58 protein-coding genes and 1 pseudogene (2 of these 59 running past the window's edge) are annotated in these 55,814 nt (G+C 70.6%); 22 read left to right on the top strand and 37 right to left on the bottom strand.

From position 1 onward, the window contains the following. Nucleotides 1-196: the end of an NAD(P)/FAD-dependent oxidoreductase gene (locus LX14_RS11675; RefSeq protein ID WP_253647358.1), read on the top strand. 719 nt of this gene lie to the left of the window's left edge; 196 of the gene's 915 nt are visible here — the last part of the coding sequence; its start codon lies beyond the left edge, outside the window; the stop codon is at nt 194-196. A gap of 91 nt (nt 197-287) precedes the next feature. On the opposite strand, the gene LX14_RS11680 is transcribed toward LX14_RS11675, so the two are convergent. Beyond that, complete coding sequence (locus LX14_RS11680; protein WP_253647990.1) at nt 288-746, bottom strand: SixA phosphatase family protein; 459 nt, start codon at nt 744-746, stop codon at nt 288-290. A gap of 17 nt (nt 747-763) precedes the next feature. Further along, nucleotides 764-1,060, bottom strand: a complete 297-nt coding sequence (locus tag LX14_RS11685; RefSeq protein WP_253647359.1) for a hypothetical protein — start codon at nt 1,058-1,060, stop codon at nt 764-766. 147 nt (nt 1,061-1,207) lie between these two features. Between LX14_RS11685 and LX14_RS11690 the strand changes: the two genes are divergently transcribed. The 3 genes from LX14_RS11690 to LX14_RS11700 are packed head-to-tail and all read left to right on the top strand — an operon-like array spanning nt 1,208 to nt 4,444. After that, nucleotides 1,208-2,110 (top strand): DMT family transporter, encoded by a 903-nt coding sequence (locus tag LX14_RS11690; RefSeq protein ID WP_253647360.1) that lies wholly within the window; start codon nt 1,208-1,210, stop codon nt 2,108-2,110. A 10-nt stretch (nt 2,111-2,120) separates the two neighbouring features. After that, the gene (locus LX14_RS11695) at nt 2,121-3,008 is read left to right on the top strand and encodes a DMT family transporter (protein WP_253647361.1); all 888 of its coding nucleotides are present in this window, start codon (nt 2,121-2,123) and stop codon (nt 3,006-3,008) included. Then, nucleotides 3,005-4,444, top strand: coding sequence for a dihydrolipoyl dehydrogenase family protein (locus LX14_RS11700; RefSeq protein WP_253647362.1), 1,440 nt, complete (start codon nt 3,005-3,007; stop codon nt 4,442-4,444). Before LX14_RS11695 ends, LX14_RS11700 begins: the two co-directional genes overlap by 4 nt. Nucleotides 4,445-4,471: 27 nt before the next feature. On the opposite strand, the gene LX14_RS11705 is transcribed toward LX14_RS11700, so the two are convergent. From LX14_RS11705 to LX14_RS11715, 3 genes are all read right to left on the bottom strand, one after another. Further along, nucleotides 4,472-4,687 carry a dodecin gene (locus LX14_RS11705; protein WP_253647363.1) on the bottom strand — a complete coding sequence of 72 codons (216 nt, stop codon included), beginning with the start codon at nt 4,685-4,687 and terminating at the stop codon, nt 4,472-4,474. 133 nt (nt 4,688-4,820) lie between these two features. Then, entirely contained in the window at nt 4,821-6,191 is a 1,371-nt protein-coding gene (locus tag LX14_RS11710; protein ID WP_253647364.1) for an FAD-binding oxidoreductase, read from the bottom strand. Nucleotides 6,192-6,200: 9 nt separating this feature from the next. Continuing rightward, nucleotides 6,201-7,943 (bottom strand): AMP-binding protein, encoded by a 1,743-nt coding sequence (locus LX14_RS11715; RefSeq protein WP_253647365.1) that lies wholly within the window; start codon nt 7,941-7,943, stop codon nt 6,201-6,203. Nucleotides 7,944-8,071: 128 nt separating this feature from the next. Between LX14_RS11715 and LX14_RS11720 the strand changes: the two genes are divergently transcribed. From LX14_RS11720 to mmsB, 3 genes are read left to right on the top strand one after another with little or no spacing between them, the layout of a single operon-like run. Continuing rightward, on the top strand, nt 8,072-9,592 hold the full coding sequence (locus LX14_RS11720) for a CoA-acylating methylmalonate-semialdehyde dehydrogenase (protein WP_253647366.1): 1,521 nt from the start codon (nt 8,072-8,074) through the stop codon (nt 9,590-9,592). Continuing rightward, nucleotides 9,589-10,767 (top strand): acyl-CoA dehydrogenase family protein, encoded by a 1,179-nt coding sequence (locus tag LX14_RS11725; RefSeq protein WP_253647367.1) that lies wholly within the window; start codon nt 9,589-9,591, stop codon nt 10,765-10,767. Before LX14_RS11720 ends, LX14_RS11725 begins: the two co-directional genes overlap by 4 nt. Continuing rightward, on the top strand, nt 10,764-11,633 hold the full coding sequence (gene mmsB, locus LX14_RS11730) for a 3-hydroxyisobutyrate dehydrogenase (protein WP_253647368.1): 870 nt from the start codon (nt 10,764-10,766) through the stop codon (nt 11,631-11,633). The genes LX14_RS11725 and mmsB overlap by 4 nt, the downstream gene beginning before the upstream one ends. Here mmsB and nicT read toward each other — a convergent pair. Together nicT and LX14_RS11740 are read right to left on the bottom strand one after the other, a co-directional pair. Further along, nucleotides 11,614-12,699, bottom strand: coding sequence for a Nickel transporter NicT (gene nicT / locus LX14_RS11735; RefSeq protein WP_301283610.1), 1,086 nt, complete (start codon nt 12,697-12,699; stop codon nt 11,614-11,616). The two genes, mmsB and nicT, sit on opposite strands and share 20 nt — an antisense overlap. A gap of 188 nt (nt 12,700-12,887) precedes the next feature. Then, on the bottom strand, nt 12,888-13,370 hold the full coding sequence (locus LX14_RS11740; protein ID WP_253647370.1) for a MarR family winged helix-turn-helix transcriptional regulator: 483 nt from the start codon (nt 13,368-13,370) through the stop codon (nt 12,888-12,890). Nucleotides 13,371-13,431: 61 nt separating this feature from the next. Between LX14_RS11740 and LX14_RS11745 the strand changes: the two genes are divergently transcribed. Then, nucleotides 13,432-13,800, top strand: a complete 369-nt coding sequence (locus tag LX14_RS11745; protein WP_253647371.1) for a VOC family protein — start codon at nt 13,432-13,434, stop codon at nt 13,798-13,800. Between the two features lie 12 nt (nt 13,801-13,812). On the opposite strand, the gene LX14_RS11750 is transcribed toward LX14_RS11745, so the two are convergent. The 6 genes from LX14_RS11750 to LX14_RS11775 all read right to left on the bottom strand — a co-directional run bounded on the left by LX14_RS11750 (nt 13,813) and on the right by LX14_RS11775 (nt 18,343). After that, nucleotides 13,813-14,316 (bottom strand): MarR family winged helix-turn-helix transcriptional regulator, encoded by a 504-nt coding sequence (locus LX14_RS11750; protein WP_253647372.1) that lies wholly within the window; start codon nt 14,314-14,316, stop codon nt 13,813-13,815. Nucleotides 14,317-14,369: 53 nt separating this feature from the next. Beyond that, entirely contained in the window at nt 14,370-15,116 is a 747-nt protein-coding gene (locus LX14_RS11755) for a uracil-DNA glycosylase (RefSeq protein ID WP_308214096.1), read from the bottom strand. Beyond that, a complete protein-coding gene (locus tag LX14_RS11760; RefSeq protein WP_253647992.1) occupies nt 15,104-15,913 on the bottom strand; it encodes a nitronate monooxygenase in 810 nt (269 codons plus the stop codon). The genes LX14_RS11755 and LX14_RS11760 overlap by 13 nt, the downstream gene beginning before the upstream one ends. Nucleotides 15,914-15,975: 62 nt before the next feature. Next, nucleotides 15,976-16,473 carry a DUF309 domain-containing protein gene (locus LX14_RS20970; RefSeq protein WP_372505379.1) on the bottom strand — a complete coding sequence of 166 codons (498 nt, stop codon included), beginning with the start codon at nt 16,471-16,473 and terminating at the stop codon, nt 15,976-15,978. A gap of 62 nt (nt 16,474-16,535) precedes the next feature. Next, complete coding sequence (locus LX14_RS11770) at nt 16,536-17,087, bottom strand: hypothetical protein (RefSeq protein ID WP_253647374.1); 552 nt, start codon at nt 17,085-17,087, stop codon at nt 16,536-16,538. Between the two features lie 89 nt (nt 17,088-17,176). After that, nucleotides 17,177-18,343 (bottom strand): citrate/2-methylcitrate synthase, encoded by a 1,167-nt coding sequence (locus LX14_RS11775; protein WP_253647375.1) that lies wholly within the window; start codon nt 18,341-18,343, stop codon nt 17,177-17,179. Between the two features lie 101 nt (nt 18,344-18,444). Here LX14_RS11775 and LX14_RS11780 point away from each other — a divergent pair, with 101 nt between their 5' ends. Next, nucleotides 18,445-19,641: a citrate synthase gene (locus LX14_RS11780; RefSeq protein ID WP_253647376.1), complete on the top strand. Its 1,197-nt coding sequence runs from the start codon at nt 18,445-18,447 to the stop codon at nt 19,639-19,641. Nucleotides 19,642-19,727: 86 nt separating this feature from the next. On the opposite strand, the gene LX14_RS20975 is transcribed toward LX14_RS11780, so the two are convergent. The 10 genes and pseudogenes from LX14_RS20975 to LX14_RS11825 all read right to left on the bottom strand — a co-directional run bounded on the left by LX14_RS20975 (nt 19,728) and on the right by LX14_RS11825 (nt 30,710). Further along, entirely contained in the window at nt 19,728-20,006 is a 279-nt protein-coding gene (locus LX14_RS20975) for an HNH endonuclease (protein ID WP_308214117.1), read from the bottom strand. After that, nucleotides 20,007-20,849, bottom strand: a pseudogene (locus LX14_RS11785) (DUF222 domain-containing protein); the annotation flags it as partial. It lies immediately after the preceding gene. Nucleotides 20,850-21,097: 248 nt separating this feature from the next. Next, complete coding sequence (locus LX14_RS11790; protein ID WP_253647378.1) at nt 21,098-22,510, bottom strand: amino acid permease; 1,413 nt, start codon at nt 22,508-22,510, stop codon at nt 21,098-21,100. A gap of 54 nt (nt 22,511-22,564) precedes the next feature. After that, nucleotides 22,565-23,041: a hypothetical protein gene (locus tag LX14_RS11795; protein ID WP_253647379.1), complete on the bottom strand. Its 477-nt coding sequence runs from the start codon at nt 23,039-23,041 to the stop codon at nt 22,565-22,567. Between the two features lie 31 nt (nt 23,042-23,072). Further along, nucleotides 23,073-24,275: an endonuclease/exonuclease/phosphatase family protein gene (locus LX14_RS11800; RefSeq protein ID WP_253647380.1), complete on the bottom strand. Its 1,203-nt coding sequence runs from the start codon at nt 24,273-24,275 to the stop codon at nt 23,073-23,075. Nucleotides 24,276-24,327: 52 nt separating this feature from the next. Next, a complete protein-coding gene (locus LX14_RS11805) occupies nt 24,328-26,319 on the bottom strand; it encodes a neutral/alkaline non-lysosomal ceramidase N-terminal domain-containing protein (RefSeq protein WP_253647381.1) in 1,992 nt (663 codons plus the stop codon). Beyond that, on the bottom strand, nt 26,316-27,650 hold the full coding sequence (locus tag LX14_RS11810; protein WP_253647382.1) for a D-arabinono-1,4-lactone oxidase: 1,335 nt from the start codon (nt 27,648-27,650) through the stop codon (nt 26,316-26,318). The genes LX14_RS11805 and LX14_RS11810 overlap by 4 nt, the downstream gene beginning before the upstream one ends. After that, complete coding sequence (locus LX14_RS11815) at nt 27,647-28,894, bottom strand: alanine racemase (protein WP_253647383.1); 1,248 nt, start codon at nt 28,892-28,894, stop codon at nt 27,647-27,649. The genes LX14_RS11810 and LX14_RS11815 overlap by 4 nt, the downstream gene beginning before the upstream one ends. Continuing rightward, nucleotides 28,891-30,132, bottom strand: a complete 1,242-nt coding sequence (locus tag LX14_RS11820) for an MFS transporter (RefSeq protein WP_253647384.1) — start codon at nt 30,130-30,132, stop codon at nt 28,891-28,893. The genes LX14_RS11815 and LX14_RS11820 overlap by 4 nt, the downstream gene beginning before the upstream one ends. After that, nucleotides 30,129-30,710, bottom strand: coding sequence for a TetR/AcrR family transcriptional regulator (locus tag LX14_RS11825; RefSeq protein ID WP_253647385.1), 582 nt, complete (start codon nt 30,708-30,710; stop codon nt 30,129-30,131). The genes LX14_RS11820 and LX14_RS11825 overlap by 4 nt, the downstream gene beginning before the upstream one ends. A gap of 175 nt (nt 30,711-30,885) precedes the next feature. On the opposite strand from LX14_RS11825, the gene LX14_RS11830 reads away from it, so the two are divergent. The 3 genes from LX14_RS11830 (at nt 30,886) to LX14_RS11840 (ending at nt 32,488) form a co-directional block, all read left to right on the top strand. Next, nucleotides 30,886-31,257, top strand: a complete 372-nt coding sequence (locus LX14_RS11830; RefSeq protein ID WP_253647386.1) for an RNA-binding S4 domain-containing protein — start codon at nt 30,886-30,888, stop codon at nt 31,255-31,257. A gap of 113 nt (nt 31,258-31,370) precedes the next feature. Beyond that, nucleotides 31,371-31,928 (top strand): DUF3558 domain-containing protein, encoded by a 558-nt coding sequence (locus LX14_RS11835; RefSeq protein ID WP_253647387.1) that lies wholly within the window; start codon nt 31,371-31,373, stop codon nt 31,926-31,928. Further along, entirely contained in the window at nt 31,925-32,488 is a 564-nt protein-coding gene (locus LX14_RS11840) for a DUF3558 domain-containing protein (protein ID WP_308214097.1), read from the top strand. The genes LX14_RS11835 and LX14_RS11840 overlap by 4 nt, the downstream gene beginning before the upstream one ends. On the opposite strand, the gene LX14_RS11845 is transcribed toward LX14_RS11840, so the two are convergent. After that, nucleotides 32,485-33,300: an acyl-[acyl-carrier-protein] thioesterase gene (locus tag LX14_RS11845; RefSeq protein WP_253647388.1), complete on the bottom strand. Its 816-nt coding sequence runs from the start codon at nt 33,298-33,300 to the stop codon at nt 32,485-32,487. The two genes, LX14_RS11840 and LX14_RS11845, sit on opposite strands and share 4 nt — an antisense overlap. A 161-nt stretch (nt 33,301-33,461) precedes the next feature. On the opposite strand from LX14_RS11845, the gene LX14_RS11850 reads away from it, so the two are divergent. The 5 genes from LX14_RS11850 to LX14_RS11870 all read left to right on the top strand — a co-directional run bounded on the left by LX14_RS11850 (nt 33,462) and on the right by LX14_RS11870 (nt 39,334). Further along, nucleotides 33,462-35,129, top strand: a complete 1,668-nt coding sequence (locus LX14_RS11850; RefSeq protein ID WP_253647389.1) for an FAD-dependent oxidoreductase — start codon at nt 33,462-33,464, stop codon at nt 35,127-35,129. Between the two features lie 101 nt (nt 35,130-35,230). After that, nucleotides 35,231-36,502, top strand: a complete 1,272-nt coding sequence (locus LX14_RS11855; protein WP_253647390.1) for a glycosyltransferase family 4 protein — start codon at nt 35,231-35,233, stop codon at nt 36,500-36,502. Further along, entirely contained in the window at nt 36,489-37,202 is a 714-nt protein-coding gene (locus tag LX14_RS11860; protein WP_253647391.1) for a class I SAM-dependent methyltransferase, read from the top strand. The genes LX14_RS11855 and LX14_RS11860 overlap by 14 nt, the downstream gene beginning before the upstream one ends. 8 nt (nt 37,203-37,210) lie before the next feature. Continuing rightward, nucleotides 37,211-38,368: a prenyltransferase gene (locus LX14_RS11865; protein ID WP_253647392.1), complete on the top strand. Its 1,158-nt coding sequence runs from the start codon at nt 37,211-37,213 to the stop codon at nt 38,366-38,368. A gap of 117 nt (nt 38,369-38,485) precedes the next feature. Continuing rightward, nucleotides 38,486-39,334, top strand: coding sequence for an LLM class F420-dependent oxidoreductase (locus LX14_RS11870; protein ID WP_253647994.1), 849 nt, complete (start codon nt 38,486-38,488; stop codon nt 39,332-39,334). Nucleotides 39,335-39,350: 16 nt separating this feature from the next. Here the strand turns inward: LX14_RS11870 and LX14_RS11875 are convergent, their stop codons facing one another. The 8 genes from LX14_RS11875 to LX14_RS11910 all read right to left on the bottom strand — a co-directional run bounded on the left by LX14_RS11875 (nt 39,351) and on the right by LX14_RS11910 (nt 47,049). Then, nucleotides 39,351-40,376 carry a GGDEF domain-containing protein gene (locus tag LX14_RS11875; RefSeq protein WP_253647393.1) on the bottom strand — a complete coding sequence of 342 codons (1,026 nt, stop codon included), beginning with the start codon at nt 40,374-40,376 and terminating at the stop codon, nt 39,351-39,353. Nucleotides 40,377-40,476: 100 nt separating this feature from the next. Beyond that, nucleotides 40,477-41,418: an arginase family protein gene (locus LX14_RS11880; protein WP_253647394.1), complete on the bottom strand. Its 942-nt coding sequence runs from the start codon at nt 41,416-41,418 to the stop codon at nt 40,477-40,479. 32 nt (nt 41,419-41,450) lie between these two features. Further along, a complete protein-coding gene (locus LX14_RS11885; RefSeq protein ID WP_253647395.1) occupies nt 41,451-42,272 on the bottom strand; it encodes an HNH endonuclease signature motif containing protein in 822 nt (273 codons plus the stop codon). 5 nt (nt 42,273-42,277) lie between these two features. Next, nucleotides 42,278-42,589: a hypothetical protein gene (locus tag LX14_RS11890; RefSeq protein ID WP_253647396.1), complete on the bottom strand. Its 312-nt coding sequence runs from the start codon at nt 42,587-42,589 to the stop codon at nt 42,278-42,280. 48 nt (nt 42,590-42,637) lie between these two features. Then, nucleotides 42,638-43,837 (bottom strand): hypothetical protein, encoded by a 1,200-nt coding sequence (locus LX14_RS11895; protein WP_253647397.1) that lies wholly within the window; start codon nt 43,835-43,837, stop codon nt 42,638-42,640. A 108-nt stretch (nt 43,838-43,945) separates the two neighbouring features. Continuing rightward, nucleotides 43,946-44,575, bottom strand: coding sequence for an ANTAR domain-containing response regulator (locus LX14_RS11900; protein WP_253647398.1), 630 nt, complete (start codon nt 44,573-44,575; stop codon nt 43,946-43,948). A 132-nt stretch (nt 44,576-44,707) separates the two neighbouring features. Further along, nucleotides 44,708-46,306 (bottom strand): fatty-acid--CoA ligase FadD5, encoded by a 1,599-nt coding sequence (gene fadD5 / locus LX14_RS11905; protein WP_253647399.1) that lies wholly within the window; start codon nt 46,304-46,306, stop codon nt 44,708-44,710. A 53-nt stretch (nt 46,307-46,359) separates the two neighbouring features. Further along, nucleotides 46,360-47,049: a class I SAM-dependent methyltransferase gene (locus LX14_RS11910; protein ID WP_253647400.1), complete on the bottom strand. Its 690-nt coding sequence runs from the start codon at nt 47,047-47,049 to the stop codon at nt 46,360-46,362. Between the two features lie 49 nt (nt 47,050-47,098). Between LX14_RS11910 and LX14_RS11915 the strand changes: the two genes are divergently transcribed. Beyond that, complete coding sequence (locus tag LX14_RS11915) at nt 47,099-48,070, top strand: NADPH:quinone oxidoreductase family protein (protein ID WP_253647401.1); 972 nt, start codon at nt 47,099-47,101, stop codon at nt 48,068-48,070. A 21-nt stretch (nt 48,071-48,091) separates the two neighbouring features. Further along, nucleotides 48,092-48,379, top strand: a complete 288-nt coding sequence (locus LX14_RS11920; protein WP_253647402.1) for a DUF2277 domain-containing protein — start codon at nt 48,092-48,094, stop codon at nt 48,377-48,379. A 6-nt stretch (nt 48,380-48,385) separates the two neighbouring features. Here LX14_RS11920 and LX14_RS11925 read toward each other — a convergent pair whose 3' ends face one another. The 5 genes from LX14_RS11925 to LX14_RS11945 are packed head-to-tail and all read right to left on the bottom strand — an operon-like array spanning nt 48,386 to nt 53,203. Beyond that, entirely contained in the window at nt 48,386-49,639 is a 1,254-nt protein-coding gene (locus LX14_RS11925) for a cytochrome P450 (RefSeq protein WP_253647403.1), read from the bottom strand. Then, nucleotides 49,636-50,049, bottom strand: coding sequence for a carboxymuconolactone decarboxylase family protein (locus tag LX14_RS11930; RefSeq protein WP_253647404.1), 414 nt, complete (start codon nt 50,047-50,049; stop codon nt 49,636-49,638). Before LX14_RS11930 ends, LX14_RS11925 begins: the two co-directional genes overlap by 4 nt. Then, complete coding sequence (locus LX14_RS11935; protein ID WP_253647405.1) at nt 50,046-50,933, bottom strand: NAD(P)-dependent oxidoreductase; 888 nt, start codon at nt 50,931-50,933, stop codon at nt 50,046-50,048. The genes LX14_RS11930 and LX14_RS11935 overlap by 4 nt, the downstream gene beginning before the upstream one ends. Continuing rightward, nucleotides 50,930-51,667 carry an SDR family oxidoreductase gene (locus LX14_RS11940; protein WP_253647406.1) on the bottom strand — a complete coding sequence of 246 codons (738 nt, stop codon included), beginning with the start codon at nt 51,665-51,667 and terminating at the stop codon, nt 50,930-50,932. The genes LX14_RS11935 and LX14_RS11940 overlap by 4 nt, the downstream gene beginning before the upstream one ends. A gap of 33 nt (nt 51,668-51,700) precedes the next feature. After that, entirely contained in the window at nt 51,701-53,203 is a 1,503-nt protein-coding gene (locus tag LX14_RS11945) for an aldehyde dehydrogenase (RefSeq protein ID WP_253647407.1), read from the bottom strand. A 65-nt stretch (nt 53,204-53,268) separates the two neighbouring features. Between LX14_RS11945 and LX14_RS11950 the strand changes: the two genes are divergently transcribed. The 3 genes in view from LX14_RS11950 to LX14_RS11960 are tightly spaced (at most 32 nt apart) and all read left to right on the top strand, a layout consistent with a single transcriptional unit that may run on beyond the window. Further along, the gene (locus LX14_RS11950) at nt 53,269-53,856 is read left to right on the top strand and encodes a TetR/AcrR family transcriptional regulator (RefSeq protein WP_253647408.1); all 588 of its coding nucleotides are present in this window, start codon (nt 53,269-53,271) and stop codon (nt 53,854-53,856) included. A 32-nt stretch (nt 53,857-53,888) separates the two neighbouring features. After that, nucleotides 53,889-55,100, top strand: coding sequence for a cytochrome P450 (locus LX14_RS11955; RefSeq protein WP_253647995.1), 1,212 nt, complete (start codon nt 53,889-53,891; stop codon nt 55,098-55,100). Then, on the top strand, nt 55,100-55,814 hold the 5' portion of the coding sequence (locus LX14_RS11960) for an SDR family oxidoreductase (protein WP_253647409.1). The gene runs 92 nt beyond the window's last position; the window shows 715 of its 807 coding nt (coding positions 1-715); the start codon lies at nt 55,100-55,102; its stop codon lies beyond the right edge, outside the window. The genes LX14_RS11955 and LX14_RS11960 overlap by 1 nt, the downstream gene beginning before the upstream one ends.

The following is a 55,814-nucleotide window of genomic DNA, read 5'->3' on the forward strand; positions in this document are numbered from 1 at the left end:
CGCGTGGACCCACGCCCACCGGTGGACGTTCGCGAAGCCCGTCGGGCAGCACGACCTGTCGTGCCATGTCGCCGTCGACGGCGATCGGCTCATCGGGCTGGCCGGTGACCAGTGGTGTCCCGAGGGTGCGCCCCGCGTCGAGAGTGCCTGGCGATCGGGCGTCGATCTCGCCGCGGCTCTGCTCCCGCGACTCTGAGCGCCCAGTCGACGTCCCTAAGCGCCCACTCGACGTCTCCAAACGCCCAGCCGACGTCTCCAACCGCCCACTCGACGGTGTCAGCGGAGGGCTAGCGGGGGATGAACAGACCCTGGAAGCTTGCGGCGTCGTCGGCGCCACCGATGCGATCCCACGGCACCTGCACCGACAGCACCGCATAGGCGGAGGTGGGGAAGTGCCCGATCTCCGCACCGGGATCCAGCGCGCGGGCCGTCATCGGCATCCCCGGCTCGTGTCCCACGACGAGCACCGTCTGCGCATCCGCGGGGGCATGGGCGCGGACCGCCTCGAGGATGTGCTCGGGCATCCCGCCGTACACGTCCTCGACGAACGTGGTCGGCGCGGTCACGCCGGTCCGCTCGAGGGTCTGGCGTGTGCGCGTCGCCGTCGAACAGATCACGGCGTCGACCTCGATCCCGTCCCGGCGGAACCAGTCACCGGCCAGTGCGGCCTCGCGGCGACCGCGCTCGGCCAGTGGACGCTCGTGATCCGACACGCCGTCGGGGTAACCCGACTTGCCGTGCCGCATGAGCACCAGCGTTCGGGTCACGCGGAGCGACGCCGTTCACGACGAGATGCCGACGACCCGACGGCGGGGAGCCCGCGCAACGCCGACGCGGTCGCCCGCCAGGCCGACGCCTCCTGCTCGTGATGACAGGCGGTCTCATCGTCACCGCGATCCCGCGCATGGTCGGCCTCGGCGCGGAGTTCGACGTCCTCGTCGAGGCAGGAGGAGACCAGTTCCGCACGAGCGGCGACGTCGTCGAGGGCTGCGCGGATCTGCGTCTGCGACAGCGTCGCGAGCAGCTCCAGCTCGCGGATGAGGGCGCCGTCGTCATGCATGGCCCAACGGTAGGACGCCGGTCCGACACAGGGGAAACACCTGCCACGGCGCGGCGCGAATCCACCGGCTGAGAGTTGCGTGAGTTTTCCCCAGAACTGCCCCTCGTCCGGTGGGAACGACCCCCGCGGGCCAGTACCGTTGGCCGGATGCACCTGATCCTGCCCGCGGCCCTGGCCGTGGTGTCGGCGCTGCTGGTGGCCACCGGCACGCTGGTCCGGCAGCGGTCGTCGACGCCCTCGGGTGGCATCACCAGGAGGTGGTGGCTCGGTGTCGCCATCGCGGCGGCGGGGTTCGTCCTGCAGGCCGCCGCGCTCGGGCTCGGCACCCTGCTGCTGGTGCAGCCGCTCATCGTGTTGTCGGTGCTGTTCGCCCTGCCCATGGAGGCCCGCCTCGACCGCCGGCGACTCAGCTTCGCCGAGTGGAAGTGGGGCATCGTCCTCACGCTGTGCATCGCGGCGTTCGTGCTCATCACCATGCCGACTCCCGCGCACCGTGGGCTCGACGCCGGGGTGCTCGCCGGCACCATCGTGACCGTCGTGGCCGTGCTCGCAGGGTTGGTGGTCGCCGCACGCCTGGTGTCACCGCACTACCGCGCCCTGCTCTACGGGTCTGCGTCAGGTCTGCTGACCGGCGTCCAGTCCTTCCTGGTGAAGTCGGTCATGACCCAGTTCGGTGAGGGTCTCGTGCAGCCCTTCATCCACCCCGAGCTCTACCTGATCCTCGTCGTCGCGGCGGGGTCGGTGGTGTGCCAGCAGCTCGCGTTCGCCGCCCATGACCTGCAGACGTCGTTCCCCGCGATGACCGTGATGGAACCGGCCGTGGCCATGGCGCTCGGCGTCCTGCTGCTCGGCGAGCGGGCGCACGTCGACGTCGTCGAGGGTGTCGTCGTCGGCCTCGTGCTCATCACGATGGGCTTCGCGGTGGTGATCCTGGCGAAGTTCGCCGCCGAGCGGGAGACCGAGTTCGAGACCCACGCCGACGGCACCCACGGGGAGCGCGACCTGGCCGCAGGACCGTTGAGCTCTGCCGCCCCGCCGCCGGGCCGATAGCCTCGACACAGTGCACACGTGGATCCCCGCAGTCCTCGCGGTCGGCGCAGCGGCGCTGATCGCGCTGGGCACGGTGCTCCGTCAGCGGGCCTCCTGCACCACGGGGGGAGCGATGACCCCGATGTGGGCAGTCGGCGCCGCGGTGGCCCTCACCGGCTTCGGTCTGCAGGCCGCGGCGCTGGGCCTCGGGTCCATCCTGCTGGTCCAGCCGATCGTGGTCCTCGCCGTGCTGTTCGCCCTGCCCATGGAGGCCGTCGCCGACCACCGACATCCCACCCGCCACGAGTGGGCCTGGGGTGGTGTCCTCGTCGCCTGCGTCGGCGTCTTCCTGCTGCTGGCCGACCCGAAAGAGGTCGACCGCAGGCCGGACCACCTGCTGATCGTGGGCACCGTCGGGGCGATGATCGCCCTCGTCGTCGCCCTGGTCGTCATCGCCGAACGCGCCGACGACCACTACCGCGCCCTCTGTTACGGCCTGGTCGCGGGCACCCTGTTCGGCATCGGTGCCCTGCTCATCAAGGCCGTGGTCTACCAGGTGGTGCACGACCCGCTGTTCCTGTGGCAGCGCCCCGAGGTCTACCTGTTCGCGGTGGTCGCGGTCGGCGGCATCGTCGCGCAGCAGCGCAGCTTCGTCGCCGGGGAACTGCAGACGTCGTTCCCGGCGATGACGGTGATGGAACCCGCCGTCTCGATGGCCCTGGGCGTCGCGCTGCTCGGGGAGTCGGTGCGTGTCGGCTGGTGGCAGAACGGCGTGATGGTCGCGGCGCTGGCCGTGATGGTCTGCGCCGTCGTGGTTCTCGCGCGCATCTCGGCCGTCCGCGGAACCGGCGACGACGAGACCGCGATCGCCACCGAGCCGCTGACAAGTCCGGAAATCCGTAGCAGTCTGGGGCGATGACCGATTCCCCCGCCACCGAAGGCGCACGGACCGACACCTACGACGTGATCGTGCTCGGCGGTGGTGCGGTCGGTGAGGTGGCCGCGCAGTTCGCCGTCGCGAACTCCGATCGCACCGCGGCGATCGTGGAGAACCAGCTGCTGGGTGGCGAGTGCTCCTACTGGGCGTGCATGCCGAGCAAGGCGCTGCTGCGGCCGCTCGAGGTCGCGAACGCCGCGCGCCACCTCGACGGTGTGTCCGTCGCCGACGGGGTCGACGCGACCGCGCTCATGGCCCGACGCGACACCTGGGTCAGCCACTACTCGGACAGCTCGCAACGGAAGTGGGCCGCCGACACCGGGATCGACGTCGTCACCGGCACCGGCCGGCTCGCGGGGGAGAAGACGGTCGAGGTGAGCACCGGCGACGGCCCGCGCACCCTGCACGCCCGCCACGCGGTCATCGTCGCCACGGGCAGCACCGCGTCGGTCCCCGCGATGTTCGCCGACGTCGCCCCGTGGACGTCACGCGACGCCACCGGCGTCCGAGAGGTGCCCGAGTCGCTGATCATCATCGGCGGCGGGGTGGTCGCGTGCGAGGCGGCGACGTGGATGAACGCCCTCGGCAGCGCCGTCACCATGCTGGTCCGCAGCACCCTGCTCGGCACCCTCGACGACTTCGCGGGCGAGGCCGTCGCCGAGGCGCTGCGCAACGCCGGCGTCGAGATCCGGCTCGGCGTCGACATCACCGCTGCGAGCCGCGGGTCGGTCGACGAGGGCGGGGGAGCGACCGGCGTGCCGCACGGCGGACCGGTCACCGTGACCGTCGACGGGCAGGACATCACCGCCGCGGAGATCCTCGTCGCCGCCGGCCGTCATCGCACCGTCGACGACATCGGTCTCGACACCGTCGGCGTCACCGACCCGTCACACGTGTCCGCACCCGAGGGGTACGACGGCGTCGACTGGCTCTACTCGGTCGGTGACGCGTCGTTCGGGCCGATGCTCACCCACTGGGGCAAGTACCAGTCCCGCATCGTCGGGCAGCGGATCGCGGCGGTCGCCGAGGGGCGCACACCGACGACGGTCCCGGCCGCCCCGCCCGTGCCGCAGGTGGTCTTCACCGACCCGGAGGTCGCGTCGACCGGGCTGTCGGAGAAGGAGGCGCGCTCCGCCTACGACAGCGTCACGGTGATCACGAAGCCGATCACCGCGGCGGCGGGAGTCGGACTGCTCCGCGACGACGCGTCGGGGACTGCGCAGATCGTCGTCGACGACGCCACCCGCACGCTGGTCGGGGCGACGTTCGTCGGGCCCGAGGCGGGGGAGTTGATCCACGCGGCCACCGTCGCGATCGTCGGGAAGATCACCGTCGACGACCTGTGGCACGCCGTGCCCAGCTACCCGACCCCCGCCGAGATCTACCTCCGACTGCTCGAGGGGTACTTCGGGTACTGAGGTCGCCCGGCGACCCGGACCCGCCGGTCAGTCGCCGAGGCGGAAGCCGACCTTCAGCGTGACCTGGAAGTGCCCGATCTCGCCGTTCTCGATGTGCCCGCGGGTCTCGACGACCTCGAACCACTCGAGGTTGCGCAGCGTCTGGTTCGCCCGCGAGATCGCGGCGCGGATGGCGTCGTCGATGCTCGTCGTGGACGAACCGACGATCTCGGTGATGCGGTAGACGTTGTCGCCGGCGCTCATGGATGTCTCCTGACTCGTGGGTGGGCGTATCGCAGCTGACGCTATGCGGGCCCGACGCCGATCTCCCCGCTTTGCCGCGGCGTGATCGGATCGGAATACGCGCCGGTGTGCGTGACAGGGCCGCGGGGACGCGTCAGAACACCGCGCCCGGGTTGAGCAGGCCGTGGGGGTCCAGTGCGGCCTTCACCTTCCGGGAGATGTCCATGACGTCCTCGCCGACCTGGTTCGGCAACCACGGCTTCTTCAACCGGCCGACGCCGTGCTCACCGGTGATGGTGCCGCCGAGGCCGATCGCGAGGTCCATCACCTCGCCGAACGCGACATGGGCGCGCGCGGACTGATCGGCGTCGTCGGGGTCGAACACGATGAGCGGGTGGGTGTTCCCGTCGCCGGCGTGGGCGATCACCGAGATCATGACGTCCCGCGCGTCGGCGATCGCGGCGATCCCGTCGACGAGGTGGGGCAGCTTCGGCAGCGGCACACCGACGTCCTCGAGCAGCAGCGATCCCAGCTTCTCCACCGCCGGGATGGCCATCCGGCGCGCCACGGTGAACGCCTCACCCTCCTCCGGGTCGTCGGTGGAGAACACCTCGGAGGCGTTGTTCGCCTCGAACGCGTCGACGATGACGGCGATCTCGGCCGCGGCCGCCTCGCCGGGGGAGTCGCTCTGGGCGACGAGCAGGGCGCCGGCCCCGCGGTCGAGGCCCATCCGCAGGTGGTCCTCGACGGCGTTGATCGCCACCGAGTCCATGAACTCCAGCATCGCAGGTCGGATGGTGTTCGTGATCGCGAGGACTGCCTCGGTGGCGTCGTGCACGGAGGAGAAGCTGCCCACCACCGTCGACGCGGCCGGCTGGGGCGGCAGGAGGCGCAGGGTCAGTTCGGTGATGACGCCGAGGGTGCCCTCGCTGCCGACGAACAACTTCACCAGCGACAGTCCCGCGGAGTCCTTGAGACGTGGTCCGCCGAGACGCACTGCCCGGCCGTCGGCGAGAACGACCTCCATGCCGAGGACGTAGTCGGTGGTGACGCCGTACTTCACGCAACACAGACCGCCGGCGTTCGTGGCCGCGTTGCCGCCGATCGAACAGATCTCGAACGACGAGGGGTCCGGCGGGTACCAGAGCCCGTGCTCGGCGACGGCGGCCTTCACCTCGGCGTTGAGCAGGCCGGGTTGCACTGTCGCGGTGCGCATCACGGGGTCGACATGGATGTCGCGCATCGCCTCGGTGGAGATGACGATGCACCCGTCGACACCGCTCGACCCACCCGACAGGCCGGTGCCTGCACCACGGGGCACGATCGCGACGGAGTTCGTCGCACACCAGCGCACGGCCGCGACGACGTCGTCGGTGCTGCGCGCCCGCACGACCGCCGACGGCATCCCCGCGTCGGGATCCAGCGCACGGTCCTGTCGGTACCCGGCGATGATGTCCGGATGGGTGATCACCGCGCCGTCGGGCAGGGCCGCGACGAGGTCGTCGAGTGCGATGGTGGCGGTCATCACACCAGGCTAACCGCGCCCCGCACCGGCCGGACGGACGTCGTCTTCCCGGAACTCCGCGACGTCGCCGGACACCTCGGCGGCCCGCAGCTCGACCCGGCGGATCTTGCCGCTGATGGTCTTGGGCAGCTCACCGAAGCTGATGCGCCGCACCCGCTTGTAGCCGGCGAGGTGGTCGCGGCTGTGCGCGAAGATCGCGGCGGCGGTGTCGGCGTCCGGCGACCACCCGGCCGCCAGGACGATGTACGCCTTCGGCACCGACAGGCGCACCTCGTCCGGGGCGGGGACCACCGCGGCCTCGGCCACGGCATCGTGTTCGAGCAGAACGGATTCGAGCTCGAACGGGCTGATCCGGTAGTCGCTGGACTTGAACACGTCGTCGGTCCGACCGACGTAGGTGATGTAGCCGTCGGCGTCACGGCTGCCGACGTCGCCGGTGTGGTACCAGCCGCCGGCCATCGCGATGGCGGTGCGGTCGGGGTCGCCGTGGTAGCCCACCATCAGCCCGAGTGGACGCCGATCGAGGCTCACGCAGATCTCGCCCTCGTCGACGCCGGACTCACCGGTGGCCGGATCCACCAGCCCGATCGTGTACCCCGGGCACGGCCGGCCCATCGACCCGTCCTTGATCGCCTGGCCCGGGGTGTTCGCGATCTGCACCGTGGTCTCGGTCTGCCCGAACCCGTCGCGGATGGTGACACCCCACGCGTCGCGCACGCGATCGATCACCTCGGGGTTGAGCGGTTCACCCGCACCGACGGCCAGTCGCGGCGGTGTGGTGAGTCGGCTGAGGTCGCTCTGGATGAGCATGCGCCACACCGTCGGTGGCGCGCAGAAGGTGGTGACACCGCACCGCTGCATCTGGGCCATCAGGGCCGCGGCGTCGAAGCGGGTGTAGTTGAACAGGAACACACACGCCCCGGCGTTCCACGGCGCGAAGACGTTCGACCACGCATGTTTCGCCCATCCCGGCGACGACACGTTGAGGTGCACGTCGCCCGGCTGCAGGCCGATCCAGTACATCGTCGACAGGTGCCCGACGGGATACGACGCGTGCGTGTGTTCCACCAGCTTCGGGCGCGACGTGGTGCCGGAGGTGAAGTAGAGCAACAAGGTGTCGTCGGCGTGGGTGTCGTGCTCGACGAACCCCGTCGGGTTGGCGAGCGCGCCCGCGTCGGGGTAGGGGGTCCACTCCGGATCGGTCGTCGCGCCGACGGCGATGCGCGTGGGGGACCGGCCGTCGTCCAGGGAGGCGACGGCGTCGTCGATGGTGGCGGTCAGCTCGCCGCGCACGATGATGTGGTCCACGCCGCCGCGGCCGATCCTGTCGGCGGCGTCGGCCCGGGAGAGCTGGGTCGTCGCGGGGATGACGACGGCGCCGAGACGGATGGCGGCGAGCATGACCTCCCACAGCTCGACCTGGTTGGCGAGCATCAGCAGGATCCGCTCACCGGGCCCGACGCCCTGCTCGGCGAGCCACGCCGCGATGCGTACCGACCGGTCGCGCATCTGCGGGAAGGACCACCGGTCCTCGCTGCCGTCCTCCTCGACGAGCCACAGTGCCGGTCGATGGTCGTCGTCGCGCTCTCGCTCGGCGGCCAGAACGTCGAACCAGTCCCGCGCCCAGTTCCACCGGTCGAGCTGCGGCCAGGTGAACGCCGCGCGCGCCGCGTCGAGGTCGTCGGAGTTCTCGAGCAGGGCTGCGCGGGCCGCCCGGAACTGCTCGGTGGGATCGCTCGTGGGCATCGACATCTCCGCCTCGTCTCGACGTGCACGTCGTCGGCATCCGCCGACATTTACTAGGAGTTCCTAGTGTACGGTGAAGCGTGTCACTCCCGGAGCCGGTTCGCCGGTTCCCATCCTCGCGAGAAGGACCCTGTATGACCGCCGAGATCCCCCACTTCGTCGATGGTGTCCGCAGGGCCGGGACCTCGGGTCGCAGCGCCGACGTGATGAACCCCAGCACCGGTCAGGTGCAGGCGACGGTGCCGCTCGCGTCGACGGCGGAGGTCGCCGACGTCGTGGCGTCCTCGGTTGCCGCACAGCGGGTGTGGGCAGCGTGGAACCCGCAGAAGCGGGCGCGGGTGATGATGCGTTTCGTCGATCTCGTCAACCAGAACGCCGACGAGCTGGCGGAGCTGCTCTCGATCGAGCACGGCAAGACCATCGCCGACGCCCACGGCGACATCCAGCGCGGTGTCGAGGTGATCGAGTTCGCGATCGGCATCCCGCATCTGCTCAAGGGCGAGTTCACCGAAGGCGCCGGCACCGGCATCGACGTCCACTCGGTGCGTCAGCCGCTCGGTGTGGTCGCGGGCATCACGCCCTTCAACTTCCCGGCGATGATCCCGCTCTGGAAGGCCGGGCCCGCGCTGGCGTGCGGCAACGCGTTCATCCTCAAGCCCAGCGAGCGGGATCCGTCGGTCCCGGTGCGTCTGGCCGAGTTGTTCCTCGAGGCGGGTCTCCCCGCGGGCGTGTTCCAGGTCGTCCACGGCGACAAGGAGGCCGTCGACGCGTTGCTGGAACACCCCGACGTGCAGGCGCTGGGGTTCGTCGGGTCCTCCGACATCGCGCAGTACATCTACTCCACCGCCGCGGCGCACGGGAAACGGTCGCAGTGCTTCGGCGGCGCGAAGAACCACATGATCATCCTCCCCGACGCCGACCTCGATCAGGCCGTCGACGCGTTGATCGGCGCCGGCTACGGCAGCGCCGGTGAGCGGTGCATGGCGATCAGCGTCGCGGTCCCCGTCGGCGAGGAGACCGCGAACCGTCTGCGGGACAGGCTCGTCGAGCGTGTGACGGCGTTGCGGGTCGGGCACAGCCACGACCCCAAGGCCGACTACGGCCCCCTGGTGAGTGCCGCTGCGCTCGAGCGGGTGCGCGACTACATCGGCCAGGGTGTCGACGCCGGGGCGGAACTCGTCGTCGACGGTCGCGATCGCGCCGCCGACGACCTCACCTTCGGTGACGCGGCACTCGAGGCCGGGTATTTCATCGGCCCCACCCTGTTCGACCACGTGTCGAAGGACATGAGCATCTACACCGACGAGATCTTCGGTCCGGTCCTGTGCATCGTGCGCGCCGGCGACTACGAGGAGGCGCTGGCGCTCGCCTCGGACCACCAGTACGGCAACGGTGTCGCGATCTTCACCCAGGACGGCGACGCCGCCCGCGACTTCTGCGCGCGGGTCCAGGTCGGCATGGTCGGCGTGAACGTCCCGATCCCGGTGCCGGTCGCGTACCACACCTTCGGCGGCTGGAAGCGGTCCGGCTTCGGCGATCTCAACCAGCACGGGCCCGCGGCGATCCAGTTCTACACCAAGGTCAAGACGATCACGACGCGCTGGCCGTCGGGCATCAAGGACGGCGCCGAGTTCGTCATCCCCACGATGCAATGACCGCCGTCGCCGACGCTCTGAGCAGCTCCGAACGCGTCATCGTCGACACCGCGGCGGCGTTCGCGGCGAAGCGGATCGCGCCGAATGCGCTGGCGTGGGACGAGGACAAGCACTTCCCTGTCGACGAGCTGCGTGCAGCCGCCGAACTGGGCATGGCGGCGATCTACTGCCGCGAGGAGTTCGGCGGCAGCGGCCTGACCCGGCTCGACGGTGTCCGCATCTTCACCGAGCTCGCCGCCGCCGACCCCACCACGGCGGCATTCCTCTCCATCCACAACATGGCCACCTGGATGGTCGACGCCTACGGCACCGACGAGCAACGGGCCCAGTGGGTTCCGCGGATGGCGACCATGGAACTCGTCGCGAGCTACTGCCTGACCGAGCCTGCGGCCGGGTCGGACGCAGCGGCGTTGCGGACCCGCGCGGTCCGCGACGGCGACGAGTTCGTCCTGAACGGCGTGAAGCAGTTCATCTCCGGCGGCGGCGTCTCCGACGTGTACGTCGTCATGGCGCGCACCGGCGGCGACGGACCGGGAGGGATCTCGACCTTCGTCGTCGAGAACGGGACGCCCGGACTGTCGTTCGGCGCGCAGGAGAAGAAGATGGGCTGGCACGCCCAGCCCACGGCGGCCGTGATCTTCGACGACGTCCGGGTCCCCGCGGCGAACATGCTCGGTGGCGATGCCGGGGAGGGCACCGGTTTCCGGATCGCGATGAACGGTCTCAACGGCGGCCGGATCAACATCGCGGCGTGCTCCCTCGGTGGGGCGCGCGCGGCGCTGGAGCGTTCTCGCGCCTACCTCCACGAGAGGGAGGCGTTCGGCGGCAAGCTCATCGACGAGCCGACCATCCGCTTCACGCTCGCGGACATGGCGACCGACGTCGAGGCCTCACGCCTGATGCTCGCCCGCGCCGCGGCCGCTCTCGACGCCGACGATCCCGACAAGGTCACCGCCTGCGCGATGGCCAAGCGGTTCGTCACCGACCACTGCTTCGCTGTCGCCGACCAGGCGTTGCAACTGCACGGCGGCTACGGCTACCTGCACGACTACGGCCTCGAGAAGATCGTCCGCGACCTGCGGGTCAACCGGATCCTCGAGGGCACCAACGAGATCATGCGCATGGTCATCGGACGGGCCGTCGCGAAGGACGCAGCAACCGGAGGTGCACGATGACCACCATCGCCTTTCTCGGACTCGGCAACATGGGTGGCCCGATGGCGGCGAACCTCGTCGCGGCCGGCCACACGGTCCACGGCTACGACCCGGTGCCCGAGGCGGTCGCCCGCGCGCGGGAGGCCGGTGTCACCGTCGAGTCGTCGGTCGCCGACGCTGCGCGGGGCGCGGATGTCGTCGTGACCATGCTGCCCAACGGTGCACTGGTGTCGTCGTGTTACGACGAGATCCTCGGTGTCGTGGGACCCGGCACTCTGCTGATCGACAGCTCCACCATCTCCGTCGACGACGCCCGTGCGGTCAACGCCCGCGCCGCCGATGCCGGTCTCCTGCAGGTCGACGCGCCGGTGTCCGGCGGGGTGAAAGGTGCGACCGCGGGGACGCTCGCCTTCATGGTCGGCGGCACCGCGGAGGCGTTCGCGGCGGCACAGCCCGTCCTGGAACCGATGGCCGGCAAGGTGATCCACTGCGGCGACACCGGCAGCGGACAGGCCGCCAAGGTCTGCAACAACATGATCCTGGCCGCGCAGCAGATCGTCGTCGGCGAGGCGTTCGTCCTCGCCGAGAAACTGGGTCTGTCGGCGCAGTCGTTGTTCGACGTGGTCACCGGGGCCACCGGCAACTGTTGGGCGGTGCACACGAACTGCCCTGTCCCCGGGCCGGTCCCGGGGTCACCGTCGTCGAACGACTTCCGTCCCGGCTTCGCGGCGGCACTCATGGACAAGGATCTCGGTCTCGCGATGGCCGCGGTCGAGTCCACCGGGGCGCGGGCGCCCATCGGTGCGCATGCGGCCGAGATCTACGCGGAGTTCGCCCGCGACAACGGACAGCGCGACTTCAGCGCGATCATCGAGACCCTGCGCTGACCGGGATGTCGGCGTAGCGCTGCTCGACCCGGGCGATCTTCCAGTAGGCCACCGCCGAGGCCCAGGCCACCGCGAACATGACGACTACACCGATGCCGACGGTGTTCAGGTCGATCCCGCTGATCCAGTCGGTCAGTGGATCGACCATGCCGAGGTCGTCGTGCAGCACCGAGATCAGCTCGATCGACCCGATGATCACGGCGACGGCGATCGACAACACGGTGATGGTCAGGTTGTAGTAGATCTTGCGGATCGGGTGGGCGAACGCCCAGTCGTAGGCGACGTTCATGAACAGCCCGTCGAGCGTGTCCATCAGGCTCATCCCGGCCGCGAACAGCAACGGCAGCACCAGGACCGCGTACCAGGGGAGTCCGGCGGCGGCGCCGGTCCCGGCGAGGGCGAGCAGTGCCACCTCGGTCGCGGTGTCGAAGCCGAGGCCGAACAGGATGCCGACCGGGTACATCTGCGCGGCGTGGGTGATGCGCCGCATGACCGGCCGCAGGATCCGCGCGAGGAACCCGCGCCCGTCGAGGGCGGCGTCGAGCTCGTCGGCCGAGAACGTGCCGTCGCGCAGGCGCCGGAACACGTGCCAGATGCCGATCAGGGCGACGATGTTGATCGCGCCGATCACGTAGAGGAAGCCGCCGGAGGCGAGTGTGCCCGCGACGCCGAGCCCGTGGCGGACCGACGAGCCCTCGTCGAGGAGTGCGTTGGCGGCGTGGGCTCCGGCGACGACGAGCGCGGCGAGGACGAACACGATGGTGGAGTGCCCCATCGCGAACCAGAAGCCCACCGACTTCGGCTTCTTCCCGTCCGCCATGAGCTTGCGGGTGGTGTTGTCGATCGCCGCGATGTGATCGGCGTCGAAGGCATGTCGCATGCCGAACACGTAGGCGGTCAGCCCCAGGCCGACACCGAACACCGCCGTCCCCGCCATGTAGTGGTGGGGTGCGATGGCGAAGATCAGCACACCGAACCCGACGAGGTGCATGACGGCGACGACACCGAGAAGGCCGGACGCCTGCCACCAGTCGCGGCGGGTCCAGGAGGCGAGGATCGAGGTCATGGAGGGGGGTGCGGTGGTCACCGGCACGAGCGTCTCGCTTCTGGGGAGCATCGCGTCCCCGTGGAGCTGATGACGACGTCGCAGGTCTGACTCCCGGCGCCGCAGACGGCACCGGACACAGTGGCGCGACCGCGCCGGATTCCCACCGGCTTCCACGACTGACGTCCGAACTCTCGGACAGTAGCCCCTCAGCCGGCCGGTGGTGCCGCGTCGCCTCCGGTTGTCCGATCCGCGGTGAGCGACCGCACCATGGTCCGCAGGATGCGCTCGGCCTGAGTGCGGTCCTCCGCGCCGAGGTCGGCCAGCATTCGCAGTTCCACCGATCGGACCGCCGCGCTGGCCTTGTCGAGCAGGCGACGGCCGCCGGGGGTGAGGCGGGTGGGCAGGGCCCGGCCGGCAGTGGGGTGGTCGGCGCGGGTGACGACGCCGTCGCGCTCGAGTGCCTGGAGCAGCACGTTCATGGACTGTCGGGTGACGAACGCCCCACGTGCGAGATCGGAGTTGGACAGGCCCGGGCGCTGGGCGAGCAGCTCCATGCAGGAGTACTGCGTGATCGTCATCCCCAGCGGACGCAGCACGTCCTCCATCGCGGTGCGCAGCGCCGCCGAGGCCTGCTTGAGCAGGTAGCCCACCGACACCGACAGGTCGATCCGGTCCGCCTCTTGACTCATGTCAGTATTCTGACATACTCGTTCATGTCAGATAACTGACACACAACAGAGGAGTCCAGCGATGCCGGTCACCGGTCCCGATTTCATCTCCATCCAGGTGCGCGACCTCGATGCGTCCCAGGCCTTCTACGAACGTCACCTCGGTGTGGTCCGGTCCCCCGCGGGGCCGCCGCACGCGGTCGTGTTCGACACGAAGCCCATCGTCTTCGCCCTGCGGGACATCGCGCCGGGGACGGATCTCGACGCGGCGGCGCAGCCGGGTGTGGGATTGGCCCTGTGGCTGCACGCGACCGACGTGCAGGAGATCCACGATTCCCTGGCCGCCGACGGCGCGACGATCGTCGTCGACCCCTTCGACGGACCGTTCGGACGGACGTTCACGTTCGCCGATCCGGACGGCTATCACGTGACGCTGCACGACCGCGCCTGAGGCGGACCGACGTCAGAAGTCCCCGGCGCTGCGACGCAGCGACTCGATGATCTCGGCGAGTGTGGCGGCGTCGGCGTCGGAGATGCCGATGTCGGCGAACACGTCCCGGTTGAGGACCGCGGTCGCCTCCTCCACGGTGGAGCGTCCGATGTCGGTGATCTCCACGAGGGTGGTGCGGCCGTCGGTGGGGTGGGGGACCCTGCGCACCAGGCCCGCCGACTCGAGGCGGCGGATCGCGTGGGTGACGCTGGTGACGTGGACCTGCAGTCGCACACTGGCTTTGGTGATCGGCAGCGAGCCGCGACGGCTGAACGCGAGCAGGCGCAGGAGTTCGAAGCGGGAGAAGCTCAGATCGAAGGGGCGCAGTGCCGACTCCACGCGGGCGAGCAGGATCTGGTGCGCACGCATGACGGACGTGACCGCGACCATGCCGGACGTGACGTCACCCCAACCGGCGGCGTCCCAGTTGTCGCGCGCACGGGCGATCGGGTCGAACCCGGGTCCGTCAGCGACCATCGACACATCCTGTGACCATCGTCCCATTCTGGCCGACACGGGACGGTGGCCCGTCACAACCCGGCGAACTCAACGGCGGTTGAGAGGACGTCCTCGAGCATGGCGGGGGTGAGCCGTCCGGTGAAGGTGTTCTGCTGACTCACGTGATAGCACCCGAACACCCGCAGATCAGGCACGTCGTGTCCGGGGGCGGCCTGCAGGTCCACGAAGGCCCCGTGTCCGAACTTCGGCCGGGGGACCGGGATCGCGTAGCCGTGTCCCCGGAGCGCGGTCAGCGCCGCCTGCCAGCCGAAACCGCCGAGGGTGACGACGGCGCGGGCGGTCGGCGCGAGCAGGGTCAGTTCGCGGTCGAGCCAGTGGCCGCACTCGTCGCGCTCGGCCGTCGTGGGCTTGTTGTCCGGCGGCGCGCAGTGCACCGGCGCGGTGATGCGGACACCGCGCAGCTCGAGTCCGTCGTCGGCGGACACCGCCGTCGGCTGGTTCGCGACCCCGACGGCGTGCAACGCGGCGAACAGCACGTCGCCGCTGCGGTCGCCGGTGAACATGCGACCGGTCCGGTTGGCGCCGTGGGCCGCCGGCGCCAGGCCGACGATGATGAGACGCGCGTCGTGGGGGCCGAGTCCGGGAACCGGCCTGCCCCAGTAGGTCTGGTCGGCGAACGCCCGACGCTTCTCGCGCGCGACGCGTTCACGCCACTCGACGAGTCGGGGGCAGGCTCGACAGTCGACGAGCGCGGCGTCCAGGGCGGCGATGTCGGGTGCAGCCGCTGCGGCTGTCGCCGGCCGGATCACGACGACCACCGGCCCAGCAGCTCCGCGGCACCCGTCGTGAGATCGGCGAGGACGTCGGCGGCCGGACGGGGTGCTCCGACCATCCCGACGCCCTGTCCGGCGTCGACCGGGGACGAGTCCGCTCCGGCGGAGGAGATGACCCGTTGGGGGAGGTGCTCGGGCCACGGGAAACCCGCGGCGTGATCGAAGCGGGTGGTGACCTCGGTCGTGGTCTCGTCGGCTGCGGCCAGGACCGCTCGGGTGCGGTCGTCGGCGAGGGACTCGGTGCAGGCGCTGAACAGCGTGCCGATCCAGGCGCCCGCCGCGCCCGCGGCGAGCACGGCCGCCAGTCCCCGCGCCGAGGCGACACCGCCGGCCGCCAGGACGGGGATGTCGAGCGCGTCGAGGACGGCGCAGAGCAGGGGCAGGGCGCCGACCTGCGGCCCGCCGTGACCGCCGCCCTCGAGCCCCCGCGCGACGACGACGTCGACGCCCGCGTCCTGTGCGCGGAGCGCCTCGGCGACCGTCGCGACCTGCGTCGTCGTCGTGATGCCCTCCGATCGTGCGGTCGCCACCCAGTCCAGATCGCCGCCGAAGCTGACGCTGAGCAGTGTGGGATGCGCGGCGATCGCCGTTCTCAGCAGGTCGGGGTCCTGACGCATGCGCCAGTCGACGAGGCCGACGCCGACGGGGCGGCCGCCGGTGTCGAGCAGGGCCAGCTCCGCCGACAGCCGTTCCGCCGAACCGGTGCTGCCCATGCCGACCATCCCGAGGCCGCCGGCTCGGCTGATCGCACCCGCGAGGGCACCGCCCGCGGCGCCACCCATCGGCGCGCAGACGATCGGCGTGGTGAGGCCGACCGATTGCGACCAGTCGGTGTGCAGGCCCGTCACCGTGAGACCCGACGCAGTCGGGGCGAGGAGAGTTCGACCGCGTCGTCGACGCGATCCAGCGTCGCGAGCGAGTCGGCGACCCACGTGCACAGACCGGTCACGTCGATGTCCTCCGGTGGGCTGTCGAACGGTGCGATCGCATCGCGTCCGCGCAGGAGGAGTCGTCGCGCGCCCACGGTGTTGCCCCGCGCGGCGTGCGTCGCGCCGACCGCGAGCTGGGCGAGACCCTTCCACAGGGCTCGTTCCTCGTCGGGGGCCAGTTTCCATGTGGCCTCGAGGATCTCGTGGGCGCGGAACGGCCAGCCGGTGTCCAGCAACTCCTGTGCCAGTGCCAGCGATCCGGGGGCGGTGAGCGTGACGTCGTCACCCGGGCCGGGCGGGTCCTCTCCGATCGCCCCGTGGGGGAGCGGGCGGCCGAGGCGGTCACGTGGCCGGGCGTTGTGCGCGCGCCCGTGCTCGTCGCGGTCACGGTGGGTCGTGTGGCGGTCGTTCACCCTCACCTCGCGCTCGTGTCGGGTCCGGACTCCTCAGGGTGTCACGGCCGCCCGCGTCGAGATCAGCGCAGGGCCCGCCGCGCCTCCGGCCAGAACGCGGTGCCCGCGATCGCCACGCCGCCGGCACCGATGATCGTGACGGCGGCATCGACGCTCTCGCGGCCCTGCTGGGACCAGTAGACGTCCTCGAGATCGAGGAGCAGCGCCAGTTCGTCGACGATGAGCGCTGTCCCCACCCCGTAACTGATGGCGGTGAGCGGGTGGCGCCGGTGGTGTTCGGCGCCGCGGACGGCGATCGCGCCGACTCCGCCGAGCATCGCGATCCCGATGTTGTAGTGGTGGAAGTGCTTCCCGTGGACACTCATCCCGCCGCCCGAGGGCCCGTGTCCGGCCCTGATCCAGTGGGTCAGTGCCCGGACCGCCGCGAACGTGACCGTGAACGACGTCCACGAGAGCAGCGCCGACTGCTGTCCCGGGTCGAGCGAGCGGCGCCACGCCCGACGGAGGCGATGCGCTCGCGCGCGACTCGCCGTCAGGTCCGCGTCGCCGGGTGCGCCGTATCGGCGAGTTGATACAGCGTCGTCGGGATGGTCGTGGGGTGGTTCCTCCTGCATGCCCACGACGATGGCAGGCCGTGGACGCCCCGCCCACCGGGTTTGCCGCATACGGCGCGACGGGATCGCCCGCGGTCAGGACAAATCCGTCAGACCGGCTGATCCACGGGTGGGCCCACGTAGGTCGCCCGGGGTCGGATGATGTGCCGGTCGCGGGACTGTTCGATCACGTTCGCCGTCCACCCGACCACGCGACTGACCGCGAAGGTCGGTGTGAACATGTCCCGGGGGAGGCCACAGCGGTCCATGACGACGCCCGCGTAGAACTCGACGTTCGCGTAGCGGGGACGGTCGGGGCGGGCCTCGGCGAGGACCTCGACCACGGCGCGCTCGGCCTCCACCGCGACCTCGACCATCGGTCCTCCGAGACCCTGCGCGACCTCGCGCAGGAGGTCCGACCGCGGGTCGCGGGTGCGGTAGACGGCGTGGCCGAACCCCATGAGTCGACGGCCGGCGTCGAGCTCGTCGCGGGCCCAGTCGCGGCCGACCCCGCCGACGTCGGCGGGTGTCATCCCCGGCCCGCCGCGGGCGACGATCGCGTCGAGCGCATCCAGCGCGCGGTCGGGTGCGCCACCGTGCAGCGGACCCGAGAACGCCCCGAGTGCGCCACACAGGGCGGCGGGCAGGTCGGCACCGGTGGACGCGATCACCCGCGCGGTGAAGGTCGACGCGTTGAAGCCGTGCTCGATGGTGGCGATGAGGTACTGCTCGACCGCCCGCGCCTCGTCGGCGGGAGCGACCGCACCGGTCACGGCGTGCAGCCAGTGGCCCGCGGTGTCGAGGTCGTCCCGGGGCGTGACCGGCGCGAGACCGTGTGCGGCGCGGTGCACGGCGCCGAGGATGGTCGGGACCATCGCGCAGAGTCGGATCCCGTCGCGACGTCGCGTCTCCTCGTCGCTGTCCCACATGGGGCCGAACTCCTGGTGCGCGGCCAGCGCCGAGAGGACCGTCCGCAGATCGGCGAGGGGACGCCGGCGGTCGCCGGATCGCGCCACCGTGTGTGCGAAGTCCAGGATCTGCGCGTCGACGACGCGTGCCCGACGGATCTCCTGGGTGAACGCATCCAGTTCGCCGGGATCCGGCATCCGCCCGTGGACGAAGAGGAACCACACCCGCTCGAAGGTCGACGACCGTGCGAGCTCCGTCGCCGGGTACGGCCCGTAGTGGTAGAAACCCTCGTCGCCGCGGACGTCGCCCAGCTCGGTGCGGGCCACGGAGATGTCCGCGAGTCCCGGTGCCGCATCGATGAGTGTCATAACCGCATCCGCATCCGTGTCCGTTGTCGTTGCACAGGGACTAGATTCGGCCCGGACGGAGACACCGTCAACGTTGATCGGATCAACATCGGAGGCCGCCGGTGACGCGTCGACACACACGTCGCTGGCCCGAGGCGCTCCACCTCGACGGGCGCGCGTACTTGACGACGGCGCAGACCGCGCGGGTGTTGGGTGTCCGCCCGGCGACGCTGTACGCGTACGTGAGCCGAGGACTGCTCACCAGCGTCCGGATCGAGGGCATGCGCGGCACCCTCTACGCGGTGGCCGAGGTCGAGGCGTTCGCGCGGCGCACCGAACGCCGTCCCCCCGCGGGGATCGTCGAGAGGATCCGTACCGAGCTGACGCTGATCGAGGACGACGAACTCTGGTACCGCGGCCGCCGTGCGAGTGACCTCGCCTGGGACCGCGACGTCACCGATGTCGCTGCGCTGCTGTGGGATACGCCGTGGCCTGCCGTGCGGCCATCCCCGGTGACGGTGCCCGCCGGCCGCCGCGGACTCGACGTCATCCGCCTCGTGGTGGACGAGCTCGGTGCTCGCGACCCCGACCGTCAGGGCACCTCGACTGAGGAACGCGTCTGGGCTGCGGCCCGGATCATCGAGAGCGCGGTCGAGTCGATGCCGCTGGTCGGCCCCGCCGCCGCGCGTGATGCCGCTCTGGCGCGGCGCCTCTGGCCACGCCTGTCACCGATGGCCGCGACCCCGAAGCGGGTGGCGTTGTTGAACGCCGCGCTGGTGCTGCTGGCCGATCACGACCTGTCGGCGGGAGCCGTCGCGGCGCGGGTGGCGGCCAGTTCGCGGGGAGGTGTGCACGCCGTCGTGTCCGCGGGGCTCGGTGCGTTCGACGGACCGCTCCACGGCGGGGCGACCGCGGCGGCGCAGCAGTTCGTCGCGGAAACAGTGGAATGCGGCAGCGATGCGGCGACGGTGCTCTCGACCCGGGACGGCCTCCCGGGGTGCGGTCACGTGGTCTACCGCACCCGTGATCCTCGCGCGGAGGCGTTGTTCGGCGCACTCGAATCCGAGGGCATGCCCGCAGGTTTGAGCGTGGCCGTCGGCGCGATCCGTGCGGAGGCTTCGGCTCGCTCCTCCCCGGCGACCTCCGACCTCGCGCTCGCCGCGATCGCTCTGCGCTACCGCATGGTGCCCGACGCTGCGACCACCGTCTTCGCACTCGCACGCATCGTCGGGTGGGTCGCCCACGCTCTCGAGGAGTACTGCGAGGCGCCGCTGCGATTCCGACCCGAGGGTGTGTACGTCGGCATCCGGCCGACGTGAGGCGGCGGCCCACTCTGTGGAGTTGTCAAACAACTGCTGCGGTCCTGCCGGGTGGCAGGTGCGGGTGGTGCTGATCTGCGGGTCGCTCAGGCGGCGATGGGGTCGAGGCGCAGCGTGCGGCGGTTGTAGGCGGGTTGCAGTTCGCGTCGGGGGTCGACGGTGGCGGGTGGTCGGATCCAGGGGTGGCGGTCGGGTCCCATCTCGATCTCCCAGCCGTGCTGGTGGACGGCGATGTGGCAGGTCCGGCACAGCAGGCACCCGTTGTCACAGGTGGTCGGCCCGCCGTCGGAGTGGAACACGATGTGGTGGACGTCGGTCCACGACGCCGGGTCACCGCACTTAATGCAGCACTCGTCGCGGGCGATGACGGCTTTGCGGACCCGGCCGGTGAACAACCGTGTCGTCGTGGTGATGTCGGCCGGGGCGTCGTCGTGGTCCATGCCGACCCGGGTCACTGCGGCGTCGCACGACAGCAACGACACCGCGGTGTCGGTGACGGTGCCCAACCACTGCAGACTCGGCGCCCGCCACGGGACGACCTCCCCGCCTGCTCCTGTGGCCGCGGTGGTGGGCACGGTCAGGATCACCTCCGTTCGCGCCGGCGCCACCAGGCCACCGTCACCCAGAGCGCGGGAAGCGGATTCGAGAACCTGCGCGAACGCATCGGCCCTGCGCTGGGCCGCCGACCGCGGATCCGGGGTCCCGTCCGGCAGCGGTCGCGGTCGTGAGGCGGTGTCGATGCAGGAGATCAACCGTTCACCGGTCACCACGTCGAGATCGAACGACCCCGACAGTCTGCCGTCGTCGCCCTGATTCCAGGTGAGGTCGTTCAGGGTGACGTCTTCGGCCAACGGTGTCGCTGAGTCATCCGAATCATCTGCGGCGTCAGGCTCGTTGACGAGGGCCATCGCGCGGGCGTGGTCGGCGATCTCGGTGGGGGTTCGTCCGGCGAGAGCGTGTCCGATCAGCGTCGCCTCGGTGTCGTCGGTCAGTTCGGACCCGAGCGGCGACCGCGTGCGCACAGCGACGTGCTGCGCCCCACGGGCGACGGCGTCGGCGTACTCCGCCGACAACGACCCGTCCCGCACATGCCGCGCCAGCGACGGCAGGTGCACGATCGCCCGACCCAGTCGAATCGCCCGCGACGCCACCACCGGAACGCATCCGTTCCGCCGCAGCAGTTCCCGCACCGACATCCCGATCCGCTTCGCTGTCCCCTGGCATTCGACCTCCCGGTCAGCCGGGCCAGCAGGCCGTCCGCGGCGTTGCGCGCCGCGATCGCAGCACGCAGCCCCGCCACCAACGCATCGTCATCCGCAGGCATGTCGCACTCGCGAATGGCATCAGCGAGGCAATCCGCCGCCTCCACCACGGTCTCGAACATGTGTACGACTCTAGCGCCGCCCGCCGACAACCACCCCGAGTGCGCAGACGCGACTGTCACACGCCTGTGGAGTCAGTGGGAACTGTGCGGAACGGCCGTGCGGCCCTTCAGGAAGTACGCGGCCGTCACCCCGGCGAACCACACGACACCGACGATCACCGCGGTCCTTCCCGACTCGCTGAAGAACAACAGCACCACCACGAGCGCGAAGAAGGCGAGGGCGAGCGCTGTCGAGTACGGGGCCCACGGGAGGCGGTAGTCGGACGCCTCGACCTCGCCGCGGGCGACGCGTCGGCGGTACACCGTGTGGGCCACGAGGATCGAGCTCCACACGAAGATGATGCCGATCGTGGAGACCGAGGTGATGTAGGCGAACGCCTTGTCGGGACTGACGATGTTGACGATCACACCGATGACCATCACGCCCGCCGACAGCAGGATCCCTCCGATCGGAACATGACGTCTGGACATCACGGTCAGTCGCTTCGGCGCCTCGCCGCGTTGCGCGAGGCTGCGGACCATCCGCCCGGTCGAGTAGATGCCGGAGTTGCACGACGACAGGGCCGCGGTCAGCAGGATGAAGTTCACGATGCCCGCTGCCGCGGGGATGTTGATGTAGGAGAACACCTCGACGAAGGGGCTGTTCCCGTCGGAGAAGTTCCGCCATCCGCGCACCGACAGGATGACGAACAGCGCGCCGACGTAGAAGAGGCCGATGCGGAAGGGGAGCGTGTTGATCGCCTTGCGCAGGGTCACCTTCGGGTTGTCGGCCTCACCGGCCGTGACGCCGACGAGTTCGACACCGACGTAGGCGAACAGGACGATCTGGAGGCTCAGCAGCGCGGAGTTGAACCCGGTGGCGAAGAAACCACCGTCGTTCCAGAGGTTGGTCACCGACGGTCCCGTGTCCGGGCCGAGGCCGGTGATCGGCAGCAGCACCAGCGCGCCGACGATGATCATGCCGACGATCGCGGTCACCTTGATCATCGAGAACCAGAACTCGGCCTCACCGAAGACGCCGACGGAGATGAGGTTGACGCCGAACAGGATCACCAGGACGACGAGTGCGGTCACCCACACGGGGACCGATGTGAGCCAGTAGTTGACGTACTTGCCGGCGACGGTGATCTCGGCCATGCACGTGGTGGTCCAGACGGCCCAGTAGGTCCAGCCGTTGGTGAAACCCAGGAAGCGGCCCAGGAATTCGTGGGCGTACTCCGAGATCGACCCCGCCACCGGTCGGTAGATCAGCAGCTCCCCGAGAGCCCGCATCACGACGAAGATCGCGAGTCCCGCCACGAGGTAGGCGAGGATGAGTGCCGGCCCGGCCTGCTCGATGGCGCCACCGGCGCCGTAGAACAACCCCGTGCCGATGGCCCCGCCGAGGGCGATCATCTGGACGGTCCGGGCAGAGAGGCCGCGCTGGTATCCGTCGTCGGGGTCTGACTCGGGACCCGGGGCGCCGGGAGTGGTCTGTGTCACCATGCGTCGGACGATAACGGGAGTGACCCGCCGGACTCGCGGCACCCCGCGCGCCGTTCAGCCGGGTGCGGTGGCGCGACGCTCGGTCGACCTCGATCGCACCATCGCGTCGACGTCGTCGACGAGGTCGCGCATCATCGCGACGTACGGCGCGTGCTCGGGCCCGAGCGCTCCGAACGACGTCAGTGCTGCTCGCGCCCGGGAGAGGTGCCGCTCCGCGGCGTCGACGGACGACAGGCGACGGAGGTCGTCCGCGATGTTCAGATGCAGGGACGGATGGAACGCCGCGACCTGGACACCCGCCGCGGCGGCGTAACCCTCGTCGAGGACGTCGGCGGCGTCGAGCGCTCGCACATCCCACATCAGCGACTCGGCGGCGTCGTCGTGGAGGTCGGCGAGGTGATGGGCGAGGACGCATCGGTGCAGGGCGTCGCCCGTCGGGGTGATCGTCGCCCAGAGATCGAGCAGGTCATCGCGGTCCCGGGCGGCCACAGCGGTGGCGATGCGATCCATGGTCGGATCTGCGGTGCTCACACCCGAACCCTGCCGGATGCCACCGACATTCTCAGAAGCGCAGATCCACCCACACCAGCCGGTGATCGCTGCTCACCGTCGGGGGGATGAGGTCGCGGCCGGACTCGCCGGGTGCGGGCCAGAAGACGCCCGCGCCGGCGACCGGCAGATCGCGCGAGGGGAGCACGTGGTCGACGCGGAGGTTGCCCGGGTTCGGCTTCGAGAAGTCGGCGGTGCGGAGTTCCGGTGGTGTGCGGTGGCCGTCGCCGGCACTGTCGACTGCCGCTCCCCGGGACGTCGGCCGTGTGTCGGTCACCTGAGGGAGACCGAGTACCTGGTTGATCGCACCGACCCCGGGTCCGGGGGTGCCGCCGTCGGCGGGGTCACTGTTCTGGTCGCCGACCATCACGAACGACGACCCCGGCGCGAGGCCACCCCGCGTGCCGGCGTCGTCGACGATGTACGACGCGCGGCCGCCGCCGGCGATGTAGTCCGCCGACAAGCGCACCTCGTCATGGTTGCGACGGCCGTTGCGGTCCTCGGGCCCGTCGAAGCTCGGAGGCGTCGGATGGGACGCGAGCAGGTGGACGGTGTGGTTGCGGACAGTGATCGGGACATCCCAGTGCGACTTGCTGGACAGTCGCAGGACGTCCGCGTTCGCGCCGTAGAAGTCGCGCGGGATGAGGTTGCCGGGCTGGTCCTTCCACAGCAGCTTCTGGAACGTGCGGACCCGTGCGGTGTCGATGGGGAACCGCGAGTAGACGACCATCCCGTACTGGCCCGGGAACGCGCCGAAGCCGTAGGCGTCGTCGGGGCCTGTGGTCGACCCGTCCCTGTTCAGGTCGCGCCCCGTCGGGACACCCGTGTTGACCGGTGACGTGAACGAGTACGGGTAGTCGATCGACGGCTGTCCGCGCTGCCCGACCTTCAGGTAGCGATCGGAGAACGCACGCACCGCCGCACCGCCGGCGACGTAGTCGAACTCGTTGAGCAGCAGGATGTCCGGCCGGTTGCGCTGGACGATCTCGGCGATCACCCTCGCCTGCGCGTCGGTCCCCGACTGCAGGTCGCCGAGCAGCCGGCCCTGTGCCGGCCGGTTCAGGCTGGCGTTGAAGGTGGCCACCCGGACCACCGACGAACCGCCGGACGACCCGAAGCCGGGGGAGCCGAATCCGGGTGCGGCGTCGGCCGCTCCCACCGCGGCGCTCATCGCCGCCACGGCGGCGAGCAGGATGCGCAGACCTCGCAGGAACATCCCGTGACGGTAGGCGCGATGGGCGAACGGTACGTCGCCGGTCGGTGAACACTCACCCCACGACGAACGCGGGCGAGGTACCGCCGATGGGTTCGACGCGTCCGTCGGGCCGGCGTCGATCACCCGTGTAGCGGATCCGATACGTCCCCGACGTCCCGGTCGGGATGGTCCATCGGATCGAGATCACCGACGCGCTCGACGACTCCGGTGGGCGACTCCAGTGCATCTCGGTGCACCAGTCGTCGTCGTCGAAAACCGTGGACCACACCGAGCCCTCCCGCCGCTCCACCCGGAAATAGGTGTCGTCGGTGCGGAAGTCGACGGTGGGATGCGCGCCGACGAAGTCCACGCGGACCGTCGATCCGGCCGACTGGCGTGGCCGCGGTGGCACCAGGACGTCGCCGAACCGGTGACCGACCACCGGGGTGTCCGGCGGCACCGGCGGGAGCAGGTCGGGTTGGCGCGACGACTTGTCCATCGGCGCCGGGCCCCGACCGATCGGGGTGCCGGCCGCGAACGCCCGTGCCAGACGGTCGAACTCCTGCAGATAGGCCGAGAGCGTCCACCGGCCGAACTGGGTCTCCCCGCCCTCGTACTGCTGCGCGTCGTACTCCTCCGGGGTCGTGACGTACTGGCTGTACCCGTTCGCGTACCCCTGCAGCAGCACGTCGTCGATGCTGATGCGTAGGGCGTCGGCCACCACCTGCCGCACGCGCAGGCCGGCGACGATCGTGAACTCGGCGGGCGCCGCGGCGAGGACGAGATCGCCGATGCGCATCAGCTGGATGGGCAGCACCTGCGGGATCCACGGCCACGGCGGGAGCAGGCCGAGGGGCGCGACGATGACCTTCGGCGCCTGGATGTCGGCCAGGCCGGGAGGGATCGGTGTCTTCTGGCCCTCGTCGAAGAGGGGGATCGGCAGGTTCCAGTTGTCCTCCCGACTGGTCCCGAACGCCGCCGCACCCATGCATGCCGGGCCCGTCCGCGCCGGGCGTCCCTCGGGGGTCCAGCGGCCGTCGATCGCGACGGCGGAGAAGTCGACGTAGCGGACCATCGCGTCGACGCCCGTTCGACGCATCGGCCGGGCGTCGGCGGCGGCGGACTCGCCCGCACGGTGCTGGCGTTCGCCGATGATCAGACAGTTGGTCCTGTTGTCGGCCGTCGGGCCACCGGGGTGCAGCGGGCGTACCCACAGGTTCGGCGTCATGTCGCCGGCGTTCGTCTGCGGGAACGCGGTGACGCAGCCGGGATCGCGGGACTCGGCGACGTGGCTGGCGTAACCCTTGTTGTCGCCAGAGATGAGGGTGTTGCGATCGGTCAGCGACGTCCCGTGCGTCGCGAACCAACTGATCTGCCCGACGTCGGCGCCGGTTGAGGTCCGACGCAGGCGCAGCGTCGTGACAGCCGGGTCGATCGCATCGGGGAACCGTCGACGCTCGGCCGCGGGGTTGCGGTCGAAGGCGATCCGCGACCGGTTGGCGCTCGCGTCGTGGAGTTCGCTGCGTCCCAGGCTGATCGTGCCCGGCGCGAGATCGTCGTGGGCGCGGGCGATCGCCGTGACGATGCCGTCGACCTCCGCCTCGTAGGACCGCTTCTTGAAGCCGAACGCGGCGAGGGTGTACGCGTAGTCCCACGCCGTCCCGCCACACGAGTTGTGGTTGTGGGTGGCGTTGAGGTTGACGTTGCGCTCGGTGTACAGGCCACCGAATCGTGTTCGGAGAGCGGCCATCACGCCCATGTGCACCGACTGGAAGAGGCAGGCGATGTCGACCGTGACGAACGCGACCCGGTCGCCGGCGGCGCGGTCGACGACGATGTAGGCGCGCGCCCAGCACCGCGAGAGCAGCCCGGTGGACACCTGGTCCTGCTCGGAATACCCCATCATCCCCTGGCCGGCGACCGCGCCCGTCGCGTCGGCTCGGCCTGCGCCGACCAGCAGGCCGGTCGGTGGCTGCGCCTGTGCGACGGACGGCGCGGTCGCCGCGAGCGCGAGACCTGCTGCGGCACCCCCGAGAACCGCTCTCCGCGGGACCGTGCGGGTCATCGGCCCAGCACCGAGGTGAGGTAGGGGTTGGCGAAGACGCGATCGGGGTCGAGCCGATCCCGCGCCGCGACGAACTCGTCGAACCGTGGGTAGACCGACCGCAGGTCGTCGGCGGTGCGGGTGTGCATCTTGCCCCAGTGCGGGCGGCCGCCACGCCGGGCGAGGATCTCCTCGACAGAGGTGAAGTAGTCGTCGGGGGCGTCACGGAAATAGCGGTGCACGGCGATGTACCCGCTGTCACGCCCCGACGCCGTCGACAGCATCAGCTCGTCTGCCGGCGCCGCGCGGACCTCGAGGGGGAACGAGATCCGCCACCCGCGCCGGTCGATGAGCGCGCGGATCTCGTCGACGGCCTCGGGTACCTGGGCCAGCGGGATCGCGTACTCCATCTCCCGGAACCGCACCCGCCGCGCGGAGACGAACACGTCCGGCGACGACGCGACGAACCGTCGTCCGGACTGCGCCGCACCCGCGACTCTCGCGAGAGCCGGTGTCACCGCGGGGAACCGGGCCCCCGCTTCGCACATCACCGCGAACACACCGTTGCTGAGCAGTTCGTCGGACACGAACCGCGCGACGCGGCCCGGCCCCTGCGCAGGGGTGTCCGCGGGCAGGCGGGTGTTCGTCTTCGTCAGGGCGACGTCGGTGTGGGGGAACCAGTAGAACTCGTGGTGGTCGGAGGTGCGCACCGCGTCGAGGAAGCCCGAGATCGCCGCGTCTACGGAGACCGCGCGCTCGACGGCCTCCAGGGCGAACGCGGGGACGCACTGCAGCGTGATGTCGACGAGTACGCCGAGGGCGCCGAGCCCCAGTGCGGTGGCCTGGAGCAGGTCCGGGTCGTCCTCGCCGACGGTGAGCATCTCGCCGGTACCCGTCACCAGGGTCAACCCGACGATCTGCGTCGCGATGCCGCCGACACCAAGGCCGGTCCCGTGGGTCCCCGTCGAGGTCGCACCGGCGAGCGTCTGGGCGTCGACGTCGCCGAGGTTGGGCATGGCGAGCCCCAACGGTTCGAGGATGCCCGGCATCTGGTGCAGGGGTGTCCCCGCGCGCACCGTGACGCGACCGCGGTCGGGATCGGCGGTGACGAGCCCGGACATGGCCGACAGGTCGACGGATGTGCCGGTGGGGACGGCGATCCCGCTGAAGCTGTGTCCGGAGCCGGCGGCCTTGACCGTCGTGCCGGCGGTGCGCGCGCGACGGACGGCGGTGACGACGTCGTCGACCTCACGCACGGTCACGACGTCGCTCGGGGTGGCCGCCTGGGTCCGCCCCCAGTTGCGCCAGCGCGTACCGGATGTGGTGGCCGGTGCCGTTCGGATGGTGGTCACAGGAAGCACTTCCCTTCTCCCCGGTAGGTGGGGACACGGTCGACGATCACACCGTGGTCGACGACGACCATCTCCGTGCAGTGTTCGGCGATCTCACCGGACTTGGTGTGGCGGAACCAGACCCGATCACCGACGGACAGTCCGTCGGTGGCGTCCCCGCGCAGGGGTGTCTGCACCTCGCCCGCGGCCTCCCGCGGCTCGTAGGCGAGGTCGGGTGGCCACACGGGCAGCGGGAGTCGATCGGGCGCGGGAGGGCCGGAGGCGATCCATCCGCCGCCGTGACAGGTCACCACACCGGGGCCGGGCCGGCGCACCACCTGCAGGCCGAACGCGACGGCCGGCGCGGGCCGGAAGTGGGAGTAGGTGTCGAAGAGATGCCCGCCGAAGAACCCACTGCCGGCGGCGATGTCGGTGACCGACCCGTCCCGCGCCGTCACCTCGAGCGAACCGGTGCCGCCGGCGTTGACGAACTCGAGATCGGCCAGCTCCCGCAGCGCCCCGACGATCGTCGACCGGCGACGGCGGAGCTCGCCCATCGACACGCGCTGCATCCCGCGGATCATCCTGTTGCGCAGCGGCGCCCCGGACCGCCAGTCGCCGCCGACCGCGTCACCGACGCCCGCGATCTGCGCCTCGTAGGACATCACGCCGACGAGGTGCACGCCGGGCCGCGCGACGATCGCGCGCCCGAGTCCGAGCGCGTCGTCGAGGGAGTGGACCGGCGACCGTCGCACCCCGACGTGCCCGAGAACGGGTGCGACCAGGGAGGCGTCGAGATCGATGGCGAGGCGCAGGGACGGCCGGCCCGACGCGGGCACCGCGGCGTCGATGAGATCGAGCTGGTCGACGGAGTCGACGAGGAGCGTGACCCGTGCGGCGGCCACCTCGTCGGCGGCGAGGGCGGCGATCGACCCGCGTCGGGCGGTGGGATAGCCGACGAGGACGTCGGTGACACCGGACGCCGTCGCGAGCCAGATGGCCTCGTCGACGTCGTAGGCGAGCACCCCGGCGAACCCGTCGCGGCGCAGGATGTCGTCGATGACCGACCGCACCCGCAGCGATTTCGACGCCACCCGGATCGGCACACCGGCCGCGCGGCGACGCAGGTCGGCGATGTTCGCCTCGAGTGCCGCGCGGTGCAGCACCACCACGGGGCCGTCGAGATCTCCTACGGCGTCGTCGATCTCGCGCCAGTACAAGGCATCCCATCGGGTGCGGGCGGATCCCGTGATCGTCGCGGTCATCGGACCGACCGCACGCGCAGCACCGACAGGCCGCCGGCGACGCCGAGGACCGCCGACGCGGTGAAGAGGGCGACGAACCCGCCGGTGGCGGCGACGATCCCCGCTCCGACGAGCGGCCCGAGGGCTTGGGGTACGGCCATCGCGATGTTCATGATGCCGAGGTCCTTTCCGGTGTGTTCGGGGTCGGGGAGCACCTGGGTGGCCAGCGCCTGGTCGACGCCGAGGAAGCTGCCGAACCCGGCGCCGAGGAGTGCGGCGGCGGCGATGGTGGTCGGCACCGACGCCACGACGGCGATGACGAGCGCCGCGAGACCCTGCAGGATCCCGGCGGCGAGGACGAACGGCTTGCGTCGGCCGATGCGGTCCGAGAGGACGCCGGAGGCGAGCGCGGCGCCGATGACGAACACCATGTAGACGGCGGTCAGGATCAGCAGGTCGCCGTCGGCGTCCGGGACGCGGAGCCCGAACTGCAGGAAGTACAGCAGCAATGAGGTCCCCAGCGCGTTGCCGAGGTTCACCGCGATGCGGCCCAGCAGCGTCCAGCCAAAGTCGGGGTGGTCCCGCGGTGACACCCACAGCTCGGCGACGACCGCGCGCGGCGACAGTGCGCCGCGTCCGTGTGTGGTGTGCGGCGGGTCGTCGACGGTCATCAGGAACGGCACCACGCACAGCACCAGCAGGACCGCGGCGAGGAGGTTCCCGCCGACGGCGCCGAGTCCGAGCACGGCGATGAGGGCGACCCCGACGATCACGCCGATGGCCTGCGGTGCCGACACCCAACTCGAGACGACACCGCGCTGGTCCACCGGGACGCGGTCACCGATGAGCGCGGTCAGTGCCGCCGACGCGGCGCTGAACCCGGTCAGCGCCACGCACCACCAGACGGTGATCCCGACGAGTCCGTGGCGGGTGCCCAGCACCACCAGGCCGAGCGCGAACACCACCACGCCCCCGGCGATCCACGGCCGTCGCCGCCCGAACCGACCGGTGGTGCGGTCGGACAGCGACCCGGTGAGCGGGAACGCGACGAGCGCACACACCGCGGAGATGCCGGACACGACGCCGAACACCGTCACGCTGTGGCGCCACTGGTCGTCGCGGGTGTGCAGCACGTCGACGATCTGCTGCGGCAGCGTCAGCTGGAACGGGGTGAGCTGGGCGAGCCAGATCCCCACCCACGCGAGCGCGAACAGCGCGATCCACCGCGTGCCGACGCGGGTGGTGGCCGGCGCGCTCACGGCTGCTCTACGTGGGTCAGCAGCATCGCGACGCAGGCGTCGGCGATGCGTCGAGCGACATCGACGTCGCCGGTGTTGAGGTAGGCCAGCGTGAGGCCGTCGGTGGCCGCGACGACCAGCGGCGCCAGGTCGGCGGGAGGTGTCCTCCACCGCACCCCGGCGGCGTCGGCGGCGGTGGTGAGCGCACGCGCGGCGAGGGCGTAGTACCGGGTGTAGGTGTCCGCGGCCAGGGTCTCGAGACCCGGCGTGCGGCGCGCGTACTGCGCCAGCGCGACCATCGCCTGCTCCCGTTCGGGGTCGGCGACGACGCTGTCGACGTATCCGTGCAGGCCGCCCCGCAGCAGCGCGCCGATGTCGGCGGGGGAGTCGTGGGCGGTGTCGGGAGATGCGGCGAGCACCGCGTGCACGGCGGTGTCCTCGCTCGACAGGCCGCTGATCACCAGGGCCTCGAGCAGCGCGTCCCGCGAGTCGAAGGCGTAGTGGAAGCTCGCCAGCGACATCTGCGCCTCGGCGCAGATGCGTCGGGTGGTCGCCGCCTCGACACCGGCGGTCGCGACGACGCGGAACGCCGCGGCCACCAGGCGTTCGCGGCGCTGCTCGACAGGGATGCGGGGGATGGTCGGCTCCTCGGGGCAGCAAGTGGGTCAATCGACCCACTTGGGTGCGGTCACGCTAACCCACCCGTCGTCGTCGCGCCGGGGAACGGCGCGACGACTCCTCGGACGTGGTGTCGGCGGCACTATCGTGGGCCGCATGGCGGGGCCGAGCGTGCGTGTCGACAGCTGGATCTGGGCTGTGCGACTGACCAAGACGCGGTCGCAGGCGGCGTCGGCCTGTCGTGGTGGACACGTGAAGGTGAACGGCACCCCGGCCAAGCCCGCGCAGCACGTGACCGTCGGCGACGAGGTGCGTCTGCGCATCGCCGGTCGCGACCGCATTGTCGAGGTGGTCCAGGTGCTGACCAAGCGGGTCGGGCCACCGGTCGCGGCGGAGGCGATGATCGATCGCAGCCCTCCACCGCCCCCGAAGGAACTGCTCGCGGCGATCCCGGTGCGCGAACGTGGGGCGGGCCGCCCGACCAAGCGCGAGCGCCGCGAGACCGATCGGTTGCGCGGGCGGGAGTGAGGGATCGACTGCACGCCCGACGGGATCGGGTGCACGCTCGACGGTGCTCATCTGCACGCTCGGCGGCGGGTTTCGGCCCGTCCGGGGGGACGGCGTTCTCTAGACTCGGGCGCGTGCAGAACCGTGCCGTCCGACGCTCGAGCTGGGTGCTCGTCGTGGTCGCGGTGATCGCCCTGCTCGCCGCGTGTTCGGACTCGTCCGGCGGTGGTGGCGGGGGCTCGGGGTCGACGGCGCAATCCGGTCCGGCGGGCTCCGGACCGTTCTTCGGGGCGTGCGGCGGGGTCAGCACCGACGACGTCTCCCGCGTCACCGGGGTGGCGGGATTGACGACGGCGAGCAACAACTCGGCCGGCTGCGAGTGGGTGACGAGCGCGGACGTCCTGGGTCCGCAGTTCTCCTTCAACTGGTACCGCGGAAGCCCGATCGCGCGCGAACGTGCCACCGAACAGCTCTCGCGTGACACCACCGCCGACCTCACCATCGACGGCCACACGGGGTTCATCGCGTCCAGCGCCGGGATCTGCGAGATCGGCATCGCGTTCGGTGGCGACTTCTTCGAGTGGTCGGTCAGCTACGGCGTCGCGCAGGCCGGACAGCAGCAGCGACCCGTCGACCAGGTCTGCCAGGCGACGCGCACACTGGCCACCATGTCGATCGAGCGGGCGAAGTGACGCGCCGCGCGGCCGCGGCCCTCGTCGCGGTGCTGTCGGTGATGCTGCTCGTCGCGGGATGCACCCGGTCGGTCGACGGTGAGGCGCGACCGCTCGGTGGCGGCACCGCGCAGGGCGACGGCTCCGACAAGGGATCGGTCGACACCGACCAGTTCGACAAGCTGCTCCTCGAGTGCACGCTGCTGAGCCCCGAGCAGATCGCGACGGCCGTCGGCGGCACCGCCGCCGAGTCCACCTTCAACGGGGCGATCTGCCGCTGGGTCGTCTCCGGCGGCACCCCGCTGGGCGTCACCTTCACGTGGTTCGAGTCGGGGACCATGTCCGTCGAGAAGCAGACGGTCACGCGGATGGGCTACGCCACCGACAACATCCGCGTCTCGGGTACCACGGCGTTCACCTCGCGGGACCCGCAGCGTCCGGGTGTGTGCGGCGTGACCGCGAAGTCGCCCGACCGCGGCATCTACACCTGGTGGGTGGAGCCGCGCGGTGGGCAGGCGGCGGGCGACCCGTGCGCCGCGCCGACGAAGCTCATGGAGCTCGTCCTGCGCGGCTCGGCCTAGTCGACCCGGTCCCGCGCGGACCGTCGGGCGACGCTCACCGTCGCGGCGACGTGGCCGTCGACGATCATCCAGAGCAGCAGTTCGTCGTCGAGGCGTCGACGGCGCAGGGTGATCGACGACCCCGGTGTGATCGGGCGCAGGTACTCGATGACGGCCCGGTGCGGTACGTCGACGATGTCGGTGTGGTCGAGCAGTTCGTCCTCGACGGCCTCCCAGTACGCGGCGTTGTTCAGGTGCCGGAACGGGTCGAAGTCGGTGCTGCGGAGGATGTGCTCACGGTCGGTGCCGTCGTCCTCCGGCAGCGGGGTGGGGTGCATCGTGCGCCACCGCAGCCGATGCTCGTCGGTCATCGCGGCGAGCATCTCGAAGGCCTCGTCGGTGATGCGGGACGGCATGCCCTTGTCGTTGACGTTGATCCAGAACGCCTCGGTCTCGATGAGACCGGGAGGCCGCGGCTCGGGGTTGAAGCGGTTCGTCTCGTGCTCGGCCGTGATGCGGACGCGCATGTTGGTCCACCGGGTGGACAGGGCCGCGCACCAGCGCTGCAGGGTGACGGTGCCGGGCCAGGTGATCGGTTCGATCACGTCGATGACGGTCCGCCGCACGATCCAGAACGGATCGGAGTCGTGGAAGTCCGTTGCCTCGATGTTGTCGTTGGCGATGTCCTGGAGGTACCGCGCGGTGCCGTCGAGCCGGACACGCATCTGCTGATCCACGTCGCCGGTCCGCACCCGGTAGGTCGACTCGAAGTACCGGGCCCGCTCGAGGCGGGGTTCCAGAGCGGGCGTGAACGGGTAGTCCGGGATCGTCACGGCGTCAGCATCGCACGGTGGCGATGTCCGCTCCCGAGCTGACGGGGGCAGGGTGATGATCTGGCACTGGATGCAGATATCGTTGTGACAACGCTTACAATCTAGAACACGTTCCACTTTTGGTCGGGGCGCGGACGAACGAGTCGAGGTCAGACACACCCATGGCGCATGTGATCACCCAGCCGTGTTGCAACGATGCGAGTTGTATCGCGGTGTGCCCGGTCAACTGCATCCATCCGACCCCGGATGAGCCCGAGTTCCTCACCGCCGAGATGTTGTACATCGATCCCGACACCTGCATCGACTGCGGGGCGTGCATCGACGAGTGCCCGGTCGAGGCGATCTTCCCCGACGACCAGCTCGACGAGAAGGGCGAGCGGTACCTGCAGATCAACGCCGACTACTACCTCGACCACGACGTGGCGGGGGGGTTGGTGCCGCCGCGCAAGGCCCCGCCGCTGCCGCAGGGCAAGGAACTCCATGTCGCGGTGATCGGTGCGGGACCGGCCGCGTTCTACGCGGCGGAGGAACTGGTCAAGCACTCGGCGGTCCGGGTCGACATGTTCGACCGTCTCCCCACGCCGTACGGCCTCGTCCGCGCGGGTGTCGCGCCGGACCACCCGTCGACGAAGGGTGTGGAGAAGACGTTCGCGTCGACGGCCAACAAGCGCACCTTCGAGTACTTCCTCAATGTGGAGGTCGGCACCCACGTCACCCACGACGAACTGCTGGCGCACTACGGCGCGGTCATCTACGCGGTGGGTGCCTCCACCGACCGCAGGCTCGGCATCCCGGGTGAGGACCTGCCCGGTTCGATCCCCGCGACGCAGTTCGTCGCCTGGTACAACGGCCACCCCGACTACGCCGACCTGGAGTTCGACCTGTCGGGCGAGCGCGCGGTGGTCGTGGGCAACGGCAACGTCGCCCTGGACGTGGCCCGGATCCTGCTCAGCGATCCGGACTCGCTGTCGTCGACCGACATCGCCGACCATGCGATCGAGCGCCTGCGGGCCTCGACCGTGCGCGAGGTCGTGTTGCTCGGCCGTCGCGGTGTGGCGCAGGCCGCGTACACCAACGGCGAGTTCCTCGCGATGGGTGACATCGACGGCGTCGACGTCATCATCGACCCCGACGAGCTCACCCTGGACGCGGCGACCGCGGAGGCGGAGTCGGCGGGGACGCTGGACTCGACGATCGCGACGAAGTTGCGGATCGCACGGGAGTTCGCCGAGCGCGGCGACACCGGCGCCGACCGCCGCGTGGTGTTCCGCTACCTCGTCTCCCCGGTCGAACTCGCCGGTGACGGCGCGGTGTCGTCGGTGACGTGTGTGCGCAACGAACTCGTCGACGGCGAGCGGGTGGCGGTGACCCCGACCGACGAGCGGTTCGACATCGAGTCGTCGATCGTCCTGCGGGCCATCGGCTACCGCGGGTTGCCGGTGCAGGACCTGCCGTTCGACGAGGGCCACAGCGTGATCCCCAACGACGGCGGACGGGTTCTGACCGAGCCCGGTGGCGACGTCATGCCGGGTGTCTACGTCAGTGGTTGGATCAAGCGTGGCGCCACCGGCGGCATCGGGATGAACCGACTGGACGGTCAGCAGACCGCGCACGCGGTCCTGGCGGACTTCACGGCCGGCACCCTCCCGGAGCCGACGGCGTCGCGGGAGGCGATCGCGGACCTGATCGCCGGGCGCGGTGCGAAGCGTGTCGACGGTGCGGGCTGGAAGAGCATCGACACCGCGGAGAAGCAGGCCGGCAAGGACGCCGGTCGTCGTCGGGTCAAGATCGTCCGCATCCCGGACCTCGAGTCCGCCGCCGCGGGCTGACCCCGCCACGCACGAGAACGACCCACACAGCGACCGACAACCGGAGACCGACTCTCGATCACCGGCCGGAGACCGCGAACGACGAGAGAGGCCCGTGACGAGTGCGCATCGCCCTGCTGTCCTACCGGAGCAAGCCGCACTGCGGAGGCCAGGGCGTCTACGTCCGACACCTCGCCCGTGAGCTCGCGTTGCTCGGCCATTCGGTCGAGGTGTTCTCCGGTCAGCCCTATCCCGACCTCGACGCGACCTCCTACGACCACGGCGTCACGCTGACGAAGGTCCCCAGCCTCGACCTCTACGGCGAGCCGAACCCGTTCCGCACGCCGCACCCGCGCGAGATCCGGGACTGGATCGACCTGCTCGAGGTGGGCACCATGTGGACGGCCGGGTTCCCCGAGCCGCTCACGTTCAGTCTGCGGATGGCGAAGATCCTGCGTCGCCGTCGCGACGAGTTCGACGTCGTCCACGACAACCAGTGCCTCGGATACGGCCTGCTCGACATCCAGCGGTCCGGGCTGCCCGTCGTCGCCACGATCCACCACCCCATCACCCGGGACCGGTCGCTGGCCCTGAAGGCCGCGAAGGGGTGGCGCAAGATCACCGCGATGCGCTGGCACGGGTTCGCCCGGATGCAGGGCAAGGTCGCGCGTCGACTGCCCGACCTGTTGACGGTGTCGCGCAGCAGTGAGGTCGACATCCGCAAGGCGTTCGACATCCCCGCCGGTCGCATCGAGACGATCCCGCTCGGCGTCGACACCGAGGTGTTCCGGCCCGGGCCGCAGCGCGTCCCCGGACGCGTGGTGTGCGTCGCCAGCGCGGACGCCCCGCTCAAGGGTGTCTCGTACCTCCTCGAGGCGATCGCCAAGCTCGGTGCCGAGCGGTCGGTCCACCTCGAGCTGGTGTCCAAGCTCGACCCCGACGGCCCCAGCGCCCGCCTCATCAACGAGCTGTCGATCTCCGACCGTGTGACGGTGTCGTCGGGTCTCACCGACGAGGAACTCGGCGCCCTCATCGGCTCGGCCGAGGTGGCGTGCGTCCCGTCGCTGTACGAGGGCTTCTCGCTGCCCGTGGTGGAGGCCATGAGCTGCGGGACCCCGATGGTGGTCACCACCGCGGGCGCCATCCCCGAGGTCGCCGGACCCGACGGCGAGGCGACCCTGCATGTGCCGCCGATGGATTCGGGTGCACTCGCATCCGCGATCGGACGACTCCTCGACGACTCAGACCTCCGTCGTCGGCTCGGTGAGGGCGGTCGCGCCCGGGTGGAGTCCCGATTCAGCTGGGCGGCCGTGGCCGCCAAGACCGCAGAACACTACGAACGCGCCATCGCATCGACGCGGGGCGTGAGGGGAGACATCCGTGCTCACAGTTGATTTCGACCGGCTCGGCGTACGTGACGGCACCACCGTCATCGACATCGGTGCCGGACAGGGTCGGCACTCGTTCGAGATGTTCCGACGCGGTGCCGACGTCATCGCCTTCGACCAGTCCGAGTCGGACATGACGGCCGTGTCGGAGATGTTCGACGCGATGATGGCCGAGAAGCAGGTGCCCGCGTCGGCGAAGGCGCGCACCGAGGTGGGCGACGCGCTGCATCTCCCGTACGCCGACGACAGCTTCGACGTGGTCCTGATGTCGGAGATCCTCGAGCACGTCCCCGCCGACACCGACGCCATCGCCGAGATGGCGCGCATCCTCAAGCCCGGCGGACACGCCGCGGTGACGGTGCCCCGGTACTGGCCCGAGAAGATCTGCTGGGCGTTCTCCGACGCCTACCACGAGGTCGAGGGCGGTCACGTCCGCATCTACAAGGCGAGCGAGCTGGCGCAGAAGCTCACCGCCGCGGGCCTGCAGGTGACCGGGACCGACCACCGCCACGCCCTGCACGCGCCCTACTGGTGGCTGAAATGCGCTGTGGGCGTGGAGAACGACCGCAACCCGCTGGTCCGCGGGTACCACAAGATGCTGGTGTGGGACATGATGAGCGCCCCCGCGCTGACCCGGGTGGGGGAGCGCGTGCTCGACCCGCTGCTGGGCAAGTCCGTCGTCCTCTACCTGCACAAGCCGGCCTGAGGTCTCCTGTGCCAGCCGTCCCCGAGGTCCCCGGCATCCTGACCGCCGAGCAGTGCGCCGCCACCGGCGCGGCGATCGCGGCGATGCAGGAGCCCTCGGGTGCGCTGCCCTGGTTCCCCGGCGGTCAGACGGATCCGTGGGACCACGTCGAATCCGCGATGGCGCTGAGCGTCACCGGGTTCCACGCGGAGGCGCAGGCGGCCTACGAGTGGTCGCGGCGGACGCAGCGCCCCGACGGATCGTGGCCGATCCGCATGGTCGTCGGCCGTGTCACCGACCCGAACACCGACGCGAACTTCTGCGCCTACCTGGCCGTGGGGGTGTGGCACCACTTCCTCGTGACCGAGGACGAGGCGTTCCTACGGCGGATGTGGCCGACGGTGTGGAAGGCCATCGAGCTGGTGCTGCGGTTCCAGGCGCCCTCAGGTGAGATCCGGTGGGGTGGAGCCCATCCGTTGCCGCACTCGCAGGATTCGGCGGCGCCGGGCTCGTCGCACGCGGGCTCGTCGCACGAGGGCTCCGCGGAGGTGGGTGCGGTGCCGCCGGGGATGTTCGACGACGCGATGCTCACCGGCAGCGCGAGCATCCACCAGGCCCTGGGGTGTGCTGCCCTGCTCGCCGACGCGATCGGTCAGCCCGAGCCGGGGTGGGTCGCCGCGCGTGACCGTCTCGGCCACGCGTTGCGCGCACACGCCGACCGTTTCCTGCCGCCGTCGGACCACTCGATGGACTGGTACTACCCGGTTCTCGGTGGGGCCGTCCGGGGTCGGTTGGGTGAGGAGCTCATCGCCGCGCGCTGGGACGAGTTCGTCGTCACCGGTCTCGGGGCGCGGTGCGTCGACCATCGCCCGTGGGTGACAGGGGCGGAGACCTGCGAGCTGGTGCTCGCGCTCGACTGTCTCGGCGACGACGCGACCGCGCGGCAGCTGTTCGCCGACATGCAGCACCTGCGCGATCCCGACGGCTCCTACTGGACCGGACTGGTCTACTCCGACGGCAAGCGGTGGCCCGTCGAGAAGAGCTGTTGGACCTCGGCCGCCGTCGTCCTCGCCGCCGACGCGCTCAGCCGCACCAGCCCGGCCAACGGCATCTTCCGGGACGCGGATCCGTTCTCGGTCCCCAACCCGTCGTCCCCCGAACTCGACTGCGTGTGCGCCCGGGTCTGAGCCCGGCAGTGTCTGAACGCCCGTTCCCAGGAAGTCCTGGACCCCGACTGGGCACCTGACTAGACTGGTGTCCAGAAGTGCGTCCGTCCGGTGGACGCGCAGCGCATCGGAGGGTTCATGGAGTACGGGATCGTGCAGTTCACCAGCGATCGTGGGCTGCGGCCGGCCGTGCTGGCGCCGCTGGTCGAGGAGGCCGGGTTCGCCGCCTACTTCGTCCCCGAGCACAGCCACATCCCCACCCGCCGGGATGCCGCGCACCCGCAGACCGGTGACGCCTCTCTCCCCGACGACCGCTACATGCGGACTCTGGACCCGTGGGTGTCGCTGGGCGCGGCCGCCGCGGTGACGTCGCGCGTGCGCCTGGGAACCGCTGTCGCGCTACCCGTGCAGTCCGATCCGCTGACGCTGGCCAAGCAGATCGCCACCCTGGACCACCTCTCCGACGGGCGGGTGACGCTCGGCGTCGGGTTCGGATGGAACCTCGACGAGCTGGGGGACCACGGGGTGCCGCCGCAACGCCGCCGCACCATGCTGCGCGAGTACCTCGAGGCCATGCGCGCGCTGTGGTCGCAGGAGGAGGCCGAGTTCTCCGGTGAGTTCGTGAACTTCGGTCCGTCGTGGGCGTGGCCGAAGACGTCCCAGCAGCCGGGTGTACCCGTGGTGGTCGGGGCGGGCGCCACGGAGAAGAACTTCACCTGGATCGCGAAGAACGCCGACGGGTGGCTCACCACCCCGGCCGACACCGAGATCGACGACTCCGTCCGCCTGCTGCAGAAGATCTGGGCCGACCACGGCCGGTCAGGGCAACCGCAGATCATCGCTCTCGACGGCCGCCCTGACCCCGAGAAGCTCGCCCGGTGGGAGGGACTCGGGGTGACCCTCGTGCTCTACGGCGTGCCCGACGACGACGTCGACAAGGCGCGGGGGTATCTCGCGAAGCGGGCGGGGCAGCTCGGCCTCGCCTGAGATCCCGCAGCCGGTGTCACAACCGACTGCACAGCTGGTCTCCGCCGGCGCGCTTCGCCTCGTACATGGCCGCGTCCGCGGCCTCGGTGGCGGACGCGAGGTCGGCGTCACCCGCACCGTGCGGGGCGGCCCACACCGCGCCGACGCTCATCGTCACCCGTGCGCGGGGGTCCGCCCCGACCGTCAACGAGAGGCTGTCGACCGCGGCGACGACCGCGGCGCGGTGACCGACGAGGATCAAGGTGAACTCCTCACCACCGGTGCGGGCGATCAGGGCGCGCGGGCCGAAGTGCGCCTGCAGGTGGCGTGCGGCGTCGACGAGGACCGCATCACCGGCGGCGTGACCGTAGGTGTCGTTCACCGCCTTGAAACGGTCGAGATCCACTGCGACCACGCACATCACCTGTGATCGCTCGACGGCGTCCTCGCGCAGACGAGGGAACGCGCGCTCGAGCCCGGCGCGGTTGGCGACCCGGGTGAGGGGGTCGCGGAACGCCTGGTCGGCACGCTGTCGCTCACTCGACCACAGGGCTCGCGCCACGATCGGCAGCCCCAGCAGCAACCACAGGAGCGTGCTGACCTCGAGGACGAGTCGTCCGGTGATCGGCAGTCGAGATGCGGCGACGGCGACCAATGCCGTGACCAGGACGAGGTGGCAGACGAAGACGGTCTTGCCCGCGTGATACCCCGCGAACGACCCGACGATGACGAACATCCCGCACCCGAGCAATCCGAGTTCGGCGTCGGCGAGGGTCATGAGGGCGACGAAGATCCCCGCGTCCGCGGCGAGGACGAACGCGTAGACGAGGCGGTCACCGAGGAGCGCGTCGGTGACCAGCCAGGTGCTGCTCATCAGCAGGGCGAGAACGGCTGTCGCCCACAGCACCACCGTCGGTGCACCCTCGCGCGCCAGGCCGGTCGAGGCGCCGATCGCCGCATAGACCGCCAGGGAGAGCGACGCGGCGAAGGCGGTGATGCGGACGATGCGGACGTTCGCCTCCCGCTCCGGGCGGTGCAGGAGATCGTCGGAGGAGCGGGTCACCCGGTCGACGGTCCCGTTCTGATCCCCCCGTCGTGACGGGGTGTCGCCCAACACCTCACGGGCGGAACTGTCTCACGAGTGCGGCTGCACGTGCAGGCGATCAGGCGTCGCCGGCGTCGGGGGTGGATGCCCCCACGATCTGCGCGAGAGCTGTCACGAACCGGGTCAGCACGCTCGGGTCGCCGGCTGCCCGTGTCGGGTTGACCTCACCGACCGTGAGGACCCGCCACCGGGAGTCGGCGACGACCGTGGCGACCGCGGACGTCAGCTGGTCGAGCGTCGGCCCGACGTTGCGTCCGCTGGTGTTCTCGGCGAGGGGTGTCTCGGTGAAGTCGAGGACGTCGACGTCGATGTGGACGACGAACTGGCGGATGTCGTCGGGCAGTGCCGCGAGTGCGGCTCGCGCAGCCCCGGCGGGGTCGGCGATCACCTCGGTCTGCGAGACCACGGGAAACGCGAGGCGCTCCACGTGGTCGCGCTCGGATGCGGTCGACTGTGTCGGATCGACGCCCAGGAACACGACCTGACCCGGACCGAGCAGCGGTCGGGACCCGAATGCCGCCGCGTAGTCCGAGACCGCGCCCGGGAGATCGAGTGCGTGGCCGAGCCCCATCCAGTCGAGTGCTCCCTCGCGGGTCGTGGTGGGGGTGTTCATGTCGAGATGGCGATCGGAGTAGATCAGCGCGCAGGCGACTCCCGTCGCCTGCCGGACCCCCGCGACCGCCGCCGGGGCGACCGTGCAGTTGCCACCGATCACGACCACCCGGCGTCCGGCGCTGATCTCGCCCGCAACACGGTCGGTCACCTCGCGGGACGAGGCCACCACGTCGTCGACGTTCTGTGCGAGCGGCGACGTCGCGTCCGGCGTCCACACCTGCTCGGTGAGGTCGGGCGTCTCGACAACCGTGACGCCCGCCGACTCCAGCGCCGTGATCAGGCCGGCTTCCCGCAACACGCGCGGGGCCTGGTCCTGACCGGCGGCGTAACTGGCCGCGCTGCTGGGGACCCCGAACAGGCCGATCGTCCGTGTCGTGTCGCTCATCGGTCCAGTCGACCACACGGCACCGTCGAGCATCAGGCGGCCGCCCGCTGCTCCGACGACTCCCGGGTGCCGCCGACCGTGTCGTCACGATGCCCCGGCGGTGGCGGGGCGACCGAGGGGAGTGCGTGGCCGGTGGGCGTGGTGACGACCGCGGTGTGTCGGCCGACGTCGTCGTCGGTGACGGTGACCCGCCATCCGGGGTTCTGTGTGGCGCGGTTGTGCGGCATGCACATACCCAAACCGTTGGTCGCGGTGGTCGGACCACCGTCGCAGTGGGGGTGCGCGTGGTCGATCTCGGCGATGGGGGCGTCGCAGAACGGGATCCGACACCAGCGGTCGCGGACGGTCAGGAGATGCCGCAGACCCTCGGGGAACAGTCGTGCCCGGGACTCCATGGCGACCAGCGCACCGGTGTCGGGGCAGGCGAACAATCGCCGCATCTCGACGTCGGCGCCCGCGTCGACTGCTTCGGCGATCAGTCGCCGTGCTGTGTCCGCGGGAAGCGGGCCGAACACGGGGACATGTGCTGCAGCGTCGGATGCGTCGGTGAGGATCGACGACGGCAGTACGAGGTCGATGCCGACGGGCTGCTCGGCGGGAGCAGCACCGGTGACCCGCTCCACCAGGGCGTTGCGATCGACGACGGCGTGCGGGTCCAGTGCACAGGCCATCTCGCGCACTCGCGCATCGAGCTCGCGGTCCCCCAGCCCGGACACCGTCGTGGGGTCGGCGCACTGTGCGGCGTCGACCGCGGCACGGTCGGACGGTGTGAGACAGGCGGTCTCGCGGACGACGATCGTCGCCCGCCACTCGCTCAGGACCCCGTTCCGCAGGAGTGCCCGTGTGTGGGGCATCTCCGTCATCGCGCGCGCGAATCCGAGGTGGCGCCCACCGACCGCCGCCGAGACCGACGCGCGAGTGCGATCTCCGACGTCAGTCCCCGGCAGCGACGCGACGCGGGGACGCCCCTCTCGGCCTCGGCGACCGATCGCAGCTGCTCCAGCCGGAGTGTCTCGTCGACCTGGGCCGCGGCACAGGCCGACTCGATGGTCTCGAGCAGGCCGATCCGGTCGACCGTCGTGACCTCGTCGGCGGACTCGGGGAGATCGGCCAGCACCCACAGGACCTCGCGGAGCGCCGCGGTGCCGTCGGGAGAGACCGTCTCGATCATGTGTTCGATTGTACGGATGGCCACCGACAGGATGGGTCGCACGCAGGACTAGTCGGGGTCGAATCCCGAGAGCATCGCGCGGACGGCGGCGACGACGGTCGACCGGTCGTAGGTCTGCACGAACTCGAAGCGGCTGTCGTCGCCCGGGCTGATGCAGCGGGCGGAGAGCACGGCGCAGACATGGGGACCGAGGACGGCTACGTTCCACTCCTCGCCGACCGGTTCGGCGCTGCCGCGCGCGGCGCCGTCGGCAGCGGTCCTGCTGATGAGGGGCACCCGGACGCCGTACACCGGCGACAGTCCCGTGTCCGCGGAGACGCCGTCCCACCGCCGACCGGTCAGATGGCCCAGCTCGTAGGCGGTACCGGCGGTCCGGACCACCACCGCCGAGGCCCCCGTGCCGGTCGCCTGCGACTCGAGCGACCGGCCCATCTCCTCGAGCAACATCTCGCCGCCGCGCCGCGGACGGCGCGTCGAGGAGACGATCGTGAACGGTGTGGCGCCGACGTCGACCCGACCCTGGTCCGTCTGCGGTGTGGGGAACGCGGCGACCGGACCCGACCCCCACGCGTGGACGTCGACGAACGCCGCGCCGATGCCGTACTGCGCACCCAGGCTGAGGGCATCACGGACAAGGCCGTCGCTGTGCACGCCCTCGGCCACCACCGTGGCCGAGCTGTTCTGCAGGTGCGCGGCGAGTTCGTGGACGAAGCGCGCGACCACCGGATCGTGCATCTGGGCCAGCACCTCGTCGCGCACCACGACGATGTCGGGGCCGATCACGGGGAGCATCGCCAGCGCCAGGTCGTCGACACCGACGCGCACGACGACGCGTCGACCGATGCCGCGGGCCCGACGGATCGCCTCGATGGTCGATCGGGGTGAGCGGACCACGTCGCCGGGGTCGATCGCGATGGCGAGGTCGAGGTCGGCTCCCTCGACGGACGAGAGCGACGTCGGGTCCACCGTGGTCAGCACCGGTGCCGCCGCAGCGGCGTGGGCGGAGGTACTCCGTGCGCACGAGATCGCGAGTGCGTCGAGGGCTGCGGTCTGCTGCATGAGCGACGCGACGTGCCGCAGGCTCTCCTCGGAGTGCAGTGCCCCGCCGGGAGGTCCCGCGAGGGACACCATCCCCGCGGCGAGTGCGCCGTCGGACAGACGATGCACCCCGACGGTCCGTGCGGTGATGGCGAGTGCCGCGAGAGGTGACTCGTCCGCGGACTCACGCCGCGACCCATGGTCGATCATCGCCACCTCCACCCGACAGCTCCGCTCTGGCGCCGTCATGGGGAAGAGGCCTCGAGGTCAGCATACGGCGTGCGTGCCGTATGAGTGGTCTTCGGGGCCGATCGGCCGTCAGGTGGGTGTGCGACCACCGGTGCGCTGGGCGATGAGCTCCGCCGCGATGTCGCGGACGCGACGGTTGCTGTTCTGCGACCGTGCGCGCAGCAGGCCGAACGCCTCGTCGGCGCCGATCCCGTGCTCGGCCATGATGATGCCCTTGGCCTGCTCGATCGGCGCCCGGTTGTGCAGCGCCGCGCGCAGTGCGTCGGCCACGTCGAGTGCGGACCGGAACCGCGCGAAGTCGCCGATGGCCCGACCGACGGTCGTCGTCAGGAGTGCCACCGCATCGGTGTCGACCGCAACGAGTCCGGCGGGCTCACGGGCGTACAGCGTCAGCGCCCCGAGCGGCTGACCGAACGCCACCAGCGGCGCGACCAGAACGGGGGAATGGACGGTCTCGTGGGTGTGCGTCGCCGTGTGGGTGCGTCCGCCGAGCTCGACCGCGATGGCGGCCGCGTCCACTCCGCGGATCATCTCCCGCGCCACGTCGACCACCCGATCGAGCAGCGCCGTGAGCTGGTCGTCGTCGCCGATGCTCCCGCCGAGGCCCACCAGCGCCGCTGTCATCGACGCCGGTTCGGCCCTGGGGTGGTCGGGACACATCTGATCGTCGGGTCCGGTCTGCGGATCTCGCACGGACATGGGCACCTCCTCGGTGGGCACGACGGAGGTGACCGTCGTTACCCGACCGTGTAGTCGGATACCCGGACCGATGGTGCACGCGTGCGGGATGGTGATCCCTGTCATGTGGTGCGCGCGTCGGCCCGTGCCGTCTCAGACCCCGCTGCGCAGCACGCCCTTGTTCACCTTGCCGGCGGGGTTGCGGGGGAGTTCGTCGACGACGATCACGTCGGCGGGATGCTTGTAGCGCGCGAGCCGGTCGTCGAGGAACGACCGCAGGTCGGCGACCGTCGGATCCTCGGCTCCCGGGGTCGTCGCCACCACGGCCACCGCCACCTCGCCCCATCGATCGTCGGGACGGCCGATCACCGCGACCTCACGGACGGCCGGGTGCGCCGCGAGCGCGTTCTCGACCTCGACGCAGTAGATGTTCTCGCCGCCGGAGATGATCATGTCCTTCGCGCGGTCGACGACGTAGACGAAGCCCTCGTCGTCGAGGCGGACGAGATCGCCCGAGTGGAACCATCCGCCCGCGAACGCCTCCGCCGTCGCCTCGGGTCGATTCCAGTAGCCGCTCATCAGGTTCGGTCCGCGGTAGACGATCTCGCCGACCTCACCGACGGCGACGTCGTTCATGTCGGGATCGACGACGCGGGCGGCGATGGTGCGCAACGGGCGTCCCACCGAGCCGACCTTGCGGTGGGTGTCCTCGCCGGTGAGAGCGCAGGTGACGGGGGACATCTCGGTCTGACCGAAGACGGCGCAGATCGTCGCGTCCGGGAAGGTCTCGGCCATGGCGGCGAGGAGCGTCCCGGACGCGGGTGCCGCACCCCACCACAGGAACCGCAGCGCGAGATCCCGGGGCCGTGCCCGCTGCTCGGCGATCACCAGCTGCCACTGCGCCGGGACCATGAACATCGTCGTGATGCGCTCGGCGGCGATGACGTCGAGCGTCGCCGCGGGGTCGAACTGCCGCAACGGGAACAGAACGGTCGCGACACCGTCGAGCAGACACGTCGAGATCACGCCAAATGCCGCGATGTGGAACACCGGCACCGCGATCGCCGAGATGGCCTCGTGGTCGACGACGCCGGGCGCGACCATGTTGTGCATCGCCTGCGCCTGCAGGTTGATGTGGGTCAGCACAGCACCTTTCGGTGCGCCCGTGGTCCCCGAGGTGTACATGATCACCGCGGGTGTCGTCTCGGGCACGTCGATGGGCCGCAGCGAGAGATCCTGTGCGATCAACGATTCGTAGTCGAGTGCGGCGTCACGCGCGCCGTCCATGCGGACACGCAGATGAGTGGTGCCGCCGGGTAGCGCCGCCACCGCGTCGACGACGCCGTCGAAGGCCGGCTCGTGGACGATCGCCCGGGCGGCCGTGTCGGTCATGAGATGCAGGATCTCCGGCGGCGCCATCCGGAAGTTGACCGGGACGGCGATCGCGCCGAGCGCGTTCAGGGCGAGCACGGTCTCGAAGAACTCGGGCCGGTTCAGCGTCAGGATCAACACGCGGTCACCGAACGCGACGCCCAGGCCGTCCAGGGCGGCGGCGAGACGGGACACGCGGTCTGCGAGTCCGCGCCAGGTGGTCGTCGTCCCCTCGAAGCGCAGCGCGCACTCGTCGGGACGCATGATCGCGTGCATGCGCACCTGGTTCACCCAGGTGTGGCGTTGGGAGATCAGCGGTTCGGTGTCACGGGGGAACGGCTGCGCGGCCGGAGCGGAGGCGGGATCGGTGACCGAGGTCATGATCGGACGGTAACCGGCCCCGGTACCCGCCGGTGCCCGTTCGCCCCGACCGGTCAGGCGGCCGGGGCGGTCCGTTCCAGCACGCGCAACGACCCGTGGGCACCGACCTCGGTGAACTCGCCCGAGGCCAGGGCCTTCTCGTAGATCTCGAACGGCGGGCGCCCGCCGTCGGCGGGATCGGGGAAGACGTCGTGGATGAGCAGCGCACCGCCGGGACGCACCCACGGCGCCCACCCGGCGAGGTCGGCCTGGGCCGCCTCCGAGCTGTGTCCGCCGTCGATGAAGACGAAGTCCGCGGGCTTGCCCCACACCCGTGCGGTCGTCGTCGACGAGCCCAGGACGCCGATCACCGTCGACTCCAGGCCGGCGTCCCACATGGTGCGGCGGAACCGCGCCGAGGTGTCCAGCGTGCCCGTGTGCGGGTCGACGAGATCGGTGTCGTGGTACTCCCACCCGGGCTGGTGCTCCTCGGATCCCCGGTGATGGTCGATGGTCACGACGACGGCGCCGACCGCCTGCGCGGCGCTGCCCAGCCACACCGTGGACTTGCCGCAGTACGTCCCGATCTCGACGCCGACGCCGACCGCGTCGGGCGCCGCGAGGTAGCGGCTCGCGACGGCGTGCAGGGCGGCGGCCTCGTCGACCGGCATGAAGCCGGGGGCCTCGTCGAACGCACGCTGCTGGGTCGGCGACAGCACGTCGGCGGGGCTGGTGGACGGGGCGTCGGTGCCGCTCGAACTCATCCCGCGATCCTATCGGTCGGGGTCTGCGTGCCCGCGTAGCGTGACCGACGTGAAAGCGCAGATCCTCACCGCCGAGACCGGTCCCGACGCCCTCGAACTCCGTGACGTCGACGACCCCACCCCGACCGACGAGCAGCTGCTCGTCGACATCCGTTCCTGCGGGGTGTGTTTCCCCGATCTGCTGATGTCGCGCGGGGAGTACCAGATGCGCGTGCCGGTGCCGTTCACCCCGGGGACGGAGGTCGCCGGCGTGGTCGCGTCGGCGCCGAGCGGCTCGCGGTACAGCGAGGGGGACCGCGTCGTGGTCACCTCGCTCATCGGCGGCTTCGCCGAACAGGTCGCGGCCGTCGACGGACAGGTCCTGCCGCTGCCGGAGGCGCTGTCGTTCGACGAGGGTGCGGCGCTCGGCATCAACTTCCAGACCGCGCTGTTCGCCCTCGACACCCGCGCGCACCTGCAGCCGGGGGAGACGGTCGGTGTCCTCGGGGCGGCCGGCGGTGTCGGTGTCGCGACGATCGCCGTCGCCAAGGCGCTCGGGGCGCGTGTCATCGCGATAGTGCACCGCGAGGGTGCCGAGGAGATGCTGCGCGAGGTCGGGGCCGACGAGGTGGTGCCGCTCCGCGAGGGCTGGGGCGACCGCATCAAGGAGCTGACGGGCACGGGCGTCGACGTGCTCATCGATCCCGTGGGCGGTGAGGTGTTCGACGAGGCGCTGCGTCAGGTCGCCCCCGGTGGCCGGTTCGTCGTCGTCGGGTTCGCCGCCGGCGGGATCCCGACGGTGAAGCTCAACCGGGTGCTGTTCCGGAACATCTCGGTGGTCGGTGCGGCATGGGGCGAGTACGTGCGCACCCATCCGGACCTCCCCGCGCAGCTGCACGAGCGGATCACCGCGATGGTGGCGGAGAAGGGTCTGCGCCCGCCGGTGAACGTGACCTATCCTCTGGCCGATCTCGGCCAGGCATTGCGCGACCTCGCCGACGGGAAGATCCTGGGCAAGGCAGTCATCCACATCAGCGACTGACCCCGACCCCCGGGAGCCATCATGTGCCGCAACATCACCGAGCTGCGCGGACTGGAACCGCCCGCCACCGCCATCGAGATCGAGGCCGCCGCCCGGCAGTACATCCGCAAGGTCAGCGGTGTGCAGAAGACCTCGGCGGCCAACGCCGAGGCCTTCGAGAAGGCCGTGGCCGCGGTCACCGAGATCACCCGCGACCTGCTGTCGGTGCTTCCCGAGCGCCGGCAACCGCCGAAGACGGTGCCGCCGCTGCGCCGGCCCGAGGTCCAGGCGCGGATCGCCGCGCGCGCCGGGGCCGCGCCGCAGGCCTGAGAAGGGTCAGGGCCGGTAGGTCACCTGGAGGTCCTTCACCCCGTTGATCCACCCGGACCGCAGCCGTTGCGGCTCGGCGATCTTCCCGATGTCGGGGGCGAGGTCGGCGATCGCGGCGAACATAAGCTCGATCTCCATCCGCGCGAGGTTCGCGCCGATGCAGTAGTGCGCCCCGCTGCCACCGAACGACAGGTGCGGGTTGGGGTTCCGGGTGATGTCGAAGGTGCGGGGCTCGTCGAACACCTCCTCGTCGAAGTTGGCCGACGAGTAGAACAACCCGACGCGCTCGCCGGCCCGCACGGTGACGTCGCCGAGCTCGATGTCGCGGACGGCGGTGCGCTGGAAGCAGTGCACCGGTGTCGCCCACCGGATGATCTCGTCGACCGCGGTCGACGGGCGGTCACGTTTGAACAGCTCCCACTGGTCGGGGTGGTCGAGGAATGCGTTCATCCCGGAGCTGATCGCGTTGCGGGTGGTCTCGTTGCCCGCGACCACGAGGAGGACCACGAAGAAGCCGAACTCGATCTCCGTCATCGGGTCGCCGCCGTCGGGTCCGCTGTCGGCGTGGACCAGGGTCGAGACGATGTCGTCGGCCGGGTTCTGCCGGCGATCCTCGGCCATGGCGTAGGCGTAGCCCATCAGCTGCGCGTTCGCCTCGGCCGGGTCGGCACCCTGATAGTCGGGATCGTCGGTGTTCATCACCGCGTTCGACCACGCGAAGAGCTTCTCCCGATCCTCCTCCGGCACGCCGAGCAGATCGGCGATGGCCGAGAGCGGTAGGTCCACGGCGATGTCGTCGACGAAGTTGCCCGAGCCGTCCGCCAGCGCCGCCGTCACGATGGCCCGCGCACGGTCGTCGAGGATCTGGTGCAGCGCGTTCACCGCACGCGGGGTGAACAGTCGGGAGACGATCTTGCGCAGACGGGTGTGCTCCGGCGGATCATGGTTGATGAGCAGGGCTTTGGTGAACTCCAGCAGCTCCGGTGTCACCCCGTCCGGCAACCGCATGACGGCGCCCTGCCTGGTGGTCGACCAGTCGACGCTGTTCTTCGAGATCGCACGGATGTCGGCGTGGCGGGTCACCACCCAGTAGCCGTCGTCCCGGAACGGCGTGCTCTCCGGGTCCTGGGCGATCCAGAAGATGCGTCGTGTCTCACGGAGCTGTGCCAGCTCGTCGGCGGGGACCCCGCGCTCCACGAGGGCGGGATCGGTGAGATCCCACCCCGCGCCGAACGGGCAGCGTGTCGGTAGGTCGGTCACTCGCGGGCCTTCCTGGTGTACCGGTCGATGACCCTGCCGAACGTGGAGTCCAGCTTGGTCCCGAGCGGCCAGCCGATGTAGTAGCAGAGGAACAGCGCGATCTCGCGCAGTTGATCGGGGTCGAGTTCGCCGTTGCCGAGTGCCGCTCCGGCCTGGATCTCGGCGACGTCGTCGAGACCGGAGGCGGCCAGTGCACCGAGCAGCAGCAGGCGGCGGTCGCGGACGGTGAGTCCCTCGCGCGTCCACACCTCACCGAACAGGTGATCCGCGGTGTGCGCGAAGTAGTCGCCCGGGCCGTCGGACAGGTCGAAGCCGTAGACCTCGGCCATCTTCGCGAGACCCCTGCGGCGTCGATCGCTCTGGGGTGGATCGTCCTGGGGTCGATCGTCCTGGGGCGCGTCATCGGTCATGCGGTGCTCCTCGTGGTGGCGATGTCCCCGGGCCCCACCCCGAGGCCGTCACCCAGGTTCGTCAGTGCGATGCGGGCCAGGGGCAGTTCGACGTCGAGGTCGTCGGCGAGGTCGAGCGCGAGGGCCACGTCCTTCTCGCCCAGGTCGCGCACGTGGGTGAAGACCGAGTGCCAGAAGTCGTCGGTGTCGACGGGGGCTGTGGTGTCGCGCAGCATGATCGCCCCCGCCCCGCCGGTGATGGCGTCGGTGTGTCGGACCACCTTGCCCAGCTTCACGAGGTCGATGCCCGCGGCCTCGGCGAGCCGGGCGGCCTCGGTGGTGGCGGTGAACGAGATGAAGTGCAGCAGGTTGCGGGCCAGCTTCATCCGCGTTCCCGCGCCGATGGGCCCCGCGTGGATCGTCATGTCCGACGCCAGCGCGAAGACCGGCTTGACCTTCTCGTAGGCGGTGCGCTCGCCACCCACCATGATCGCGAGTCGGGCCTGCTCGGCGCCGGCCGCTCCACCGGAGACCGGCGCGTCCACGAGGTCGACGCCGCGCGCCTCACACGTCTCGGCCAGGTCGACCGCGGTGCGGGGCGAGATCGTCGAGTGCACCGCGATCACCGTTCCGGGCGTGGCGGTCTCGAGGATGCCGCCGGGACCGGTTATCACCGACCGCACCTGCTCGTCGTCGAGGACGGTGATCGAGATGATCGAGGCGCCCGCTGCCACCTCCGCGGCCGTCGAGACCGCCACCGCGCCCGCCGCCACCGCCTTCTCGGTGGCCTCCGGACGCGCGTCGCAGACGATCAGACCGCCCGGCCAGGCCGTGAAGCGTTGCGCGATCGGGGCTCCCATGTTCCCCAGGCCGATGAACCCGACGGGGGACTGCGGGTCGGTCATGAGCGCATGATCTGTCCGCCGTCGACGTTGAGGATCTGGCCGGTGATCCACGATGCGTCGTCGGAGAGCAGGAACAGCAGCGCGTCGGCCATGTCGTCGGGGGTGCCCATCCGCGACAACGGGAGCTTGGACACCATGTCCTTCACCATGTCCCCGGGTGTCGTCGTCCTGGTCGCCTCGGTGTCGGTGGGACCGGGCGCGATGGCGTTCACCCGGATGCCCTGGCCGCCGAGTTCGGTGGCGAGCTGCTGGGTGAGGCCGTTGACCCCGACCTTGGCCAGGCCGTAGAAGCCGCTGTAGAGCCATGCGGCGGTGGAGGACTGGTTGACGACGGCCGACCCGCGCGGCATGTGTGGATACACCGCACGCGTCACGTTCAGCGCGCCGTCGAGGTTCACACTCATGAACTTCTTGTAGTAGTCCCACGGCACGGTGATGAGGAAGTCCAACTTCATCCCGCCGTAGATCGCGGCGTTGTTCACCAGCCCGTCGATGCGTCCATGCGCGTCGACCGTCGCCGCCGCCAGCCCCTGGGCGGAGTCCGGGTCGGAGACATCGCAGTGGACGTAGGTCCCGCCGATGTCGGCGGCGACCGTGCCGCCGGGTTCGTCGGCCACATCGGCGACGACGACCGTCGCACCCTCGGCGGCGAGACGTCGGGCGTACACCTCACCGATCCCTCCGGCGGCACCGGTCACGATCACGACCTTGTCGACGAAACGCTGTTGTGTCACTGGTACTCCTGGGTTCGGTGTCGGGACTGCGGGTCAGCCTGCAGGGGTGGCGACGGACTTGGTCTCGAGGTACTCCTCGAAGCCGGCGACCCCCATCTCGCGGCCGATGCCGGATGCCTTGTACCCACCGAAGGGGACGTCGGCGGAGTACCAGACGCCGCCGTTGACGCCCATGGTCCCGGTGCGGACCCCGTCGACGACGTGTTGGATGCGCGCGGGGTCGGTGCCGTAGACCATCCCCGACAGGCCGTAGGCGGAGTCGTTCGCCAGGCGGATGGCGTCGTCGTCACCGTCGTGCGGGATGACGACGAGGACCGGTCCGAAGATCTCCTCCTGCGCGGCGCGAGAGCTGTTGTCCAGTCCCGAGATCAGGGTCGGCTCGATGAAGAATCCCTTCTTGCGCCCGGCCGGTCGCCCGCCCCCGACCTCGACGGTGCCCCCCTCGGCGACGGCGAGGTCGATGTAGGACTGCACGCGGTCGCGCTGCACCGCCGAGATCAGGGGGCCGCACATCGTGCCGCCGCGACGGGGGTCGTCGGGGACGATGCCCGCCATGGTGTCGCGTACCGCTGCGATCGCCTCGTCATACCGCTCGCGGGGGACCAGGAGTCGGGTGGTGATCGCGCACCCCTGGCCTGCGTGGATGGAGACGCCGATGCCGGCCATCGCGCAGGCGCTCGGGAAGTCGGCGTCGTCGAGCACGATGAACGCCGACTTGCCGCCCAGCTCCAGGAACACCTTCTTCAACGACGCCGCCGCGGTCGCCATGACCCTGCGGCCGGTGTCGGTGGACCCGGTGAAGGAGACGAGGTCGACGCGGGGGTCGGTGCACAGCTGCGCGCCGAGCTGGTGGTCGGTCGAGGTGACGACGTTCAGCACACCGGCGGGGATGTCGGTCTCCCGCGCCGCGATGGCGCCGACGACCGCGGCGCACCAGGGGGTGTCCGGCGCGGGTTTGAGGACGACGGTGCAGCCGGCGGCCAGCGCGGGTCCGATCTTCGCGAAGTTGATCTGGTGCGGGAAGTTCCACGGGGTGATCGCGCCGACGACACCGATCGCCTCGCGCTGGGTGTACCTCGTGGTCGGCATGCCCATGGGGGACGCCTGACCGAGGTCGGTCCGCCACGAGTAGCTCTCGGCCAGGTCGGCGAAGTACCCGAGGTCGGCGATCGGTCCCTCGAGCTGCGGACCGCTCGTCAACATCCTCGGAGCCCCCACTTCGGCGATGGTGATGTCGCGGAGTTCCTCGATGTGGCCCTGCAGGGCATCGCGCAGCTGGCGCAGGCAGTGTGCGCGGAACGTGTGGTCGGTCGACCAGGTGGTGGTGTCGAAAGCCGTTCTGGCCGCGGCGATGGCGGCGTCCATGTCCGCCGCTGTCGCGTCGGCGGCATGCCCGACGACCTCCTCGGTGGTGGGGTCCGTGACCGCGAACGTGCCGCCGGACCCGGGGACCAGCTGCCCGTCGATCAGCAACCGCGAGGTGCCGTCGGGGACGAGGCCGGCGGTCTCCTCAGGGGGATGTGTGGCGGTGGACATCGTGGTGGGCTCCGATCTGGACACGTGTCTGGACTGGTGCTCAAACGTAATGTAGCGTGGCCCACATGTCCAGCCCCTCGTCCCATGAGTCGACCCGCCGGCGGTTGACCGATCAGCAGGCCGAGACCGTCCGTCGTCTCACCGAAGCAGCACGAGAAGTGCTGCACGAGGACGGTTTCGAGGCCATGACGGTCCGCATGGTGGCCAAGCGTGCCGGTGTGGCACCCGCGACCGCGTACACCTACTTCAGCTCCAAGAACCACCTCGTCGCCGAGCTGTTCTGGCGGATGCTGGTGTCGTCGGTGCCGGAACCGGACCCCTCCCTCGACATCACCGAGCGCGCCGCGGTCGTCCTGCGGGACGTCGCGCTGGTCGTGTCCGGGGAGGACCAGCTGGCCGGTGCCGTCACCGTCGCGCTGCTCGGATCCGATCCCGATGTGGCGCATCTGCGCATCCGCGTCGGCGGCTTCATCCGGGAGCGTCTGGCGACGGCGCTCGGGCTCCCCGCCGACACCGACGACGAACGCGTCGAGCTGCTCGAGATGCTGTACTCCGGTGCGCTGGTGCGCGCCGGGATGGGATATCAGACCTACTCCGACATCGCCGACCGTCTGGCCGGCGCGGCGAAGTTGTTGCTGGAGCAGCACCGGTGACCGCGGGAACCGACGCGTCCGGCGTCCCCGGGATGCAGGATCGGGTCCCCTTCGACCCCTATGACTATGCGTTCCACGACGATCCGTACCCCACCTACGCTCGGTTGCGGGCGCAGGCGCCTGTCTACTTCAACAGTGCGATGGACTTCTGGGCGTTCAGCAAGCACGAGGACGTGCGCGCGGCGTTCCGGGACGCGGGACGCCTGTCGAACAGCTGGGGTGTGTCGATGGACCCCGCCGCCTACGGACCCGACGCGCACCTGTCGATGTCGTTCCTCGCCATGGACGACCCGAAACACATGCGCATCCGCAAGTTGGTGTCGAAGGGGTTCACCCCGGCCCGGGTGAACCATCTCGCCGACCGTGTCCGCGAGATCACCCACCAGCACTGGGATCGGTGCCTGGAGATGGGTGAGTTCGACTACGTCGCCGAGTTCGCCGGCCTGCTGCCGATGGACGTCGTCTCGGAGCTGATGCTGGTGCCCGTGGCCGACCGCCCGCGGTTGCGCGAACTCTCCGACGCCCTGATCCACCGGGACGAGGGTGTGTTCGACGTACCGGAGGCCGCCGTGACGGCCTACTTCGAACTCGTCACCTATTACGCCGATCTCGTGACGGACCGACGTCAGAACCTGGGCGACGACCTCGTCTCGGCGCTGATCCGCGCGGAGATCGTCGACGACGACACAGGGCAGCCGACATCGCTCACCGAGGGCGAGATCATCGGCTTCATGATCCTGATGATCGTCGCGGGCAACGAGACGACCACCAAACTGCTCGCCAACGCGGCGTACTGGGGATTCCGCAACCCCGACGAGCTCGCCAAACCCCTCACCGACCCGGATGCGGTCCCCGCGTGGACCGAAGAGACACTGCGGTACGACAACTCGACCCAGATGGTGCTGCGCCGGGTCGTCGAGGACGTCGAGTACGGCGGATACACCATCCCCGCGGGGCAGCGCGTGCTGCTCCTCGTGGGCTCGGCCAACCGGGACGAGGATGTGTTCGATGCGCCCGACGAGTACCGGATCGGGCGCGACAGCTCGCAGACGCTGACCAGCTTCGGCCTCGGAACCCACTTCTGCCTGGGTGCCCATCTCGCGCGCCTCGAGGCGAACGTCGCGTTGGGCGAGATCGCCGCGTCACTGCGGTCGTTCGACCTCGACCTCGCGCGCGCCGAACGCTTCCACTCCATCAACGTCCGCGGGTTCGCGTCGTTGCCGATGTCGGTGACGGTGCGCTGATGCCCCGATTCGGTCCGCACCCCGAACGCCGGCCGGTGCTGGTCGCCGGGGGGTCGTCGGGGATCGGCGCCGCCACCGGGGTGATGCTGGCCGCGGCAGGACACCCCGTCGCGTTGGGCGCCCGCAGGGTGGAGAAGTGCCAGGAGTTCGTCGACGAGATCGTCGATGCCGGAGGTGAGGCCGTCGCGGTCGCATTGGACGTCACCGATCCCGCCTCCATCGACGACTGCGTCCACAAGGCCGAGGCCGCTCTCGGTGCCGTCGAGATCGTCGTCTCCGGCGCCGGGGACATGGCCCCGGGGCGCACCTTCGAGGCGTCGACCGACGAGTTCGCCTCCCAGGTGAACATCCACCTCACGGGCGCCCAGCGCCTGTTCCGTCGTGTCGTCCCCGAGATGATGGCCCGGCGCCGTGGGGATTTCGTGATCATCTCCTCCGACGTCGCCGCCGACCCGCGCCCGCACATGGGCGCCTACGCCGCCGCCAAGGCGGGCCTGGAGGCGTTCGCGCTGACCGCCCAGATGGAGGTCGAGGGGTCCGGCGTGCGCGTCAGCCTCGTCCGCCCCGGGCAGACGCTCACCGGGATGGGCATGAATGTCGACCCCGAGGTCACCACCGCGATGCTGACCGACTGGATGCCGTTCGGTTTCGCCCGCCACGGGAACTTCATGCGTCCCGAGCACCTCGCGACGGCGATCGCCGCCGTGGTCTCGA

The organism is Williamsia deligens (assembly GCF_024171765.1).
GTDB classification, from domain to species: domain Bacteria; phylum Actinomycetota; class Actinomycetes; order Mycobacteriales; family Mycobacteriaceae; genus Williamsia_A; species Williamsia_A deligens.

What these genes read in the sequence shown, in the direction of transcription:
- LX14_RS11740 (WP_253647370.1), bottom strand. Translation starts at nt 13,370, where the DNA reads ATGAGTCAAGAGGCGGACCGGATCGACCTGTCGGTGTCGGTGGGCTAC.
- LX14_RS11680 (WP_253647990.1), bottom strand. Translation starts at nt 746, where the DNA reads ATGCGGCACGGCAAGTCGGGTTACCCCGACGGCGTGTCGGATCACGAG.
- LX14_RS11770 (WP_253647374.1), bottom strand. Translation starts at nt 17,087, where the DNA reads ATGCAGGAGGAACCACCCCACGACCATCCCGACGACGCTGTATCAACT.
- LX14_RS11710 (WP_253647364.1), bottom strand. Translation starts at nt 6,191, where the DNA reads ATGACCGCCACCATCGCACTCGACGACCTCGTCGCGGCCCTGCCCGAC.
- LX14_RS11885 (WP_253647395.1), bottom strand. Translation starts at nt 42,272, where the DNA reads ATGCCCCACACACGGGCACTCCTGCGGAACGGGGTCCTGAGCGAGTGG.
- LX14_RS11690 (WP_253647360.1), top strand. Translation starts at nt 1,208, where the DNA reads ATGCACCTGATCCTGCCCGCGGCCCTGGCCGTGGTGTCGGCGCTGCTG.
- LX14_RS11805 (WP_253647381.1), bottom strand. Translation starts at nt 26,319, where the DNA reads ATGACCCGCACGGTCCCGCGGAGAGCGGTTCTCGGGGGTGCCGCAGCA.
- LX14_RS11725 (WP_253647367.1), top strand. Translation starts at nt 9,589, where the DNA reads ATGACCGCCGTCGCCGACGCTCTGAGCAGCTCCGAACGCGTCATCGTC.
- LX14_RS11870 (WP_253647994.1), top strand. Translation starts at nt 38,486, where the DNA reads ATGGAGTACGGGATCGTGCAGTTCACCAGCGATCGTGGGCTGCGGCCG.
- LX14_RS11830 (WP_253647386.1), top strand. Translation starts at nt 30,886, where the DNA reads ATGGCGGGGCCGAGCGTGCGTGTCGACAGCTGGATCTGGGCTGTGCGA.
- LX14_RS11790 (WP_253647378.1), bottom strand. Translation starts at nt 22,510, where the DNA reads ATGGTGACACAGACCACTCCCGGCGCCCCGGGTCCCGAGTCAGACCCC.
- LX14_RS11775 (WP_253647375.1), bottom strand. Translation starts at nt 18,343, where the DNA reads ATGACACTCATCGATGCGGCACCGGGACTCGCGGACATCTCCGTGGCC.
- LX14_RS11890 (WP_253647396.1), bottom strand. Translation starts at nt 42,589, where the DNA reads ATGATCGAGACGGTCTCTCCCGACGGCACCGCGGCGCTCCGCGAGGTC.
- LX14_RS11745 (WP_253647371.1), top strand. Translation starts at nt 13,432, where the DNA reads ATGCCGGTCACCGGTCCCGATTTCATCTCCATCCAGGTGCGCGACCTC.
- LX14_RS11955 (WP_253647995.1), top strand. Translation starts at nt 53,889, where the DNA reads ATGCAGGATCGGGTCCCCTTCGACCCCTATGACTATGCGTTCCACGAC.
- LX14_RS11800 (WP_253647380.1), bottom strand. Translation starts at nt 24,275, where the DNA reads ATGTTCCTGCGAGGTCTGCGCATCCTGCTCGCCGCCGTGGCGGCGATG.
- LX14_RS11720 (WP_253647366.1), top strand. Translation starts at nt 8,072, where the DNA reads ATGACCGCCGAGATCCCCCACTTCGTCGATGGTGTCCGCAGGGCCGGG.
- LX14_RS11700 (WP_253647362.1), top strand. Translation starts at nt 3,005, where the DNA reads ATGACCGATTCCCCCGCCACCGAAGGCGCACGGACCGACACCTACGAC.
- LX14_RS11705 (WP_253647363.1), bottom strand. Translation starts at nt 4,687, where the DNA reads ATGAGCGCCGGCGACAACGTCTACCGCATCACCGAGATCGTCGGTTCG.
- LX14_RS11715 (WP_253647365.1), bottom strand. Translation starts at nt 7,943, where the DNA reads ATGTCGATGCCCACGAGCGATCCCACCGAGCAGTTCCGGGCGGCCCGC.
- LX14_RS11910 (WP_253647400.1), bottom strand. Translation starts at nt 47,049, where the DNA reads ATGAGTTCGAGCGGCACCGACGCCCCGTCCACCAGCCCCGCCGACGTG.
- mmsB (WP_253647368.1), top strand. Translation starts at nt 10,764, where the DNA reads ATGACCACCATCGCCTTTCTCGGACTCGGCAACATGGGTGGCCCGATG.
- LX14_RS11815 (WP_253647383.1), bottom strand. Translation starts at nt 28,894, where the DNA reads ATGACCGCGACGATCACGGGATCCGCCCGCACCCGATGGGATGCCTTG.
- LX14_RS11685 (WP_253647359.1), bottom strand. Translation starts at nt 1,060, where the DNA reads ATGCATGACGACGGCGCCCTCATCCGCGAGCTGGAGCTGCTCGCGACG.
- LX14_RS11900 (WP_253647398.1), bottom strand. Translation starts at nt 44,575, where the DNA reads ATGTCCGTGCGAGATCCGCAGACCGGACCCGACGATCAGATGTGTCCC.
- nicT (WP_301283610.1), bottom strand. Translation starts at nt 12,699, where the DNA reads ATGACCTCGATCCTCGCCTCCTGGACCCGCCGCGACTGGTGGCAGGCG.
- fadD5 (WP_253647399.1), bottom strand. Translation starts at nt 46,306, where the DNA reads ATGACCTCGGTCACCGATCCCGCCTCCGCTCCGGCCGCGCAGCCGTTC.
- LX14_RS11880 (WP_253647394.1), bottom strand. Translation starts at nt 41,418, where the DNA reads ATGAGCGACACGACACGGACGATCGGCCTGTTCGGGGTCCCCAGCAGC.
- LX14_RS11760 (WP_253647992.1), bottom strand. Translation starts at nt 15,913, where the DNA reads ATGGGTGGCGCCGCGGGCGGTGCCCTCGCGGGTGCGATCAGCCGAGCC.
- LX14_RS11750 (WP_253647372.1), bottom strand. Translation starts at nt 14,316, where the DNA reads ATGGTCGCTGACGGACCCGGGTTCGACCCGATCGCCCGTGCGCGCGAC.
- LX14_RS11920 (WP_253647402.1), top strand. Translation starts at nt 48,092, where the DNA reads ATGTGCCGCAACATCACCGAGCTGCGCGGACTGGAACCGCCCGCCACC.
- LX14_RS11935 (WP_253647405.1), bottom strand. Translation starts at nt 50,933, where the DNA reads ATGACCGACCCGCAGTCCCCCGTCGGGTTCATCGGCCTGGGGAACATG.
- LX14_RS11930 (WP_253647404.1), bottom strand. Translation starts at nt 50,049, where the DNA reads ATGACCGATGACGCGCCCCAGGACGATCGACCCCAGGACGATCCACCC.
- LX14_RS11850 (WP_253647389.1), top strand. Translation starts at nt 33,462, where the DNA reads ATGGCGCATGTGATCACCCAGCCGTGTTGCAACGATGCGAGTTGTATC.
- LX14_RS11895 (WP_253647397.1), bottom strand. Translation starts at nt 43,837, where the DNA reads ATGATCGACCATGGGTCGCGGCGTGAGTCCGCGGACGAGTCACCTCTC.
- LX14_RS11950 (WP_253647408.1), top strand. Translation starts at nt 53,269, where the DNA reads ATGTCCAGCCCCTCGTCCCATGAGTCGACCCGCCGGCGGTTGACCGAT.
- LX14_RS11945 (WP_253647407.1), bottom strand. Translation starts at nt 53,203, where the DNA reads ATGTCCACCGCCACACATCCCCCTGAGGAGACCGCCGGCCTCGTCCCC.